The organism is Thermomonas sp., from assembly GCF_046293095.1.
Taxonomy (GTDB): Bacteria; Pseudomonadota; Gammaproteobacteria; order Xanthomonadales; family Xanthomonadaceae; genus Thermomonas.
Map to the genome: position 1 here is coordinate 613383 of NZ_JBKBPN010000001.1, position 53008 is coordinate 666390.

The following is a 53008-nucleotide window of genomic DNA, read 5'->3' on the forward strand; positions in this document are numbered from 1 at the left end:
TGACTCTGTATTTCGACCAGGTCGATCATGCCGAGCACGACGCCGGCCCCGGCAGCGCACCCGCGCGCGCGGCAGTGGCCGAGGTGGATGCCGCGCTGGCCGCACTGCTGGCCGGGTTACGCCAGCGTGGGCTGGATCAGACGATCAACCTGGTGATCGTCTCCGATCACGGCATGGCCGCAGTCCCCGCCGGGCAGCAGATCGCCGTGGACACGATGGTGCCGGCGACGCTGGCACAGGCGGTGACCACCGGTCAGGTGGTCGGCTTCCGCCCGCTACTGGGCCAGGAAGCCGCGGCAGAAGCGCGCCTGCTCGGCCGCCACGACCACTACAGCTGTTGGCGCAAAGAGGCATTGCCCGAACGCTGGCACTACGGTCGCCATCCGCGCATCCCGCCGATCATCTGCCAGATGGACGAAGGCTGGGACGCGGTGGGTGGCGGCTGGAAGGGCCGCGCCGGCACCGGGACGCGCGGCTCGCACGGCTATGATCCGGCACTGCCGTCGATGCGCGCGGTGTTCATCGCCCACGGCCCGGCCTTCCGCGCCGGTACCGTGCTGCCACCGTTCGACAACGTCGATGTGTATCCCCTGCTGGCGCACCTGCTGGGGATTCCGGCAGCCCCCAACGACGGCAGCCTGGCACCGCTGCTGCCGGCCCTGCGCACAGCCCCCTGATCCATCGGCAGGTCTTGCCGGACAGTCAGCCGCCCCGCGCCTGCCAGGCCGCGGCGGTGACACGGTGGATCAGGCGCGCAGCCACCCGCGCGGTGGCCTGATCGCGATCCAGCGGCGGTGCCAGTTCGGCCACGTCCAGCAGCTTCAACTTGCCGGTGGTCGCCACCGTGTCCAGCAGCGGCTCCACCACCTCCATCGGCACGCCGCGCGCCGCCGGCGCGCTGACGCCGGGCGCCATCGCGTGCGGCAGGCCATCGATATCGATGGTCAGGTAGACCGCATCGACCCCGGCCAGTTTGGCCTTCAGTTCGGCCAGCCGCTGCGGCAGATCGAGCAGTCCCAATGCGTCATCGCGCACATAGTGCACGCCCAGCGCATCGGCGGTATCGAACAGCACGCGCGTGTTGGCCGAGGCGCTGATGCCATAGACCAGGTAATCCATGGGCAGGCCGTTGGCACGCGCGTGCTCGATGGCCTGCAGGAACGGCGTGCCGGAACTGCCTTGGTCCTGCCGGCGCAGGTCGAAGTGCGCGTCGATGTTGACGATGGCCACGCGCGGCCGGCGCGTGCCGAGGTGTTTCGCAAGCCCCAGATAACTGGCGTAGGCGATTTCGTGGCCACCGCCCAGCCCCACTGGTAGATGGCCGGCATCCAGCAAGCCGGCCATGACCTCGGCATAACGCGCCTGCGCACCCTCGAGGTCGCCGTCGGTACAGGCAATCGTGCCAGCGTCATACAGCGGCGCCTCGTCCAGCTTGGGCAGATTGGACAGCATCCTGCGCAGCGCCAACGGCCCCTCCGCCGCACCCACCCGGCCATGGTTGCGGCGCACGCCTTCATCGCAGGCAAAGCCCAGCACTGCCACCCCGGGCGGACTGCCTGGCTGCAGCGCCTGCACGCACTGGTGCCAGCGCCGCGTAGCCGGCACATCCGGCAGATCGATGCGCCCACCCCAGCCGTCCGGTGTGCTCATGCGCGCCTCCCTGCAGTGAGTGTCTGAGCGATGGCCATGACGCCGTGGCCCATGCGTGAACTGCCGCGATTGTACGCGCGCCCGTCACCCCGACCGAAGGCGTTTTCAGCCGTCCGTGACGTCGTCGACGAGGGCGGCCTGACAGGCCGCCTGGAACAGCCGTCGGCGGGCGAGTGGATCGGGCTCGGCACGGATCGCGTCCTGCGCGTCCTTCGGCAGCAGCCCGAAGAACAGGTTGCGGGTGATCTCGTCGTCGTCGAGGTGCGGGGCCGGCACGCCCTGGGCCGCACGGGCCTGGGTACGGGCCGCCTTGGCCCGGAGGTCGTCCGCCTCGTCGGCAGGCAGGCCGAGGTAGTGGACGCCGCCGATCCTGGTGCCCTGCCGGGTGAACGCCGCGCCTGCCGCGAGTTCGTCGTCGGCTTGAAGCTGCTCCCACAGCAGGTTGATGGCATACGCCGCCGCTTTGTTCTGGCTGACGCCGAAGTAGTCGGCCAGGTCTTTCAGGCGCTGGTGGGTCGTCTCGAAGCGGGACGGCTGATCGGCAAAGCGGAGTACGGTGCTGGCCATGGCGGGTATCAGTACTGTTTTTATATCACTATGCTATCGGTTTGCCTGTCCATGTCAAACCGGATCAGACATCTGCAACCGGGCCATTCCGCCTGCTTCCGGCAACAAGGCGGGCAGCGATTCGACGCCGCCGGCCGACACCGGGACAGCGCCATCACGCTCCGCCGAGTGGAACCCCTTGCCACGGAAGCAAAGGCAGGGCGACAGAGATTCAGGACAGCACGACCAGACCGCCATGCGAGAATGCCGCGATGGCAATGCATCCGGAACCCGAAGCAGGCCTTGACGCGCTGCTCTCCGCCCAGGTCTGGAAACGCCGCGTCGCACTCTGGGGCGGCGCGGTGCTGGTGGCGCTCTCGGCGATCCTGTTCGCCCGCGCATCCGACCTGGCCTTCCAGCTGTTCCGGCGGGTCGTCGACGCCTCGCCGTGGTGGGCCCTGCTGCTCACGCCGACGATGTTCGCGCTGCTCGCCTGGCTGACCACCCGCGGCCTGGAAGCCACGCGGGGCAGCGGCATCCCGCAGGTCATCGCCGGACTGCGCATGGCCGCCGACGAGCGCCAGCACCACCTCTCGCTGAAGGTCGCCGCTGCCAAGATGGCGATGACCGTGGCCGGACTGCTGGGCGGCGCCTCGATCGGCCGCGAAGGACCCACCGTCCACGTTGGCGCCGGCATCATGCAGGCGCTCGGCCGCTGGCTGGGGTTCCGCGACGACCACCAGGCCCGGCGCTTCCTGCTGGCGGGCGGCGCGGCCGGCATCGCGGCGGCGTTCAACACGCCGCTGGCCGGGGTGGTGTTCGCGATCGAGGAGCTGGGCGGCGCGTTCGAACACCGCTTCTCCGGCACGCTGCTGACCGCGGTGATCGTCGGCGGCGTTGTGTCACTGGCGCTGCTGGGCAACTACACCTATTTCGGCCGGGTGCATGTATTGCTGCCGCTGCGCCAGGCCTGGCTGGCGGTGCTGCTGTGCGGCGTTGTGTGCGGCCTGGCCGGCGGACTGTTCAGCCGGCTGCTGCTGGCGTCGATGGACGGCAAGCCGCGCTGGCTGGGCGTGCTGCGGCGGCGCCATCCGGTGCTGCTGGCGGCGGGCTGCGGCATCCTGCTCGCGGGCCTCGGCATCGCCTTCGGGTCCGGCGCCTTCGGCACCGGCTACGAGCAGGCGCGGGGGCTGGTACAGGGCCAGGCGACGGTGGGCCACGAATTCGGGCTGGTGAAGTTCGCCGCCAACCTCGTCTCCTACGTGGCCGCCATTCCCGGCGGCCTGTTCTCGCCCGCACTGGCGGTGGGCGCTGGCCTGGGCCACAACCTGTCGGTGCTGATGCCCGATGCGCCCGCCAGCGCGCTGGTGCTGCTGGGCATGTGCGGCTACCTGGCCGGCGTCACCCAGGCACCCCTGACCTCGGCGGTGATCGCGATGGAACTGACCGACAGCCAGGACATGCTGCTGGCGATCCTGGCCACTGTGCTGGTGGCACGCGGCGCCTCGGCACTGCTCTGCCCCACGCCGGTTTACAAGGCGTTGGCACAACGGCTGCTGCCGGCCTCGCCCGCGGGGCCAGCACCATGACGACGTACCGCTACGACGGGCTGGTGCTGGGCGCCCACCTGGCGACGCTGGACGACGCGCGCCCGGGCGGCCACGTGGTCGAGGACGGCGCGCTGGCCTGGAAAGACGGCCGGCTGTGCTATGTCGGCCCGCGTGCCGATCTGCCCGGCGCACCGGACACGCTGGCGCGCGAGGTAATCACGACGCGCGGTTGGGTCACCCCGGGCCTGATCGACTGCCACACCCATCTGGTGTTTGCCGGCAACCGCGCCCACGAGTTCGACATGCGCCTCAACGGCGCCAGCTATGAGGACATCGCCCGCGCCGGCGGCGGCATCCGCGCCAGCGTGGCGGCGGTGCGGCAAGTGGATGAGGACACCCTGCTGCAGCAGTCGCTGCCGCGTGCACGCGCATTGCTGCAGGACGGCGTGACCACGCTCGAGATCAAATCCGGTTACGGGCTGGACTTCGCCAACGAACGCAAACTGTTGCGGGTGGCGCGCCGGATCGGCGAACAGCTGGGCATCACCGTCCGCACCACCTACCTGGCCGCGCATGCCCTGCCTCCCGAATTCCGGGACGACGCCGACGGCTACATCGACGCGGTGATCAACTGGCTGCCGCGCCTGCACGCAGAAGGGCTGGTGGATGCGGTGGATGCGTTCTGCGAGCGCATCGCCTTCTCGCCCGCGCAGACACGGCGCGTGTTCGACGCCGCGCGCGCGCTGGGCGTGCCGGTGAAGCTGCACGCCGACCAGCTCAGCGACCTCGGCGGCGCGGCGCTGGTGGCCGAGTACGACGGCCTGTCCGCCGACCATGTGGAACACACCGGCGAGGCCGGCGTGCGTGCGATGGCCGCCCACGGCACGGTGGCCGTCCTGCTGCCCGGCGCCTTCCACGTGCTGCGCGAGACCAAACTGCCGCCCATTGCATTGCTGCGCGAGCACGGCGTGCCGATGGCGGTGGCCACCGACTGCAACCCCGGCACTTCGCCGCTGCTGTCGCTGCGCCAGGCGATGCAGCTGGCCTGCACGCATTTCCGGCTGACCCCGTACGAGGCGCTGGTCGGTGCCACCCGGCATGCTGCCCAGGCACTCGGATTGCACGACCGCGGGATGCTGCGTGAAGGTCTGCGCGCCGATCTCGTGGTCTGGGACATCGACCACCCCGCCGAACTGTGCTACTGGATGGGCGGCACATTCGTTCGCCGCCTCTGGATCGCCGGCCGCCCCGTTTCCCTCGCCCAGGAGTCCGCCGCATGCGTCTGACACTGTTTGCCTTCGGCCTGCTCACCCTCGCCACCGCCGCCCCGGCGCAGGACCTCGACGCCGCCCGCCGACTGGCCCGGCAGGCGGTCATCGTGGACACCCATATCGACGCCCCCGGCGCCTTGCGCAAACGCTGGGCCGATCTCGGCGAAGAACAGCCAGACCGCGAGTTCGACTACGCCAAGGCCCGGCGCGGCGGGCTGGACGTGGCGTTCATGTCGATCTACACCTCGGCCGCGCAGGACGCCGACGGCAGCGCCTGGCAGGTGGCGCACCAGATGCTCGACAGCGTCGAGGCGCTGGCCCAGCGCCACCCCGACCGTTTCGCCCTGCTCACTTCACCCAAAGACGTCGAACGGCTGCGCCAGGGCGGCCGCGTGCTGCTGGCCATGGGCATGGAAAATGGCGCGCCCCTCGGCGACGACATTGCCAATGTGCAGCGCTTCTACGACCGCGGCGTGCGCTACATCACCCTGGCCCACAGCGCCGCCAACCGGTTGGCCGATTCGTCCTATGCCGCCGAAAAACCCTGGAACGGCTTAAGCCCGTTCGGCAAACAGGTGGTGGCGGAGATGAACCGGCTGGGGATGATGGTGGACGTCTCGCACCTGGCGGATGCATCGGCATGGGAGGCCATCCGGCTCAGCACGGTGCCCGTGATCGCCAGCCATTCCGCCTTCCGTCATTTCACCCCGGGCTTTGAGCGCAACATCAGCGACGAGATCGCCAAGGCCGTTGCGGCGCGCGGCGGCGTGGTGCAGGTGCCGTTCGGTACCGCTTTCATCAACCCGGACAGCGCCGCCGATATGCAGGCGCACTTCCGCGCGCGCCAGGCCTTCGACCAGCGCAACGCCGCGCTGAAGGCGCAGGGCAAGCCGCTGGAAGACCGCGAGGCGTTCGAGAAGGCGTGGGCCAATGCGCACCCGGTGCGTGCCAGCACGCTGGCGCAGGTGCTGGACCAGATCGACTACGGGGTGAAGCTGCTGGGCATCGACCACATCGGGCTGGGCTCGGATTTCGACGGCGTCGATGGCGAACTTCCCGCCCAATTGCGCACAGTGGCGGACTATCCCAACCTGGTGGCCAGCCTGCAGGCGCGCGGCCACAGCGACGCCGACATCCGCAAGATCCTTGGCGGCAACCTGCTGCGGGCGTGGGCGCAGATCGAAGCCGGCGCCGGCAAGTAACCTCTGCGGCACGGCGCCCGGCCGCGGGTGGCATACCCCGGAAACGCGAAAGCCCCGCCAAGGCGGGGCTTTCGTCGTCACGGCAACGCGAGGATCAGGCCGCGGTCTTCTTGACCGCCTTCTTCGCCACGCTCTTGCCGGCGGCCTTCTTCGCGACCGGCGCGACGGCGGTGCCGGCGGCCTTGGTCACGGTCTTCGGTCGCGCGTTGCCGTAGCTGGCGTTGTAGCGCTTGCCCTTGGCGGTCTTGCGGTCGCCCTTGCCCATCGTGTTGCTCCTGGAATCGAATCGTGTCGGTGGATCGCGTCGCGCGCGAGACTGCGCATTCTAGCATGAGCCGGCCCCATCAAGCGGCAGCCCCGTGCCGCTCAGTACGGTGCCGGGCAGCGCGTGCAGGCCGCGCCGTGGGCATGGCCATGGTTGAGCCGGAGATTGACCAGATGGCCCACCCCCACCAAGCCCCCCCCCAGGGCCATGAACACCGCATGCGGCACCGCGGCCTGGTGCAGCGGCGGATACAGCATGCCGGCCCAGAGCACGACCAGCCCCGCCAGCAGCAGCAGCAGTGCACGCAGGTTGCGATGACGGCGATAACTCCAGCCCAGCACGCCCAGGCCGAACAGGCTGACGAAGGCCACGAATCCGGTCTCGAGGCCGTCGCCCAGCCATAGCGCCAGCCCCAGCGATGGCAGCAGTGCGATCGCCAGCGGCCACAGCGCACAGTGGATCGCGCACAGCAACGACCCGGCAGCACCAAGGCGATCAAGCAGCGGAGGGGGACGAAGGGTCATCGGCGCATGACTTCAGACAGGGGGGAATGCCTGTTTTGAAATGTTATAACATATTATCCAATCCCCCGCCGCCTCCTCAAGGATCCGTCCCGACATGCAAGCCCCATCGCTGCCCAAGCGCGCAACGCTCGCCACCGCCATCATGCTGCTCCTGCTGCCTCTGGCCCGGGCGCACGCCCAGGACGCCACCCAGACGCCGGCCAGCGACACCCGCCACCCGCAGGACACCTCGAGTCGTGGCCATATCAAGACCATCAGCGGCGTGGTGGTCACCGCCTCCGCCCTGCAGGACACCGCAGACACCCTGAGCAAACCCGCCGATGTCCTGACCGGCGCGCGGCTGGATGAAAACCGCGGCGCCACGCTGGGCGAAACCGTCGCCAGCCTTCCCGGCGTGCAGAGCTCCAACTTCGGGCCCGGCGTGGGCCGGCCGATCATCCGCGGCCTGGATGGCCCCCGCGTGGCGGTGCTGAGCGGCGGCCTGTCCAGCCAGGACGTGTCCACCGTCAGCCAGGACCATGCCCCCGCCATCGAGCCCTTCCTGGCCGACCAGATCGAGGTGCTGAAAGGCCCGTCCACCCTGCTGTACGGCAACGGCGCGATCGGCGGCGTGGTCAATATGGTGGATGGCCGCATTCCTGAATACGCCATTGAAAACGGCTTCAGTGGCCGCGCCGAAACCCGTTTCTTCGGTGGCGACCAGGGCGGCAATACCACCATGGCCCGCGTCGATGGCGGCAGCGACCGGTTCGCCCTGCATGCCGATGCCGTGTATCGCAACGCGCTGGATTACGACACCCCGGATGGGCGCCAGCGCAATTCCTTCATCGACACCCGCAGCGGCGCAGTCGGCGGCTCACTGCTGGGCGACTGGGGCTTTGTCGGGCTGTCGGCCTCGCGCTTCAACGACGAGTACGGCAACCCGGGCGAACCGGGCGATCCTGCCCTGGGCGAGCGCGGCGTCTCTCTGAAAATGCGCCAGGACCGCTACGAGGCCAAGGGCGCGCTGCGCGACCTGTGGGGCGAAGGCAACGGCCTGCGCTTCTCGTTCGGCCACACCGGCTACACCCATACCGAGTTCGAAAACGACCAGCCCGGCACCATCTTCCGCAAAAACGCCAATGAAGGCCGGCTGGAGGCCACCTTCGGCAGCGCGCAGGGCTGGCAGGGCGCGCTCGGTGCGCAGGCCTCCAGCAGCACGTTCGTGGCGATCGGCGAAGAAGCCTTCGTGCCGGAGACCAGCACGCGCGCGCAGGGCCTCTTCGGTGTCGCACGCCGCTCCTGGGACGGCTTCCAGCTGGATCTCGGCACGCGGGTGGACAAGGTCAAGTCGTCACCGGCGGGCGGCGACAGCCGCAGCTTCACCCCGGTCAGCCTGTCACTGGCAGGTGGCTGGAAGTTGGACGCGCAGTGGCGCATCACCGCCAACCTCGACCACGCCGAACGCGCGCCGGTGGAGGAAGAGCTGTTCTCGGACGGCCCGCATATCGCCACGCTGGCATACGAGATCGGCAATAAGGACTTGCGCAAGGAAGCGGCCAACCAGCTCGAACTGGGCCTGCAATACCAGGCCGACTGGGTGGATGCCAAGGTGTCCGCGTATTACAACCGATTCAACAACTTCATCTACCTGGCCGACACCAGTGCCACCTGGTTCTGGCAAGAAGGCGACCAGTTCCTGCCGGTGCGCCAGTGGTCGCAGGCGGACGCACGCTTCCGCGGCCTGGAAGGCGAGGCGATGTTCCATCTCGCAAAAACCGACCAGGGCGACTGGGACCTGCGGGTGTTCGGCGACACCGTGCGCGCGACGTTCAAGGGCGGCGGCAACGTGCCGCGCATCGCACCCTCACGCCTGGGCGCACAACTGCGCTGGGAGTACGCGGGCTGGCGCGCGGCGCTGGGCGCGACCCGCACCAACCGCCAGGACAAGCTGGCAGCCGGGGAAACCCCCACCGCAGGCTTCACCCTGGTCGACGCCCACCTGAGCCGGCACTTCGATACCGGCGCGCTGAGCTGGGAGCTGTTTGCCGATGGCAGCAACCTGACCAACCAGGTGGCGCGCGTGCACACCTCGTTCCTGAAGGATCAGGTGATGCTGCCGGGCCGCAGCGTGGGAGTCGGCGTGCGGGTGTTCTTCTGAGGGAAGGCCTGGACAACGCCGGGCCCGGCACATGTCCGGGCCCGGTTCATACCGATCAATCGCTTGCCCGATCGCGTCGCGGCCGGCCACTTATGACCGACGGAAATTTTTCGAAGTGTTCGGAGATTGCCGCAGATCAGCCGGCCTGTGCGCAGCGCGCGCACAGGCCGTGCACTTCCAGCGTCTGCGCCTGTGGCGCAAAGCCCAGGGCACGCGCGGCGGCATCCAGCGTCGCCACGATGCTGGCGTCCTCCAGCTCGGTCGCCGAATGGCAGCGGTTGCAGATCAGGAACGGCACCGAATGCTGGGCCGCGTTGGGGTGATGGCAGGCCACGTAGGCGTTGATCGACTCCAGCTTGTGGATGAAGCCGTTGGCCAGCAGGAAATCCAGTGCGCGGTACACGGTGGGCGGGGCCGTAGTCCCCGCCTGCGCACCGTCGGGGAAACGATCCAGCAGGTCGTAGGCCTTGATCGGCTGGCCTGCGCGAGCCACCAGCTCCAGCACCCGCGCGCGCGGTGCAGTCAGACGCAGGCCGCGCTCCCCGCAGGCCCGCTCCACCGCCTTCACGAACGCGGCTGCGTCGTGGACGTGGTGGTGCGGATCCGTGCAGGCGTGCGTTTTGCCCATGCCGGGAATTATGCCGGCAACATCGCAAGCGCGGCGTCGATACGCGCCAGCGCCTCGTCGCGGCCGCACAGGTAGACCGTCCAGCCGATATCCGGGCTGACCTGCGTGCCGGTGATCGCCACCCGCATCGGCTGCGCGATCTTGCCCATGCCGATGCCCTGCGCCTCGGCCGTGGCCTTCAGCGCGTCGCCGATCGCTTCCGGCGTCCAGACAGCAAGCGCGGCGATGCGCGCACGCGCATCCTGCAACGGCGCGCGCGCCTCGGCCTTGAAGTGCTTGGCGACGGCCGCTTCGTCGTAATGCGTCAGCGCACCGAACCACACCGCGGATTTCTCCGCCATCTCCTTCAGCGTCTGCACGCGCTCGCGCAGTGCCACCACCAGGTCGGCCGGCTTCGGCCCCTTGGCCAGGTCGTAACCGGCCTGTTCCAGATGCCAGACCAGGTGCTGGGCGACCGCCTCGGGATCGTCGGACTTCAGGTATTGCTGGTTCAGCCAGCCCAGCTTGGCCATGTCCAGCCGCGCTGCCTTGGCGTTGACGTCCGCAAGATCGAAGAGCGACTGCATTTCCGCAATCGAGAACACTTCCTGGTCGCCGTGCGACCAGCCCAGCCGCACCAGGTAGTTGAGCAGGGCATGCGGCAGATAGCCCATCTCGCGGTACTGCATGACGTCGGCCGCGCCGGTGCGCTTGGACAGCTTGGCGCCCTGTTCGTCCAGGATCATCGGCAGGTGGGCGAAATGCGGCACCGGCGCGCCCAGCGCCCGGTAGATGTTGATCTGGCGCGGGGTGTTGTTGACGTGATCATCGCCGCGCACCACGTCGGTGATGCGCATGTCGATGTCGTCCACCACCACCGCGAAGTTGTAGGTGGCGTAGCCGTCGCTGCGGAAGATGACGAGGTCGTCCAGCTCGCTATTGGCGATCTCGATGCGGCCCTTGACCTTGTCGTCCCAGGCCACCACACCATCCACTGGATTCTTGAAACGGATGACCCGGTTCGGATCGTCGCGCCAGCCGGCGTTGGCGTCGCGATAGGCGCCGTTGTAGCGCGGCTTTTCGCCCGCGGCCATCGCCGCCTCGCGCATCGCCTCCAGCTCTTCCTTGGTTTCGTAGGCGTAGTAGGCGTGCCCGGACGCGACCAGCTGCTCGGCAACCTCCCGGTAGCGATCAAGGCGATGGGTCTGGTAGATCGGGCCCTCGTCGTAGTCCAGCCCCAACCAGTCCATCGCCTGCAGGATGGCATCGATCGCCGCCTGGGTGCTGCGCTCGCGGTCGGTGTCCTCGATGCGCAGGACAAACTGCCCGCCATGGCGACGCGCGTACAGCCAGCAATACAGCGCGGTGCGCGCACCGCCGATGTGCAGGTAGCCGGTGGGGGACGGGGCGAAGCGGGTGCGGACGGTCATGGAGGCCACGGGGATGTCGGTAGCCGACGATTTTACCCCGACGCCCGCGACGGATCCGGGCGGGGTTTTACAATCGCAAGATGAGCACCCTGTTCGTGTCCGACCTGCACCTCGACCCGGAACGCCCGGAGATCACCACGCTGTTCGGCCGCTTTCTGGATGGTGAAGCACGTACGGCCGACGCGCTCTACATCCTGGGAGACCTGTTCGAGGCCTGGGTGGGCGACGACGATCCGTCCGAGGCCGGCGCCTTCGTCGCCGACCGCCTGCGCGCACTCGCGGAGTCTGGCGTCCCGACGTACTTCATCCGCGGCAACCGCGACTTCCTGCTTGGCGACGCTTACGCAGCGCGCGCCGGCATGACGCTGCTGGACGACCCCACCGTCGTCGCGCTGTACGGCACGCCTACCCTGCTGCTGCATGGCGATCTGCTGTGCACGGACGATGCCGCCTACCAGCAGTTCCGCGCGCAGACGCGTGACCCGCTGTGGCAGGCGCAATTCCTGTCGCAGCCATTGGCGGCGCGGCTGGCGTTCGCGCAGCAGGCGCGCGCGGCCAGCCAGGCGCGCTACGGCGAGCTGGTGGCCAAGGGCATGGCGGAAACCGTCGGCGACGTGGCGCCCGCCACCGTGCAGGACTGGTTCACGCGCTTCGGCGTGAAGCGCATGATCCACGGGCACACCCACCGCCCGGCAATCCACGACGAGGGCCAAGGCCGCACCCGCATCGTGCTGGGTGACTGGTACGAGCAAGGCTCGGTGCTGCGCGTCAGTGCCGACGGCTGCGACCTGGCCGCGCTGTAGCCGCCCTATTTCGCCGCTTCGCCGCAGCCACTGAGATCGAGGTCGCCGAAGCGGAACCCGGCCACCAGCCGATAGGTCTGGTCGGACATCCCGTCGTTGCACTCCCCTTGGGCGACCGTCAGCACGAATGCGCGGCCGTCGCGGCTGCCGGTGATCTCCACGCCGCCGGGGATGGCGCGGCGGCGGCCCTGCAGCTGCACGCCGGCCGGGTCGTCCGGGGTGCTGTAGACCAGCCGGTCGCCCTCGACGTTGACGTTCCAGAAAGGCTCGGTGCCGAAGATGCGGAACACCTGCAGTGGATCGGCCGCGTCACCGGGCGCACGCTTCCCCATCTGCGCGGCGCCTGGGGTTGCCGGCAGACGGGATGCGTCCACGGACGGCGGCGTGCTGCAGGCGGCCAGCAGCAGCGACGCGAGGACAATGGTGGGCTTCATGGCGGGCCTCCGGGCGAGGGGTGCCCAGTGTGCCGCAACGGCGTCACCCCGATGCCGGGCTCAGTCGGCCTCGGCCAGCAGGCTGTCCAGTTCCTCGGTGTCGAACCCGGCCGCCAGCCGCGCCTCGGTGTTGAACGGCTTGTGCAGCACGCCGCTGGCGTACTCGCGCAGCAGCGCGCGGAAACGTGCGCGCGGCTCCACGCCGGCGCGTTCGCAGTGCCAGCGGTACCAGCGGCTGCCGGCGGCGACGTGACCGACTTCCTCGCGCAGGATCAGCGCGAGGATATCGGCGGTGGCATCGTCGCCCAGCGCGCGCAGCTTCACGATCATCCCCGGCGTCACGTCCAGCCCGCGTGCCTCCAGCACGCGCGGCACCAGCGCCATTCGCGCCAGCCCGTCGTGCGCGGTTTTCTGCGCCATCTCCCACAACCCGTTGTGGGCGTCGAAATCGCCGTAATCGTGACCGAAGTCGCGCAGCCGCGCGCGCAGCATCTGGAAATGCCGGGCCTCATCGTGCGCCACCTGCACCCAGTCGGCGTAGTAGGCGTGCGGCATGCCGCGAAAGCGGTACACCGCATCCCAGGCCAGATCCATCGCGTTGAACTCGATGTGGGCCACCGCGTGAATGAAGGCGGCGCGCCCCTCGTCGGAACCGAAGCCGCGCCGCGGCAGGTCGCGCGGATGTACCAACCGGGGCCGTGCAGGCCGGCCCGGCATGCCAATCGGCGCCGGCGGCGGCGCATCCTCAGGGATGGACAACTCGCCGCGTGCGAAGGCTTCGGCCATCGCCAGGGTCAGCGCCGGCTTGTCGTCCGTGCTTGCAGCATCCAGGCAGGCGCGGGCGGCGGAAAACAACTCTTTCATATCGACAACGACACCGTCATGAAGGCACGCGGCGGGAGATACGTTTCAACCAAGCCGGTATCGGGGAGCGACTTGAAGCGCATTACCCGCCGCGCGCCTGCCAAGAACCAAAACTTGCTGGGGCATTGCGCGTCAGGCTCGCAACGTACTCGCTGGCGCGAACGCACTCCTCAATACTCCCTTGATCTCAAGGCCTGCCTAGCACCGCTTCGCAGATCACTGCTTCGGGTCAGACGGCCCGCCGCTTTTTCTTGGCCTCGTCCGAGCGCAACTGCTTGATGCGCTCGAAGTAGTCGGGGTCGATCCCGGTCACGTATTCGCCGCTGAAGCAGGAGCTGTCGAACCTGCGACCGGGGAACTTCGGGCCCGCCACCGCCGTTTCGAGATCGGCCAGGTCCTGGTAGATCAGCCAGTCGCAGCCCAGCAGCTGCTCGATCTCTTTCTCGGTGCGGCCGTGCGCGACCAGCTCCTCGCGCGACGGCATGTCGATGCCGTACACGTTGGGATGCCGGACCGGCGGCGCCGCCGAGGCCAGGTAGACCTTCCTGGCGCCCGCGTCGCGGGCCATCTGTACGATCTGCTGCGACGTGGTGCCGCGCACGATGGAGTCATCCACCAGCAGCACCACGCGATTGCGGAACTCCAGCGGGATCGGGTTGAGCTTGCGCTTCACGGACTTCGCGCGCTCGCCCTGCCCCGGCATGATGAAGGTGCGGCCGACGTAACGGTTCTTGATGAAGCCCTCGCGGTACTTCACGCCCAGCACGTTGGCGATCTCCAGAGCGGAGTCACGGCTGGTGTCCGGGATCGGGATCACCACGTCGATGTCGTGGTCGGGCCGCTCGCGCAGGATCTTCTCGCCCAGCGTCACGCCCATGCGCATGCGCGCCTTGTGCACCGAGATTTCCTCGATCATCGAGTCCGGCCGGGCGAAGTACACGTACTCGAAGATACACGGCGCATGCGGCATGTCCGGCGCGCACTGGCGCGCAAACAGTTCGCCGCGGGCGGTGATGACCACACCTTCACCCGGGCGGACATCCCGCACGCGCTCGAACCCCAGCACGTCCAGCGCCACCGATTCGGAGGCGACGATGTATTCCTCGCCGCCGGCGCTACTGCGCTTGCCCAGCACCAGCGGACGGATCCCATGCGGGTCGCGGAACGCCACCAGCCCCAGCCCCAGCACGGTGCACACCACCGCGTAGCCGCCCCGGGCACGCCGGTTGACGCCCTCGATCGCCGCAAACACTGCCTCCGGCGTCAGCGCATGCTGGGTATCCAGCTCGTGCGCGAACACGTTGAGCAGCACTTCCGAATCGGACTCGGTATTGATGTTGCGCCGATCCTGTTCAAATACCTCGCGGCGCAGCGACTCGGTGTTGATCAGGTTGCCGTTGTGCGCCAGGGTGATGCCGTAGGGCGAGTTGACGTAGAACGGTTGTGCCTCGTCGCTGCCCTCACTGCCGGCGGTGGGGTAGCGGCAATGGCCGATGCCAATGCGGCCGGTCAACAGCGCCATCGCGCGCGCATCGAACACGTCGCGCACCAGCCCGTTACCTTTGTGCAGCCGCAGCTTTCCGCCGTCCGCGGTGGCGATGCCCGCCGCGTCCTGGCCACGGTGCTGGAGGACGGTCAGGCCGTCATACAACAGCCCGGCCACTTCGCTCTGGCCGACGATACCGACGATGCCGCACATGCAGAAAATTCCTGTGGAAGAGCCGTGAATCAGGGATGCGGACGCACCATGCCGTCCTTGCCGATGGCACGCAGCTTGGCCTTCAGCGCATCGGCTTCGGCGCGGGTGACCACCGGGCCCACCCGCACACGGGTCAGGGTGCCGCTGGGCCCCGGGACGGTGTCGGTGAAGGCGTTGAAACCGGCTTTGCGGAGTGCATCGCGCTGGGCCAGCGCATCGGGCGCCGACGAGAACGCACCAATCTGCACCACGAAGCCGGTCCCGACCGGGTTCACCGGCTTGGCCGGCGGCGGCTCCGTGGCCGCGGCGCTGGCAGGCGCTGCCGGTTTGGCGGTCGCGGGCTTGGTTTCGGATGGCTTGGCGGACGCCGCCTGCTCGGCCGGCTTGGCGGCAGGCAGCGGCGGCGATGCCGGCTTCGGCGTGGGCGCGGCGGGCAGCGGGCTGGCGGTGGGGGCCGCCTCTGCATCCGGCGCGGCGGCATCGAGCACCACCACCCGGGTATCGACGTCACTGCGCACTTGGCCGGCGCGCAGGCGCGCGGATTCAGCGGTCGCACGATCCGCAAAGGGGCCGATGCGCACGCGCTGCGCAGCACGGCCGCCCAGCGTGATCGGCTCGCGATAGCCAGGCAGACCGGCGGCGCGCAGCGCCGCGATGACCTTGTCGGCATCCCCCTCGCTGGCGTAGTTGCCGAAGTTGACCGCAAACCCTCCGGCTGCCACCGCTGCCAGCGGCGCCGGTTCTGCGGCAGGTGCGGCAGGTGCCGCCTCGACCGGTGGGGCGGCATCCGGCATGCCGGCCACGCCAGCGGCGGGCACAGCGGAAGGCGCGACCAGCGGCAGGTCCTGGGTCACGGCACCGTCCGGGGCCTTGGGCTCCGACGGCACGCGCAGAGAGACGTCGGACACGCCGCTGTCCGGGGCCGGCCCCTTGACCAGCAGGGGCAGAAAAATGACGGCCAGGAGGACCAGCACGGCGGCGCCGACCAGGCGCTGTTTCAGCGAAGCATCCATCGGCATTCCGTGGGCCACAGGCGCGGTGGGGAGCGCGGATTATACCGGCACCGCGCCCGCACCTAGGCGCCGGGGTTCAGGTATTGGAGCGCGGTCGCGGCGACATGGAACGAACCGAAGGCCAGCACGCGGCCGTCCGGCGCCGCATCGGCCAGCGCCGCCGCAAGAGCCGTGGCGACATTGGCATGGCGCGTGCCGTCGCCCGCCGCCGTGCCGTGCAGCCGCGCCGCCAAGGCCTCCACGTCCGTACCGCGGGGGCCGGCATCCTGGCTGCCGGCCAAGTGCCACCCGGCCACGGCGTCACCCAGCGCGGCCACCACGCCCACGGCGTCCTTGTCGGCAAGTGCGGCATACACCCCCAGGGTGCGGCGCGGCGGCTGCGCCTGCAGCCACGCGGCCAGTGCGCGCGCCGCCTGCGGGTTGTGGCCCACGTCCACCAGTACCTCCACCCCGCCGCGTTCGAAGCGCTGCAGGCGCCCCGCCACCGCGGCGTCGGCCACGCCGCGCACGATGGCGGCATCGTCCAACGGCAGGTCCAGCGCACGCAGCGCGGCGATCGCACAGGCGGCATTGCGCAACTGCACCGGCGCGGCCAGCCCACCCATCGGTAGCGGCAGCAGCAGCTCGTAGCCGACCTCGCGCCAGCGCCAGTGCCCCTCATCAACGGGGTCGGCGAAGAAATCGTTGGCGATGCGCCAGGCCGGGGCGCCGATGGCGTAGGCATGGCGCAGCACGCTGGCCGGCGGATCGTCATCGCCCAGCACCAGCGGTTTGAATGGCCGCGCGATGCCGGCCTTCTCGAAGCCGATGGTTTCCTTGTCGGGCCCCAGCCAATCCTGGTGGTCCAGATCGACGGTGGTGACGATGGCCGCGTCGGCATCGACGATGTTCACCGCGTCCAGCCGCCCGCCCAGCCCCACTTCCAGCACTACCAGGTCCAGCGCATGGCGCTGGAACAGCCACAGCGCGCACAGCGTGCCGAATTCGAAATAGGTCAGCGGCATGTCGCCGCGCGCGGCCTCCACCGCCTCGAAGCCGGCGACCAGAGCGGCATCGTCCACCTCGCGGCCGTCGATGCGCACGCGCTCGTGGTAGCGCAGCAGGTGCGGCGAGGTGTAGGCGCCCACGCGCAGCCCCTGCGCGCGGGCGATGGCCTCCAGGAAGGCCACCGTGGACCCCTTGCCGTTGGTGCCGCCCACGGTAATGGTGTGCCGTGCGGGCTGGCCAAGGCCCAGGCGCGTGGCGACCGCGCGGACGCGGTCCAGGCCCAGGGCGATGGAGGTCGGGTGCTGGCGCTCGATGTAGGCAAGCCAGTCGGAAAGGGTGCGTTGCATCCGCTCATTGTAGAAGGCCGGCCCGCGCCGATGCGGCACCGGCGGACGTTACAGCGCGCGGTGCTTGGCCTCGCCAAAGAACGGCGTGTGGTGGGCGCAGTCGTTGAGACGCACCACCTCCAGCGCATCGACAGCGGGGCCTTCCAGCAGGTTCAGGGTGGTTGGTGCCTGGCGGAAGGTCCACAGCCTGGCCAGCGGCAGGCCAAGGATGCGGGCCAGCAGCACCCGGTTGACCGCGTCATGGGCCACCACCAGCAGGATGTCGTCCGCGCCCAGCCCCTCGCAAGCGCGGGCCAGCGCCGGCCAGGCCCGATCCAGGACCATCTGCAGCGACTCGCCGCCTGGCATCAGCACCGACTCGGGGGCTTCCCGCCACGCCTGCAGGCGCTCCGGATCGCGCTGGGCGATCTCACTGGACAGCAGCCCTTCCCATTCCCCGTGGGCGATCTCCAGCAGACCCGGGTCGAAGCACAGCATCGACGCGCGCGCCGGGCCCAGCGCCAGCTGCGCGGTCAGGGTGGCACGCGCCAGCGGCGAGGCCACCGCGCGGGCGATGCGCAGGGGCGCGAGCCGCTCGCCCAGCGCCTTGGCCTGCGCGATGCCGGTCTCGGACAGCGGGATGTCCACCTGGCCCTGGTAGCGGCCTTCGGCGTTCCACGGCGTCTCGCCGTGGCGGGCAAGCAGAATCTTCATGCGGGGGGCGCGATTTTCCGGTTGTGCAGCGCAAAAGCCTAGCAGGTCATGCGTGTCGGCGAGGGGGTGTACCCTGCCCCGATCAGGCAAAGGAATCCCACCATGCAGGCCAAGGGCGAATTCGACGTCGCGCGCATCCCGCAGGACGAGCTGGACATCGGCGGAGGCGCGACCATCGGCCACTCCCGCTTCGAGAAGCGCTTCCGCGGCCCGCTGGAGGCGACCAGTGTGGTGCACATGCTGGCGCTGATGACGCCGGTGCCGGGCTCGGGCGCATACGTCGCCATCGAGCGCATCGAGGGCAGCTTGGACGGACGCCGCGGCAGCTTCTTCGCCCAGCACAACGGCATCATGGACCGCGGCCGCCCCTCGCTGGACCTCACCGTCATCCCCGACAGCGGCAGCGGCGAGCTCACCGGCCTGCATGGCCGCATCGCCATCGACATCGTCGAGGGCAAGCACTTCTACACCTTCGACTACGGCTTCCGCGACGACTGACCCACCCTGCCGGAAAACGAAAACGCCGGCGCGAGGCCGGCGTTTTCGCGCGTTGCCGCACCGCTTACTTCGTCGGCGCGACGCCCAGCTCCTCAAGCAGCTGCGGCGCCGGCATGACCTCCTGCATGATCCAGCGCATGTAGCGCTGATCTACCGAGATCATCCGCGTCAACACCGGATCGAACACCCAGTTGCTGGCCACCGATTCCAAGGTGCCGTCGAAAGCCAAGCCGACCAAGCGGCCATTGGCATCCAGCACCGGCGAGCCGGAGTTGCCGCCGGTGATGTCCAGATCGGACAGGAAGTTGACTGGCACCGTCCCCAGCCGCGCATCCGCCAGCCCCGCATACCGCTTGGCTGCCACCGCCTCCAGCAGCGCCTTGGGGTTGTCGAACGGTTCGGCGCCGGTTTCCTTGGCCGCCACTTCCTCCAGCGTCGTGAACGGGGTGTACGCCTTGCCATTGAGACCCGTGTAGCCCTTCACATGGCCGTAGGTGATGCGCAGCGTGGAGTTGGCATCGGGGTACACCGCCTGCCCCTTGCTCTTCTTGTAATCGACCACCGCCTGCAGATAGCGCGGACGGGCCTGCAGGGAGATGCCGTACACGGTCTTGCCCTGCTTCTCCATCTCCATCAGGGTCGGCATCACCGCCACCGCGTACTGGATGGCCGGATCGGTGCTGGACTCGAACGCGGCCTTGTCGGCATTGAACCACTTCAGTCGCTCTTCAAGCTGTCCCAGCCTGCTGGCATCAAGACGAGCCAGCGCCTGGTCGACGGCGGCCTTGCTATCCCCGCCAAGCCAGGCGTCCACCGCCGCCACGCGCTGCGCTGCGGGCAGGGCCACATAGCGGTTCAGCCAGTACTGCTGCAGCTGGCGGTCCATCGCCGGCACATAGCGGCGTTCCATCTGCTTCAGGCTGCCTTCGATCACCGGCAGGTCGCGCTGCTGGAAGCCCGGCTCGCGCTCGGCATCCGGCTTCTGCCTCTCCAGCGCGAGGCGGTACAGGCTCACTGCGGTACCCAGCACGGCGGTCCGGTTGAAGCTGCCCAGCACCAGGTCGCGCTCCTGCGTGCGCTTGGCATCCTCCACCAGCTTCACCAGCGTCGCGTGCGCATCCAATGCGGGCTTGGCGGCATCGCCCTGCGCGCGCAGCCAGTCCAGCACGGCCGCTTCCTCCCGGCGCTTGATGCCCAGCACGTCATTGCGCTTGAAGCCCTCCAGCTGGCCGTCGAAGTTCTTGCTGGTGTTGTTCCAGCCGGCCAGTGTGGCGGCGTACTTCACCGCGATCTCCGGATCGGCCTTGGCGGCAGCTTCGACCAGCGCGATCTGGTCCTTGTACGCCTTGGAGATGGCCGGGTAGCGCCAGGACTGGGTGTTCTCGAACTCCGCCACCAGCGCGTAGCGGTCGGTGCGGCCCGGATAGCCCGCCACCATCACGAAGTCACCCGCGCCCAGCGGCTTGTCAGCGATCTTCAGCCAGTGCTTGGGCCGGTAGGGCACGTTGTCCTTGCTGTACGGCGCCGGCTTGCCATCCTTGCCGACATAGGCACGGTAGAACGAGAAATCACCGGTGTGGCGCGGCCACATCCAGTTGTCGATGTCGCCGCCGAACTTGCCAACGCTGGACGGCGGCGCATAGGCCAAGCGCACATCGCGGATCTCCAGATTCTTGAACAGCCGGTAGGTGATCCCGCCCATGAAGCTGTATACGCGGCAGCGGTAGCCGGGCTCGGCTTCGCAGTCGCTGGTGATCTTTTTCTCGAACGCCTCCAGTGCATTGGCGCGTGCCACCGGGTCATTGCCCCCCGCGGCCATCGCCGCATTGGCCTGGGCGGTGACATCGGTGATGCCTTCCAGCACGTAGATGCGGGCATTGGGGCCGGCGGACAGCTCATCGGCCTGGGTGGGCGCATTGAAGCCGTCTTTGATCAGGTTCTTTTCCGGCGTGGAGTTGAGCTGGATCGCGCCATAGGCGCAGTGGTGGTTGGTGGCCACCAGGCCCTGTGGCGAGACGAAGCTGCCGGTGCAGCCGCCCAGCGAGACCACCGCGCCCATCGGATCGCCGGTGAGATCGGACAGCTGCTTGGGGTCGAGCTTCAGGCCGGCCTTCTTCAGCGCACCGGCAATCTCCGGCAGCTGCTGCGGCACCCACATGCCTTCATCGGCATGTACGACCGGGACGAGACTGGCAGTGGCCGCAGCGACGACCAGGGCGAGAAGGGTCTTACGCATCATGGAGCTCCTTGCGTTGCATCATCGGGAGGGACGACCGGCTCATTCCACCGGCAGCTGCATTTCCTGCAGCAGGTGCGGGGCCGGGTAGACCTTGGCCAGCAGCCAGCGCAGGTAGCGCATGTCCACGTGGATGGCGCGCTTGTAGCGCGGGTCATACATCCAGCTGGCGCTGACCGCCTCCCAGTTGCTGTCGAAGTTCAGCCCGATCAGCTTGCCCTCGGCATCCAGTACCGGCGAGCCGGAGTTGCCGCCGGTGGTGTCGAGGTTGGTCATGAAGTCCACGGTCTGGGTCTTCAGCTCGGGATCGGCGGTGCTGCCGAAATCGCCCTTGGCGATCGCGTCCAGCAGCGGCTTCGGCGCATCGAACGGCTCGACGCCGGTGTTCTTCTCGACGATGCCGGCCACCGTGGTGAGCGGGCGGTAGTCCATGCCGTCGCGCGGCGACAGCGGGCTGACCTTGCCGTAGCTCACGCGCAGGGTGGAGTTCGCGTCCGGGTAGACGGCCCTGCCCTGCGCGTTGCGGTAGGCGATCAGCGCCTGCATGTAGGCCGGGCGCAGGCGCAGCAGTTCGCCCGCGCGCTGCTTGCCCTCTTCCTCCAGGCGCAGCAGCGCGGGCTGCAAGGTGGCGGCGGCCTTCAGCAGGGTGTCCTCCGACGCCGCCAACGCCGCGGCATCCAGCTTCATCGCCGCCATGCGCGTGGCTTCGTCGCCCAGCCGGGTGCCGGCGTACAGCGCGTCGAGCCGCTGCGCGGCCTCGGCGTTATTGCTGCCGAACACGGCGTCGAACTCGGGCACACGCTGCGCCGGCGGCAGCGCGAAGTAGCGCTTCAGCGCGAAGCGCAGGGTCGCCTTCTCCACCTCCGGGTCATAGCGGCGCTGCAGCTGCTTCAGGCCGCCTTCGATCAGCGCCTCGTCGCGCTGCTGGTAGCCGGTCTCGCGCTGCGCGTCGGGCTTGCCACGCTCCAGCGCCAGGCGCTGGATCTGCACCGCCGCGCCCAGCAAGCCGGGACGCAGGAACGGCAGGATGAAATCACGCTCGCGATAGGCCTCGCCGGCGTCCAGCTGCTGCTGCATCGCGCGGATGCCCGCCAGCGACTGCTTTGCGCCCGGCTGTTTGGCCAGCCACGCCAGCATCGCCGCTTCGTCCTCGCGGCGCACGCGCGCCGCGTCACTGCGGCGCAGGCCTTCCAGCTCACCCTGCGCGCGCTTGAGGGTGTTCTTGTAACCGGCCACGGCGGAGGCATAGCGGACCTCCTTGGCCTTGTCGCCGGCGGTTGCCTGCTCGACGGTGCGGATCAGGCCGTCGAACATCGCCACCCGGGTCGGCAGCAGCCAGTCGATCTGGTTGGCGAACTCGGAGGCGGTGCGGTGGCGGAAGGTGACGCCCGGGTAGCCGGCCACCATCGCGAAGTCGCCCGCTTTCACCGGCGCCGTGGAGACCGTCAGGTGGGCCGGCGGCGCATACGGCACGTTGTCGGGGCTGAACGCCGCCGGCTTGCCGTCCTTGCCGACATAGGCGCGGTAGAAGGTGAAGTCGCCGGTGTGGCGCGGCCACATGAAGTTGTCGATCTCGTCGCCGTAGTTGCCGATGGCGCGCGGCGGCGCGTAGACCAGACGGATGTCCTTCAGCTCCAGCTGCTTGATCAGGTAGAAGTCGCTGCCGTAGTACATGTCGGCGACACTGCAGCGATGGCCGGCGTCCGCCTCGCACTCGGCCACGGCGGCCTTCTTGGCGGCATCCACGGCGTCGAAATACGCGCGGCCGGTCTTGCCCCTGGCCCCCGCCAGGATGCGGTCGGTGATCTTGTCGAAGCCCACCGTCACCCACACCCGCGCGGCCGGGCCGGCCGAGACCTCCTCGGCGCGCGTGGCGGCGATGAAGCCATCCTGGATCAGGTTCTTTTCCGGCGTCGAATTCAGCTGGATGGCGCCCATCGCGCAGTGGTGGTTGGTCACCACCAGCCCCTCCGGCGACACGAAGCTGGCAGTACAGCCGCCCAGCGACACCACCGCGGACAGCGGCGGGCGGGTCACGTCGGCCAGCTGGGCGGGATCCCCCTTGAAGCCGGCGGCCTTCAGCTGGGCGGCCAGCTGCGGCAGCTGCGAGGGCATCCACATGCCTTCGTCGGCGTGGGCGACGCCTCCGGTCAAGGCGAGGGCCAGGGCGGCGGTCAAGGTGCGTTGGCGCATGGTCGTCACTCCGGGTACGGCAAACCTGCATTAGACCATCTACGGCCGGCTCCGACCCATGCCCTTGGTCAGCCCCCCGGCCAGGGCCATGATCGGCGGTAAAATGGCCGCCTTTCCCGACGGGCCCTGTTCATGTCGCAAGCGAACACCATGCGCGCGCTGGTCAAGCGCGAAGCCACCAAAGGCATCTGGATGGACGAAGTGCCGGTGCCGGTGCCGGGCCCGAATGAAGTCCTGATCAAGCTGGAGAAGACCGCGATCTGCGGCACCGACCTGCATATCTATCTCTGGGACGACTGGAGCCAGCGTACCATCACCCCGGGCCTCACCATCGGCCACGAGTTCGTCGGCCGCATCGCCGCACTGGGCTCGGCCGTGACCGGCTACCAGATCGGCCAGCGCGTCTCGGCCGAGGGCCACATCGTCTGCGGCCATTGCCGCAACTGCCGCGCCGGCCGCCAGCACCTGTGTCCGAACACCGTGGGCATCGGCGTGAACCGCAATGGCGCGTTCGCCGAATACATGACCATGCCAGCCAGCAACCTGTGGCCGATCCCCGACCAGATACCGTCCGAACTGGCCGCGTTCTTCGATCCGTACGGCAACGCCGCGCACTGCGCGCTGGAGTTCGACGTGATCGGCGAGGACGTGCTGATCACCGGCGCGGGCCCGATCGGCATCATCGCCGCCGGCATCTGCAAGCACATCGGCGCACGCAACGTGGTGGTCACCGACGTCAACGACTACCGCCTGAAGCTGGCTGCCGACATGGGCGCCACCCGCGTGGTGAACGTGGCCAACACGTCGCTGAAGGACGTGATGGCCGACCTGCACATGGAAGGCTTCGACGTGGGCCTGGAGATGAGCGGCAACCCGCGCGCCTTCAACGACATGCTCGACTGCATGTACCACGGCGGCAAGATCGCCCTGCTCGGCATCCAGCCCAAGGGCGCGGGTTGCGACTGGGACAAGATCATCTTCAAGGGCCTCACCGTGCAGGGCATCTACGGCCGCAAGATGTACGAGACCTGGTACAAGATGACCCAGCTGGTGCTGTCCGGCTTCCCGCTGGGCAAGGTGCTGACCCACCAGCTGCCGATCGACGAATTCCAGAAGGGCTTCGACCTGATGGAACAGGGCAAGGCCGGCAAGGTGGTGCTCAGCTGGGTGTGAGTCCCCTGCCCGCCCGGCCCGCATGAAAAAGGCGCCCCGAGGGCGCCTTTTTCGCTGCGCGGCGCGCCGGCCTCAGCGGGCGAACTTGACCGACAGCAGCAGGCGGTTGTCGGCCAGCTTGCCGAAACTCGCACGCGCACTGGCATCGGTTCCGAAGTACCCCAGCGACACCTCGGCCGGGCCAAAGCGACGGGACACGGCCACGCTCCAGTCGGTGTAATCCTCGGCTGCCACGGCCAGGTTGTCGCGGAACTGGGTCCGGCCCACGCTGGCCGACAAGGTAGCCTCTCGCGGCAGTACCCAGTCGTGGCGCAGCCCGTAGTACCAGCCGTCCGTGCCGCTGCCCCAGATGTCATTGGTATAGCCCACGGTGATCGCCGAGTGTTCCGCGATGGTGGCGGTGGTGATCAGCTCGTTGTAGGCCAGTTCGCTGGCACCCGGATAGGTGTAGCGGTTGAGCATGACGTCGAGGTTGACGCTGTCGGATGCATCGAAGCCGTAACCAACGAAGTAATCCACCTCGATGTCCGGGCTGCCTGTTCCGAAATCGACACCGGAGGCAAAGCCGCCCACGTAGGCGCCAGAGGCGGACGACCAGGTGAGGGTGCCCTGCAGGGTGGCCTTCTCATCGGTCTGCGACACGCCGCGGAACAGGTAGTCGGACACCGCGTTGACTTCCCAGCTGACGGGCGAGGACGGCTCATCCCCGGCGCTGGCGGCGAACGGGGCCGACAGGAGGAGGGCGGCGGCGAGGAAGCGGCGGGCAGGCATCATGGCGGACTCGGGTCAGTGTTGTATCACGAGTTTTTAACAAAATGCCCCGCAGCGCAAGCAGTCCGGACGCGCAGCGGGAGCAGGCCACGACAGATGCGATCACGGCCGCCGGCTAGAATCTGTCATCCCTCTCCCCGCTGAGCCGCCATGACGCCTTCCGAGACCGCCTCTCCGCTCACCCGGCATTACGCCGAGGAACTGGATGCCATCCGCGCGCAGGGGCTATTCAAGTCCGAACGCATCATCACCAGCCCGCAGTCGGCCGAGATCCGGCTGGCCGACGGGCGCACGGTACTGAACTTCTGCGCCAATAACTACCTGGGCCTGGCCGACCACCCGGACATCATTGCCGCCGCCAAGGAGGCGCTGGACACCCACGGCTTCGGCATGGCCAGCGTGCGTTTCATCTGCGGCACCCAGGACCTGCACAAGCAGCTGGAGCGCACCATCGCGGATTTCTTCGGCACCGAGGACACCATCCTCTACGCCGCCTGCTTCGACGCCAACGGCGGTCTGTTCGAGCCGCTGCTGGACGAAAACGACGCCATCATCTCTGACGCGCTCAACCACGCCTCGATCATCGACGGCGTGCGCTTGTGCAAAGCCAAGCGCTACCGCTATGCCAACTGCGACATGGCCGACCTCGAGAAGCAGCTGCAGCAGGCCAGGGCCGACGGCGCCCGCACCATCCTGATCACCACCGACGGCGTGTTCTCGATGGACGGCTTCATCGCGCCGCTGGATGAGATCACCGCGCTGGCCGCGAAGTACGGCGCGCTGGTACACATCGACGAATGCCATGCCACCGGCTTCCTGGGTGCCACCGGCCGCGGCAGCGCCGAGGTCAAGGGCGTGCTGGACAGGATCGACATCTTCACCGGCACCCTCGGCAAGGCCATGGGGGGCGCGCTGGGCGGCTTCACCACGGCGAAGAAGGAAGTGATCGAACTGCTGCGCCAGCGCTCGCGGCCCTATCTGTTCTCCAACTCGCTGCCGCCGCACGTGGTGGCCGCCGGCATCAAGGCCTTCGAGATGCTCTCGGCGGCCGGCCACCTGCGCACGCAGCTGGTCGAAAACACCGCTTATTTCCGCGAACGCATGACCGCCACCGGCTTCGACATCAAACCGGGGGTGCACCCCATCAGCCCGGTGATGCTGTACGACGCCCCGCTGGCGCAGCGCTTCGCCGACCGCCTGCTGGAAGAAGGCATCTACGCGATCGGGTTTTTCTTCCCGGTGGTGCCGAAGGGCCAGGCGCGTATCCGTACCCAGATCTCGGCCGCGCACACCCGTCAGCACCTGGATCGCGCCATCGACGCCTTCACCCGCATCGGCCGCGAGCTGGGCGTACTGAAAGCCTGACGCTCAGCCGCCGGCCAGCGCGACGACCTCGTCCGCCGTCAGTGGCCGCCACTGGCTCTTCGGCAACTCGCCAAGGGCCAACGGGCCGATCGCCACCCGCACCAGCCGCAGCACGCCGATGCCAAACGCCGCCAGCAGGCGACGGATCTGCCGGTTGCGGCCCTCGTCCAGCACGATCTCAAGCCAGGCGGTCTTTCCCCCTGCGCGGAGCACGACCACCGACACCGCACGCAACCACTCGCCGTCCACCGTGATCCCGGAACGCAACGCGGCCAGCGTGGCTTCATCGGGGATCCGGTCCACCTGCACGTGGTAGGTCTTGTCGGGCCCCGAGGCCGGGTCGGTGATCCGCGCGGCCCACTGCGGGTCGTTGGTGAACAGCAGCAGCCCCTCGCTGGCCTTGTCGAGGCGGCCGACCGGTGCGATCCACCCCAGATCCGCGCCGTCGAAGCAGCGGTAGACGGTATCGCGCCCGCGCTCGTCGCGCGCCGTGGTCACCAGGCCACGCGGTTTGTTGAGCATGAGGTAGCGCGGCACCGCCGCAACGGCAGCGGCACCGTCGATGTCGATACGCGCCGCGTCCAGATCGGCAGGATGCTCGGGATCACGAACCACCCGACCATCCAGCCGGACGCGGCCTTCGCGGATCAGCCGTTCGGCTTCGCTCCGCGAACACAGCCCGCGCTTGGAGAGCACCCGCGCCAGTCCGTGCCGCACACCCACGCGCGGCAACGTCGGGGTCAGTTGGCCGCCTTGGCCTCTGCCGCAGGCGCAGGCGCTGCAGCTTCGGCACCGTCCTTGCGCCCGACCACGCGGACACCGCGCGACTTCATCCAGGCATCGAACTCGTCGGCCGTCATGCGCTTGCCGTTCTGGGTCATGTTGAACCGCCACGGCGTGTTGTCGAACGCGGTCCGGGGCTTGTAGGCCGCCGCATCCACCATGCCCGCGGCCGGTAGGGCCGACTTCGCCATCGCACGGCAGCCGTCGAGGCGCAGCCGTGCCAGCACGTTGTCGACCGACAGCGCCTCGTCGAAGGACTGCGCCAGCACGCCACTGGCACCGCCCAACTGCGTGGTCGCAGGTACCAATTCCACAGCCACGCTTGCGACCAAGGCCTGGCGCACCGGCATCGCCGCTACGCTGTCAAGGCGGCACGCCTCTCCACCGGCGTGGGCCAGCGCCGGCACGGCCAGCAGCGACAGGACGGAGGCGGCGCGCAGCAAGGACGACATGGCAGGAACTCCCCGTGAAGTGGCGCAAGTGTAGGCCCGAGGCGCCGCGTACCGCAATCGGCGGCGATCGCCACACGCCCAGAACGACGAAGCCCGGCATAAGGCCGGGCTTCGGTGTCACGCTTGCGTCCAGTCAGGATTACTGGCTGTTCAGCTCGGTGCGACGGTTCATCTCGCTCTTGCAGCCCGGCAGCGTCTGCGGGGTCTGCTCCAGCGGGCGGGTCTCACCGTAGCCGACCGGACCTGCCAGGCGACCGGCGTCCACGCCGTTGCTGGTCAGGTAGTCGTACACGGCCTTGGCGCGACGCTCGGACAGCTTCTGGTTGTAGTCGTCCTTGCCGCACAGGTCGGTGTGACCGGCCACTTCGACCTTCAGCTCCGGATAACGCTTCAGGATCTCGACGGCCTCGTTGAGGATCGCCACCGCGTCGGGACGCAGGGTCGACTTGTCGAAGTCGAAGTTCACGCCCTTGAGGTCGATCGAGACCGGCACCGGGCAGCCGTCCGGACCGATGGTCTGGCCAGCCTGCGAACCCGGGCACTTGTCGTCGCAATTGTTGACGCCGTCGCCGTCGTCATCCATGTCGGCGCAGGTCTGCACCGGCGCCGGGGCCGGGGCAACCGGGGCAACCGGCTCCGGGCCCAGGGCAATGGTCATGCCAACCGAAGCCAGAAGGTCGGTGAACTGGTTCTGCTGCTTGGGCAGGGTGGCCTGCTGGTCGTCGAAATCAACGCGGGTACCCACTTCGGTCCGCAGGTTCATGCGACCGAAATCAAACTGCAGACCAGCGCCCAGGTTCAGCGCCAGGTTGGAGGCCTTGTGCTGCGCGGGCGAAATCGGCGAGGAGATCACGTACTCTTCTTCGTGACGCTGCCAGCCCAGACCACCGCGCAGGTAGGGCCACCACTTGGAATCCGCGTTGCGGAAGTGGTAGCGGCCGTCCAGCGAGACGCCGTACTGGCTCCACCACAGATTCGGGTTGCTGGTCTTGTCCGGGTTCTGGTAGTTCAGCTCGGCTTCCAGCGAGAAGCGCTGGGTCAGGAACTTGCCGAAACCGAGCGTGCCGAAGAGCGAATCCTCGGTACCACGATCCTTGTCCTGGAAGTTCACACCGGTCGAACCGGACACATACCAACGATCATCAAATTCCTGGGCGGACGCAGCCTGCGCCAGACCCAGACCACCCAGAAGGGCAGCACAGAGGAGTTTCTTGTTCATGTTCAGCTCCTTGATTCAGTAGAAGAAACCGTGACGCGGAAAAAGCGCTTGCTGCTTAAGACGGCTGCCGTGGCGCTGGGCGCACATTAGGGCCTGCTACGTGAAAGCCCTGTTAACGCTAACATAACGGTTAGCCGGCTGCAATGCGCCACACAGCCACTCACCCGGCTTGGCCAGCTGGCAGAGGCACCGACGCCATACGCCGCGGTATGCTTTCGTCATGACGACCCATTTTCCGCATCTGCTGGCGCCCCTGGACCTGGGGTTCACCCAACTGCGCAACCGCGTCCTGATGGGCTCCATGCACACCGGCCTTGAGGATCGCGCCGCCGACTTCCCCAAGCTCGCAACGTATTTCGCGGAGCGCGCGGCCGGCGGCGTCGGCCTGATGGTGACCGGAGGCTTCGCGCCCAATATCGTCGGCTGGCTGAAGCCCTTCGCGGGTCGGCTCTCCCTGCCGTGGCACGTGCGCCGACACCGACAGGTGACCGAAGCAGTGCATGCCCACGACGGCAAGATCTGCCTGCAGCTGCTGCATGCCGGCCGTTATGCCTACCACCCGCTGTCGGTGGCGCCTTCGCGACTGAAGGCGCCGATCAACCCGTTCACCCCGCGCACCCTGTCGGCACGGGGAATCGAACGCACCCTGCGCGACTTCGCCACCGCCGCCCGGCTGGCGCAGGACGCCGGTTACGACGGCGTGGAAATCATGGGCTCCGAGGGCTACCTGCTCAACGAGTTCACCGTGCCGCGCACCAATCGCCGTGACGATGCCTGGGGCGGTGATGCCCAGCGGCGGATGCGCTTTCCGGTCGAAATCGTGCAGCGGGTGCGCGAAGCCTGCGGCCCGAATTTCATCGTGATCTACCGCCTCTCTTTGCTGGATCTGGTCGAAGATGGCAACGCCTGGCCGGACATCGTGGCCCAAGCCAAGGCCGTGGAAGCCGCGGGCGCGACGATCCTCAACAGCGGCATCGGCTGGCACGAAGCCCGCATTCCCACCATTGCAACCTCGGTGCCGCGCGCGGCATTCACCAGCGTCACCGCCAAGCTGAGGCCCCATGTCTCGGTGCCGCTGGTCGCCAGCAATCGCATCAACATGCCTGCCGTGGCGGAAGCCGTATTGGCCGCCGGCCACGCCGACATGGTCTCGATGGCCCGCCCGCTGTTGGCAGATCCACAGTGGGTGAACAAGGCCCGCGACGGCCAGGTGCAGGCGATCAATACCTGCATCGCCTGCAATCAGGCTTGCCTGGACCACGTGTTCGAGAACAAGCGCGCCAGTTGCCTGGTCAACCCGCGCGCCTGTGCAGAAACGGAACTGGTTTTCACCAGGACGACCGCGCCGAAATCCATCGCCGTGGTCGGCGCCGGCCCCGCCGGGCTGGCCTGTGCCACGGTGGCGGCCGAGCGCGGCCACCGGGTGACCTTGTTCGATGCCGCGACCGAAATCGGGGGCCAGTTCAACCTGGCCAAGCGGATCCCGGGCAAGGAGGAGTTCCACGAACCGCTGCGCTACTTCCGCCACCGCATCGCCGAGACCGGCGTGGACCTTCGGCTGGGCACCAGGGTGGACGCGGCGGCGCTGTCCGGCTTCGACGACGTGGTGATCGCCACCGGGGTGATTCCGCGCGCGCTGGACCTCCCCGGCGCCGACCACGCCAAGGTCGTCCGCTACATCGACGTGCTGGAAGGTCGGGTGCAGGTCGGTCCACGGGTGGCGATCATTGGCGCGGGCGGCATCGGTTTCGACGTCGCCGAGTTCCTGGTCGAGACCGGCGACTCCCCCGCACTCGACCCCGCGCGCTGGATGACCGAATGGGGCGTGGACCCGGCCTTCGACGCCCCAGGCGGCCTCGTGAAGGCCTCGCCCGAACCCGCCGCGCGCCAGGTCTGGCTGCTGCAGCGCTCGCCCGGCCGGCCCGGTGCCCGCCTGGGCAAGACCACCGGCTGGATCCATCGCGCCACCCTCAAGGCCAAGGGCGTGCAGATGCTGGGCGGCGTGGAATACCTGGGCGTTGACGATGATGGCCTGCATATCCGGGTGGATGGCGGCGCGCAGCAGACCCTGCCGGTGGACCACGTGGTGGTCTGCGCCGGCCAGGAACCCCGTCGCGAACTGTTCGATGTCCTGCAGGCACAAGGCCGGAGAGTGCATGTGATCGGCGGCGCGAAGCTTGCCGCAGAACTGGACGCCAAACGCGCCATCGACGAGGGCAGCCGGCTGGCCGCGGCGCTCTGAGCCGCCGCAACCAGGTCTGGCCAAAACAAAAACCCAATCGAATCAAATAGTTCCTTTCCCACTGTTCAGGCTACGTTCGGGAACAACCCTCTACCTTGCGCCCACTTTTGGCCTGACCGACCGCGCCTTTCCGTAGTCCCTCAGGTGAACCGACGCCCAGCCCTGCCACCTCCCGGCAGGCTGGCGCGCCCGGGCAAAGGCCGCCACAGAGCAGCCGCCCTCCCCAGTACGCCATGACGCAGGTGCGCGGCATCGGGCTTCCGACGATGCATCGCCCTGCGCCGCAACGGAGCAAGGAGCCCCAAGATGAAGCTCGCCTGGATCCTCTGGCTGTCGCATATCCTGCCGCAGCCGGCCGCCGATTCGCTGTGCCTGTCCACCACCGTCTATCTGGAAGCCCGCGACCAGTCCGTGCTCGGCCAGCAGGCCGTTGCCGAAGTCGCCCTGCGTCGCCGTGACAGCGGCCTGTGGGGGCGTAACCTCTGCCAGGTGGTCACCGCGCGCAAGCAGTTCGCGCCCACCCTCCTCTCGCCGCAGACCCGGCTCTCGAACATCGAGGCCTGGACGAAAGCCGTCAGCGTCGCCATTGCCTCAGAACAGAACTGGGCTCTGCCGCGCGACCAGCGCAAACTGGTGGTTCCAGGTGCCAGCCATTTTGCCGCACACGCCATTGCCAGTCCGAATTGGAGCAATGCGCTGCAGGTAGCCACCATCGGCGACCATACCTTCTACAAGGTCCAGAGCCTCAAGCCGCGGCCCCTCTGAGTCTGCTCAGGGCCGTTGGCGCTCCGGCCACAGCGCGGTCATCGCCATGTAGGTGAAACTGGCCGACCAGGCGATCATCATCAGGCCGGCGATCGCTTCCATTCCCACCATCACCCGCAGCGCACCCAACGGCGACAACTCGCCAAAACTGGCCGTGCTGTAGGCCATGGCGGAGAGATAGATGCCGTCGAACAGCGACATCTTGGGCTCACCACGCAGAAAGCCCGCATCCGGCAAGGCCTGCATCCACCAGTACGCCAGGCCGTAACAGACGATTTCCAGCACGTGCAGCGCAAGCAGCGCGGCCATGATGGCCAGCAGTGCGGAGCGGTGGCGCCTCAGCGTCCGCCCCGCGGTGATCCGTGCCAGCAGGCGCAAGCCCTCATAGTGGACCAGCACCACCAGCCCGGTCACCGCCAGGGTGACCAGGGCCGTCAGCAGATAGTCGTGCACACCGGTCATCGGCCCTGCTTGCCGCAGCGGCGACTTGCCGGCTTCATGCGCGCTGGTCGATCGGCACGAAGGCGCGATCTTCCGGCCCGGTGTAGTTCGCGGACGGGCGGATGATCTTGCCGTCGATCCGCTGCTCGATGATGTGCGCGCTCCAGCCGCTGGTGCGGGCGATCACGAACAGCGGGGTGAACATCGCAGTGGGCACGCCCATCATGTGGTAGCTGACCGCGCTGAACCAGTCGAGGTTGGGGAACATCTTCTTGATGTCCCACATCACCGATTCCAGTCGCTCGGCGATGGCGTACATCTTCATGTTGCCCTGCTCGGCGGAGAGCCGACGTGCAACTTCCTTGATGACCTTGTTACGGGGATCGGACACCGTGTAGACCGGGTGACCGAAGCCGATGATGACCTCGCGGTTTTCGACCCGCCGCCGGATATCGGCCTCGGCCTCATCCGGTGTCTCGTAGCGCTTCTGCACCTCGAACGCGACTTCGTTGGCACCGCCATGTTTGGGCCCGCGCAGCGCCCCGATCGCCCCAGCGATGCAGGAATACATATCGCTGCCGGTGCCAGCGATCACCCGCGCGGTGAAGGTGCTGGCGTTGAACTCGTGCTCGGCATACAGGATCAGGCTGGTATGCATCGCCCGCACCCAGCTCTCCGGCGGCGGCTCGCCGTGCAGCAGGTGCAGGAAGTGGCCGCCGATGGAGTCATCGTCGGTCTCGACGTCGATGACCCGGCCGTTGTGACTGTAGTGGTACCAGTACAGCAGCATCGACCCCAGGGAGGCCATCAGCTTGTCGGCGATGTCGCGCGCGCCCGGATGGTTGTGGTCGTCCTTCTCCGGCGCCACGCAGCCCAGCACCGACACGCCAGTGCGCATGACATCCATCGGGTGCGCCGATGGCGGCAGCTCTTCCAGGGCGGCCTTGACCGCGGCCGGAATCCCGCGCAGCGACTTCAGCTTGGCTTTGTAGGCGCGCAGCTCGGCCCGGTTCGGCAGCTTGCCGTGCACCAGCAGATGGGCGATTTCCTCGAATTCGCATACATCAGCGAGATCCAGGATGTCGTAGCCGCGATAGTGCAGATCGTTGCCGCTGCGGCCGACCGTGCACAACGCGGTGTTGCCGGCGGTCGTGCCGGACAGGGCAACGGACTTCTTGGGCTTGAAGCCTGGGGTCGTGGTCTCGCTCATGGGGACTCCTGAAAATCGTCGAGGTTTATTTCTTCGCCGCGAACAGCGCGTCCAGATGCTGCTCGTAAGCGTGGTAGCCGATGCGCTCGTACAGCTCTTCGCGGGTCTGCATGCTGTCCAGCACATTGCGCTGGTGACCATCGCGGCGGATGGCCTCGTACACCTGCTCGGCTGCCTTGTTGGCAGCACGGAATGCCGACAGCGGGAACAGCTGGATGGCGACACCGGCGCTGGCCAACTCTTCCCGCGAAAACAGCGGGGTCTTGCCGAACTCGGTGATGTTGGCCAGCACCGGCACCCTGACCGCCTCGACAAAACGGCGGTAGGTGTCCAGGTCGTAGGCGGCCTCCGCGAAGATGCCGTCGGCACCGGCCTCGACACAGGCAAGCGCGCGTTCGATCGCCGCATCCACGCCCTCCACGGCGATCGCATCGGTACGGGCGATCAGAAAGAACTCGGGGTCGGTCTTGGCATCGGCCGCCGCTTTGACGCGATCGGCCATCTCCTGCTTCGACACGATTTCCTTGCCGGGCCGATGGCCGCAGCGCTTGGCGCCCACCTGATCCTCGATGTGGCAGGCGGCAGCGCCCGCCTTGATCAGGCTCTTGATGGTGCGGGCGATGTTGAGCGCGCTCGGGCCGAACCCGGTATCGATATCGACCAACAGCGGCAGGTCGCAGACATCGGTGATCCGCCGGGTGTCCACCAGCACGTCTTCGAGGGTGTTGATGCCCAGATCCGGCATCCCCAGCGAGCCCGCTGCAACCCCGCCACCAGACAGATAGATCGCACGATAACCGGCGCGTTTGGCCAGCAGCGCATGGTTGGCATTGATGGCCCCGATCACCTGCAACGGTGATTCGGCGGCGAGTGCGGCGCGGAAACGCGCCCCGGCAGACATCGACATGCGTGGCTCCTTGCAAAAAGAAACCCCTGAACCCAATCAGGGGAGCCCGCGGCCAGGGGTGGCCGTGTTCGGATCTTGCGGGCGGAGATTCTAGCGCGCACGCCGCTGGCGGGCGCCCAAAACACGCGCGCCGGGCATGGCCCGGCGCGGTGGCGACAGACGGAGCCGTTATCAGAGCAGGTGAGCCACGCCAGCCCGTTCCTCTTCCAGCTCGGCCAGGGTCTTGTCCATGCGCTCGCGGCTGAACGCATCGATCGGCAGATCGCGAACCCGCGTGTACTCGCCATTGGCGCAGGTCACCGGCACGCCGTAGATGATGCCCTCCGGGATGCCATAGCTGCCATCGGACGGCACGCCCATGGTCACCCACTTGCCGTCGGTGCCCAGCGCCCAGTCACGCATGTGGTCGATGGCGGCATTGGCCGCCGAGGCGGCCGACGACAGCCCGCGCGCCTCGATGATCGCCGCACCGCGCTTGCCCACGGTGGGGATGAACACGTTGGCGTTCCAGTCCGGATCGTTGATCCTGTCCTTCAGCGATTCGCCATTGACGGTCGCGAAGCGGTAGTCCGGATACATGGTCGGGCTGTGGTTGCCCCACACCACCAGCTTCCCGATGTCGGCCACGGCCACGCCGGCCTTGTTGGCCAGCTGCGACAGCGCGCGATTGTGGTCCAGGCGCAGCATCGCGGTGAAATTCTTGGCCGGCAGGTCCGGCGCCGACTTCATGGCGATGTAGGCGTTGGTGTTGGCCGGGTTGCCGACCACCAGCACCTTGACATTGCGGCTGGCGACCTTGTTCAGCGCGGCGCCCTGGGCAGTGAAGATCTTGGCGTTCTCCAGCAGCAGGTCCTTGCGCTCCATGCCGGGGCCGCGCGGACGCGCACCCACCAGCAGGGCGTAGTCGGCGTCCTTGAACGCGACTTCCGGATCATCGGTGCCAACCATGCCGGCCAGCAGCGGGAACGCGCAGTCTTCCAGCTCCATCATCACGCCGCGCAGCGCAGCCTGGGCCTTGTCCAGCGGCAGCTCCAGCATCTGCAGGATGACCGGCTGGTCCTTGCCCAGCATTTCGCCGGAGGCGATGCGGAACAGCAGCGCGTAGCCGATCTGGCCGGCGGCGCCGGTGACGGCAACTCGAACGGGGGCTTTCATCGTGGTATCTCCTGTGTGACGGGCCGCGGCCCGCCGTCTAGCGATTCATGGGGATGGCGAAGCGGAACGCCTCAGGCCAGCTCGGCAAAGAACTCCTGGAACCGTGCCAGGCCGGGGGCCAACTGCGGCGTCGGGCAGGTGTAGCTGATGCGCAGCGCCTTCGGCTCGCCGAAGGCCGAGCCCGGCACGCAGGCCACGCCCTTGGCCTCCAGCAGCGCGTTGCAGAAGTCGACGTCGTTGCCGATCTTCGCGCCGCTCGGGACATGGGTCTTGCCGAACGCGCAGCTGATGTCCGGGAACACGTAGAAGGCACCCTGCGGGCGCGGGCAGACCACGCCGGGAATGGCGTCCATCACCGCCATGACCTGGTCGCGCTTGGCCTGGAACTCCACGCGCTTCTGCTCCGGGACATCCTGCGGGCCGGTCAGCGCGGCGATGCCGGCGGCATTGACCACTTCCGGCACGTTGGTGATGTGGTTGGAGTTCAGCGTCACCAGCGCCTTGGCCACCGCCTCCGGCCCGACCATGAAGCCAAGGCGCCAGCCCGGCATGCCATAGGTCTTGGACAGCGAGTCGAGGAAGATCACGCGGTCGCGCAGTTCCGGACGGGCAAGCACGAAATTGTAGTACTCCAGCCCGTCGAACAGCATGCGGTTGTAGATGTCGTCGGTGATGATCCAGGTGTCCGGATACTTCACCAGCACATCCGCCAGCGCGATGATCTCGTCCCTGGTATAGACCATGCCCGTCGGGTTGGACGGATTGTTGAACAGGAACACCTTCGGCTTCGATGCCATCGCCTCGTCCAGCTGCTGCGGGGTCAGCTTGTAGTGCTGGCTGGCCGGGCACGGCAGCAGCTGGATCTTCGCGTTGACGATCTCGGCAATATCGACGTAGCTGGTCCAGTACGGCGCCGGGAAGGCGATGGTGTCGCCCTCGTCCAACAGCGCCTCGGCCAGGTTGTAGATCACGTGCTTGGCACCGATGCCGGTAGCGCAATTGGCGCGCGTGTAACCTGTCAGGCCGATCTGCTCGATGTGCTGCAGCAGGGCATCCAACAGGGCGTCAGGGCCGCGGTTGCTGCCGTACTGGCCGCTGTCCTTCTCCACCGCCTGGCGCGCGGCTTCGTACACGTGCGGGCCGGGCAGGAAGTTGGGAACACCGATGGAGAAACTGATGATATCGCGGCCTTCGGCCTTGAGCCGCTTGGCTTTCTCGGCGACTTGCATGATGACGCTGGGCTTGGCGCGCCCCATGCGTCGTGCGAGGTTGGGCATCGTCGGGAACCTCGAAAGATGGCCGCGGACGCGGCAATTGGCGTGGGATGAAGCCGTAGGATTTTAACACACCCACCCCCGCCCTCCGGGCGCCACGCCCCGGGCGCAGGCCACATCCCTGCTGCGGGGCGCATCGCCAGGAAACGGCGAAACATCCCGCACAGGGGCGGCTGGCAGCAGCCCCACCGTCCAGCGATCCAGGCCCGGAAGATGGGCCCTGAGGCTGCGTCAGGCAGCCAGGATCCTGTTCCACTCGGCTACGCGGTCGGCCTTGGCTGCCAGCGCGGCATCGGCATCACCTTCAATGGTGACCGACCGGATGACGTCGCCTTGCTTCATGGCATCCACCACATCCATGCCCTCCAGCACCTTGCCGAACACGGTGTGCTTGCCGTCCAGCCAACCGCAGGGCACGTGGGTGATGAAGAACTGGCTGCCATTGGTGTTGGGACCGGCATTGGCCATCGAGAGCACGCCGCGCTCGTGGCGAAGGCCGTTGCCGGTCTCGTCCTCGAAGCGATAGCCAGGCCCCCCGCGGCCGGAGCCCTCGGGGCAGCCGCCCTGGATCATGAAGTCGGCGATCACGCGGTGGAAGTTCAGCCCGTCATAGAAGCCGCGCTTGGCCAGGTTGACGAAATTGGCCACCGTCAGCGGGGCCTTGTCGGCGGCAAGCTCGATCTTGATCAGGCCGCGGTCGGTATGGAAATTGGCGATCAGGCTCATTTCTGTTCATCTCCGGCGCCCGGACGGGCGCATGAACCCGATATAATAGCCGGCTTGCCTCCCTCTTTCCCCGCGCGCCCTGCCCGCTCCTTGGTAGCCGGTGCGGCCGCCACGAGCCTCTCCCGAATGTCCGTCGAACGCCTCCGCAATATCGCCATCGTCGCCCACGTCGACCACGGCAAGACCACTCTAGTCGACCAGCTGCTGAAGCAGTCCGGCACCTTCGACGAGCGCACCCAACTGGGCGAGCGCGTCATGGACAGTGGCGATATCGAAAAGGAACGTGGCATCACGATCCTGTCAAAGAACACCGCGATCCGCTGGACCAACCCCAAGACCGGGGAGCAGTGGCGCATCAACATCGTCGATACCCCCGGCCACGCCGACTTTGGCGGCGAAGTGGAGCGCGTGCTGTCGATGGTGGACTCGGTGCTGATCCTGGTCGATGCGATGGACGGCCCGATGCCGCAAACCCGCTTCGTCACCCAGAAGGCGTTTGCGATGGGCTTCAAGCCGATCGTGGTCATCAACAAGGTGGACCGCCCGGGTGCGCGCGCCGGCTGGGTGCTGGACCAGACCTTCGATCTGTTCGACCGTCTGGGCGCCACCGACGAGCAGCTGGACTTCACCACCGTCTATGCCAGCGGCCTGCAGGGCTATGCCGGCATGGACGAGAACGTGCGCGAGGGCGACATGACCCCGCTGTTCGAGGCCATCTGCGAGCACGTGCCGGCGCCGCCGGTCGATCCCGATGGCCCGTTCCAGATGCGCGTCACTTCGCTGGACTACAACAACTACGTGGGCGTGATCGGCATCGGCCGCATCCAGCGTGGCAAGATCAAGCCGAACCAGCAGGTCACCGTGATCGCCGCCGACGGCAAGACCCGCAACGCCAAGGTGCTGCAGGTGCTGGGGTTCATGGGCCTGGAGCGCATCGAGGTGCCGGAGGCGCAGGCTGGCGACATCATCGCGTTCAGCGGCATCGAGGGCATCGGCATCTCCGACACCCTGTGCGATCCGTCCGCGGTCGAACAGCTGCCGGTACTGGCGGTGGACGAGCCCACCATCAGCATGACGTTCCAGGTGAATGATTCGCCCTTCGCCGGCGTGAAGGAGCGCAGCGGCGGCAAGTTCCTGACCAGCCGCCAGCTGCGCGACCGACTGACCCGCGAAACCCAGCACAACGTGGCGCTGCGCGTGGAAGACACCGCGGATGCCGACAAGTTCAAGGTCAGCGGCCGTGGCGAGCTGCACCTGTCGATCCTGATCGAAACCATGCGCCGCGAGGGCTACGAGCTGGCCGTCTCGCGCCCCGAGGTCATCATCAAGGAAATCGACGGCGTGCTGTCCGAGCCCTACGAGTCGCTGGTGGTGGACATGGACGAGCAGTACCAGGGCGGCGTGATGGGCCGGCTGGGCGAACGCAAGGCGCTGCTGCAGAACATGGAGCCCGACGGCAAGGGCCGCGTGCGTCTGGATTACATCATCCCGGCGCGCGGCCTGATCGGCTTCCAGACCGAGTTCCGCACCCTCACCGCCGGCACCGGCCTGCTGTTCCACGTGTTCGACCACTACGGTCCGAAATCGGAGGGCAGCATCGGCCAGCGCCAGAACGGCGTGCTGATCTCCAACGCCACCGGCAGTTCGCCCGCCTACGCCCAAGGCGGCCTGCAGGAGCGTGGCCGCCTGTTCATCGAGCCGGGTGAGGAGATCTACGAGGGCCAGATCATCGGCATCCACAGCAAGGACAACGACCTCACGGTCAACGCCCTGCGCGGCAAGCAGTTGACCAACTTCCGCGCTGCCGGCAAGGACGATGACGAGGGCCTGATCCCCCCGATCAAGCTGTCGCTGGAACAGGCGCTGGAGTTCATCGACGACGACGAGCTGGTGGAAGTCACCCCCAAGCAGATCCGCCTGCGCAAGAAGCTGCGCACCGAGACGGACCGCAAGCGCGCCAGCCGCGCCGGCTGATCGCGCAAAGGGGCGGTGACGCGTGGCTTCGGGCATCGACCGCGATCGCGAGGAGGGCGCCAGCATGAGCGGTCCGCCCCCCTACAACCCGGACCCGCATGCGCACCCGGGGCTGCATGCCATTGCCCTGTTCGAGGCGTTCAAGGGTGTGCTGGCGCTTGCCTCGGCCAGCGGGCTGGCACTGCTCGGCCCGCAGCCGATCCGGCACTGGGTGTTCGAGCTGACCTGGCGCCTGCATCTGCATCCGGAACGCGGCCTGATCGCGCATTTTCTGGACGCCATCAGCACCAATACCGTGCATCTGACCGCGCTGATCCTGCTGGGCTATGCCACGCTGCGTTTCGTCGAAGCATGGGGCCTGTGGCGGGTGCGCGCGTGGGCCTCGTGGCTGGGCGTGGTCTCGGCGGCGCTGTATCTGCCACTGGACATCGGCGCGATCTACCAGCATCCAGGCTGGCTGTCGGCGCTGGTGCTGCTGATCAACCTGGTCGTGGTCCATGCCCTGGCCCGCGACCTGTTGCGCCGCCGTCGGCACTGACCTGGTTGCATCCCCGCGCGATGCGCGCAATGCTGGCGGCGCCATTCCGGAGCCCGCCATGCGTCTTCTGCCTCTCGCGCTTTCCCTCGCCTGCCTCCTCGCCGCCTGCCAACCCGCCTCGCAACCCCCGAAGAAGGCCGCCGATGCAGTGCCGCCGCAAACGGCTGCCGCTGCGCCGGCGTTCGCGTTCGAGGAAGCCACCGTCGCCGACCTGCAGGCACGCATGGCGGCAGGCCAGCTGACCAGCCACGCACTGGTACAGGCCTACCTCGACCGGATCGCCGCCATCGATGCCGCAGGGCCGGCCCTGCACGCTGTGATCGAACGCAACCCGGATGCCCTGAAAGAAGCCGATGCGCTGGACGCCGAGCGCAAGGCCGGCAAGGTGCGCGGGCCGCTGCACGGCATCCCGGTGCTGCTCAAGGACAACATCGACGCGGTGCCGATGGCCAACTCCGCCGGTTCGCTGGCGCTGGCCGACCACCATCCGAAGACCGATGCCTTCCTGGTCGCCAAACTGCGTGCGGCCGGCGCGGTGATCCTGGGCAAGACCAATCTGTCGGAATGGGCCAACTTCCGTTCCACCCGCTCCACCTCCGGCTGGAGTGGGCGCGGCGGCCAGACCCGGAATCCGTATGCGCTGGATCGCAACCCCTGCGGCTCCAGCGCCGGCACCGGCACTGCCATCGCCGCCAACCTGGCCACCGTCGGCATCGGCACCGAAACCGACGGCAGCATCATCTGCCCATCTGCCGTGGCCGGGCTGGTCGGCCTCAAGCCCACCGTGGGCCTGGTCAGCCGCAGCGGCATCATCCCGATCTCGGTCTCGCAGGACACCGCCGGCCCAATGGCCCGCAGCGTGGCCGATGCAGCGGCGCTGCTGACCGCGATCGCCGCCCCGGATACAAAGGACCCCGCCGCCGCGGAGCGCCCTGACGCCAGCCCCATCGACTACACCGCCCACCTCAAGCCGGACGGGCTGAAGGGCGCCCGCATCGGCGTGGTGCGCAAGCTGATGGGTTACCAGCCTGATACCGACGCCGCGATGGAGCGCGCAATCGCCACGCTGAAAGCCGCCGGCGCCACCGTGGTCGATGCCGACATCCCCACCCTGGGGCAGTGGGATCAAGATGAACTGACCGTACTGCTCTATGAGTTCAAGGACGGCCTGAACGCCTACCTGGCGAACAGCGGCGCGCCCTACAAGACGCTGGCGGACCTGATCGCCTACAACACGCAGCACGCGGACGCGGAAATGCCATATTTCGGACAGGAGCTGTTCGAGCAGGCCAACGCGAAGGGGCCGCTGACCGAGCCGGCCTACCGCGCCGCGCGCGACAAGGCCCGTCGTCTCGCCGGCCCCGAAGGCATCGACGCCGCACTCAAGGCGCAGCAGTTGGATGCGCTGATTGCCCCCGCAATGTCCCCGGCGTGGCCCACCGACCCGATTAATGGCGACCATTTCATCGGCGCTGGCTACGGTGCCGCTGCGGTAGCGCGCTATCCCAGCCTCACCGTGCCGATGGGCGACGTGCACGGCCTGCCGGTCGGCATCGTGTTCATGGGCGCCGCCTGGAGCGAGCCGCGCCTGATCGCGCTGGGCTACGGCTTCGAGCAGGCCAGCAAGGCGCGCAAGGCGCCCCGCTTCCTGCCCACCGTGGCCCTGCCAGCGCGCAAGTAATCACAACAGCACCGCGTCGCCCAGCCGGCGGCGCGGCCGCGCACCTCAGGGATCGATGGCGCCGCGCTTGCGCACGATCAGCATCGCGATCTCCAACGCCTGCTCGTAGTTCAGGCGCGGATCCACCGTGGTCCGGTAGGCCCGCTGCAGGTCGATCTCGGTAAGCTCGCGCGCGCCGCCCAGGCACTCGGTGACGTTCTCGCCGGTCAGTTCCAGATGCACGCCGCCCAGCCGCGTGCCAGCCGCTTCATGCAGGTCGAAGGCCTGCTCGATCTCGCTGCGGATGTTGGCGAAGCGACGGGTCTTGTAGCCGTTGCTGGTGGATTCGGTATTGCCGTGCATCGCATCGCAAATCCAGAGGACGCGACGCCCTTCGCGCCTCACGGCCTCCAGCAATGGCGGCAGCTTGTCCGCGATGTGCTCCGCACCCATCCGGTGGATGAGGCCGAGGCGACCGGGTTCGTCGTCCGGGTTCAGGGCGTCAATCACGCGCAGCAGCTGGTCCGGCGTCACCGATGGCCCCACCTTGACGGCCACCGGGTTGCGAATGCCGCGGAAATATTCCAGATGCGCGCCGTCCAGTGCCGCAGTGCGCATGCCGATCCACGGGAAGTGCGTGCTGAGGTTGAACCAGCCGTCGGCGCGCGGCACCTGCCGCGTCTGCGCCTCCTCGTAAGGCAGCAGAAGCGCTTCGTGCGAGGTGTAGAACTCCACCCGGTTGAGGCTCTGCATGCGCCGGCCCGCCAGGGTTTCCATGAAGCGCACCGCATCGCCGATGCCGGCCACCATCTTCTGGTAGTCGGCGGCATGCGGCGACTGGCCCACCCAGCCCAGGCCCCAGTACTCGGGATGGTGCAAATCGGCGAAGCCGCCATCGATCAGCGATCGCACGAAGTTCATCGTCATCGCCGAGCGGGCGTGCGCCTTCACCATGCGCCGCGGATCGGGCACGCGCGCCTGTGCGGTGAATTCCGGGCCGTTGACGATATCGCCGCGGTAGCTGGGCAGCGTCACGCCATCGCGGGTCTCGGTGTCGGCGGAACGCGGCTTGGCGTACTGGCCGGCAAAGCGGCCCACGCGCACCACCGGCACCTTCAGCCCGTGCACCAGCACCAGGCTCATCTGCAACAGCACCTTGAGCCGGTTGGTGATGATGGTGGAAGTGCACTCCGCGAACGTTTCCGCGCAATCTCCGCCCTGCAGCAGGAAGCGGCGGCCCTCCTGGGCCTCGGCCAACTGCTGCTTGAGCGAGAGGATTTCGCGCGAGGTCACCAGCGGCGGCAGCGCACGCAGCTCGTCCTGTGCCTGCGCCAGCGCAGCCTCATCCGGGTAAACCGGCATCTGCAGCGCGGGCTTCGCACGCCAACTGGCAGGCGACCAGCCTTCGGATGCCAGGGACGTGGAGGCGGATGACGGGATGACGCTGGTGGATGCGATCGACATGATGGGGATGGGGAGGACTGCTGCATCGCATCATCCCGCTCCCAGCCTGTCGCCGCAACCGTTACCGACGGAACAGACTGGATTGCCTGCGCTGGAAGCCCGCGTAGAGGGCACCCAACCCGAGCACGACGAACCACGCCAACGCCCACATCGGCATGCTCAGGCCGAGGAACTGCCAATCGATGTTGCTGCAATCGCCAGTCGCCTGCAGCACTTTGCGCGCAGCACCCAGCCACGAATACTGCTCGACGATGAAGTTCAGCCCCGGGCCGCAGCTGGGCAGCTCCGGCGGATGCAGCTGGACCCAGCTGTGGCGCCCCGCATAGCCCATTCCGGCCATCGCGGCGATGAATGCCAGCAGCGCCCACGCCTTGCGGGCACCCGGCGCCCGCGGGTCGTGCATGGCGCCCAGCAGGAAGACCAGACCCAGCGCGGCAAAGCAGATGCGCTGGAAGATGCAGAACGGACAGGGTTGGATGCCCAGCCGGAACTGCACGAACAGGGCATACCCCAGCAATGCAGCGCAGATGAAGGAGCCCAGCAGGAACTGTTGGCGGAACGACCAGCGGAACGGATTCATGCGCGTGCCTTGGCGGGATCCGTTCGATTATGTCGCAGTTGGCCCGGAAACGAAAAACCCCGGGCAAGCCCGGGGTCTTCGAGGGTACCGCGGCGGCGCGCCTTACTCGGCGGCCTGCGGGCGATCCACCAGCTCGACATAGGCCATCGGCGCGTTGTCGCCGGCGCGGAAGCCGCACTTGAGGATGCGCAGGTAGCCACCCGGACGCTGCGCGTAGCGCGGGCCCAGCACGGTGAACAGGGTGCCCACGGCTTCCTTGTCGCGCAGGCGGGAGAACGCCAGGCGGCGGTTGGCAACGCCATCGGTCTTGCCGAGGGTGATCAACGGCTCGACGACGCGGCGCAGCTCCTTGGCCTTCGGCAGCGTGGTGCGGATGATTTCGTTCTTGATGAGCGACGCCGCCATGTTCGAGAACATCGCACTGCGGTGGGCGCTGGTGCGGTTGAACTTGCGGCCGGATTTCTGGTGGCGCATGGATTCGATTCCTGATGAAGGTTGTAACGATTGGACTTCGCTGTCGCCATCCTGGCGTTGCAACTTGGGCTGCGGGTGGCCCGTGCCGGCATCCTTCGCCGGACATGCCGCGAACTCCAGTTCGTCGGCGGTATTGCGCTCTCGGGAAGAGCCGGGACGGAGCGGGAGCCACGGCTGCGCCGTGACTGCCCCGTCGGTCCGGCGCAGTGCGCCAGGCCTTCACCGACCCTGGCCGTGCCTGGGGGCAACGGCCGGGCGGTTTGCACTTATCCCATCATGCCGTGGCTGGCGACCCCGGCCGGCGGCCAGTTCTCCAGCTTCATGCCCAGCGACAGGCCCTTCTGGGCCAGCACTTCCTTGATCTCGGTGAGCGACTTCTTGCCGAGGTTCGGGGTCTTGAGCAGTTCCACTTCGGTCTTCTGGATCAGATCGCCGATGTAATAGATGCTCTCGGCCTTGAGGCAGTTGGCCGAACGCACGGTCAGCTCGAGGTCGTCGATCGGGCGCAGCAGCAGCGGATCAACGCCGGCGCTGGCCTGCGGCTTGGCGCCGCGGTCGCGGTGGGTGAAATCACCGAAGACCGACAGCTGGTCGGTGAGGATGTCGGCGGCGGTGCGCACGGCTTCCTCGGCATCGATGGTGCCGTTGGTCTCGATCTCGAGAACCAGCTTGTCCAGGTCGGTACGCTGCTCGACGCGTGCGGCTTCCACCGCGTAGGCGACGCGGCGGACCGGCGAGAACGACGCATCCAGCATCAGGCGACCGATCGTGCGGGTTTCCTCGTCCGGACGGCGACGCGCGGAGGCCGGCTGGTAGCCGAAGCCGCGGCTGATGGTAAGGCGCATGTTCAGCGCCACGTCCTTGGTCAGGTTGGCGATCACATGGCCGGGGTTCAGCACCTCGACGTTGTGGCTGGTCTTGATGTCACCGGCGGTGACGACGCCTGGACCCTGCTTCTTCAGCTCCAGGGTGTCGGTGTCGCCGCTGTGCATGCGGATGGCAACGTCCTTGAGGTTCAACAGGACTTCAAGCACATCTTCCTGCATGCCTTCAAGCGTGGTGTACTCGTGCAGCACGCCGTCGATCTCGACCTCGGTGATGGCAAAACCGGGAATCGAGGACAGCAGCACGCGGCGCAGTGCGTTGCCCAGGGTGTGACCATAACCGCGCTCCAGCGGTTCGATCACGACCTTGGCGCGGGTGTCGGTGATGCGCTCGATCTGCGGTCCGCGCGGACGCAGGACTTGGGTGGCGGTAACCGTCATTCGTGGTGTCTCCTGCTGGCCTGCGCGGGGCGCAGGCCGGTGGCAATGGCTTACTTCGAGTACAGCTCGACGATCAGCGCTTCGTTGATGTCGCTGGGCAGATCGGCGCGGTCCGGAACGGCCTTGAACACGCCGCTGAACTTGTTGGCGTCCACCTCGACCCACGCGGGCGACAGGTTCATCTGCTCGGCCAGGGTCAGCGACTCCTTGACGCGCAGCTGCTTCTGCGCCTTCTCGGACAGGGCGATGGCGTCGCCAGCCTTGACCGTGTAGGACGGCAGGTTGACCGGCTTGCCGTTCACGGTCACGCCGCGATGGCTGACCAGCTGGCGCGCGGCCGGACGGGTGACGGCAAAGCCCATGCGGTAGACAACGTTGTCCAGACGGGTTTCGAGCAGCTGCAGGAGGTTCTCGCCGGTATTGCCCTTCTTGGTGGCGGCCTTCTTGTAGTAGTTGCGGAACTGGCGTTCCAGCAGACCGTAGATGCGCTTGACCTTCTGCTTCTCGCGCAGCTGGGTGGCGTAGTCTGACAGCTTGCCCTTGCGGGCGGTGGCGCCATGCTGGCCGGGCTTCTGCTCCAGCTTGCACTTGGAATCCAGCGCACGCGCCGGCGATTTCAGCGACAGGTCGACGCCTTCGCGACGGGCGAGTTTGCAGGTGGGACCGATATAACGAGCCATGTTCTAGTGCTCCCGCGCGTCAGACGCGACGCTTCTTCGGCGGACGGCACCCGTTGTGCGGGATGGGCGTCACGTCGATGATGTTGAGGATCTTGTAACCGACGTTGTTCAGCGAACGAACGGCGGACTCGCGGCCCGGACCCGGGCCCTTGATGCGCACTTCCAGCGACTTCACGCCGTAGTCCAGCGCTGCCTTGCCGGCCTTTTCGGCGGCAACCTGCGCGGCGAACGGGGTGGACTTGCGGGAACCGCGGAAACCCGCGCCGCCCGACGTGGCCCACGACAGGGCGTTACCCTGGCGGTCGGTGATGGTGACGATCGTGTTGTTGAACGAAGCGTGGACGTGCGCGATGCCGTCGGTGACGACGCGCTTGACCTTCTTCTTGGTCTTGTTGGCAGCAGCCGGCTTGGCCATGGTCTGGGTTCCTTACTTCTTGATGGCCTTACGCGGGCCCTTGCGGGTACGCGCATTGGTGCGGGTGCGCTGGCCGCGCAGGGGCAGGCCGCGACGGTGGCGCAGACCCCGGTAGCAGCCGAGATCCATCAAACGCTTGATGGCCATGCCCACTTCACGGCGCAGGTCGCCCTCGACGATGTACTTGCCGACTTCGGCGCGCAGGCGCTCGACTTCCGGCTCGGACAGGTCGCGGATCTTGGTCGACGAGCTGACGCCCGCGGCCTCGCAAACCAGCTTGGAACGGGTACGGCCAATGCCGTAGATGCTTTGCAGCCCGACCCAGACATGCTTCTGGGCAGGCAGGTTGACGCCTGCAATACGCGCCATAAGGCGATCTCCGATAAACGAAATGACGCCGAACCTCGGGGCCCGACGTGGGAAACGTAGAATTGTAACCCAATCCCGACTTGTCAGGAAGCCAAGGCAACAAAGCCGCCCTGGCCCGGCATGGGGAGTGTGCCCATGCTCCGGCGACGGCCCCGGACTGGCAGCGCCCTGCCCCTAGGGGCCTGGCCTGCCCGCGCGCTACTCTGGCGCGCGGATCGGTCCGGGGCCACCCACGCGCGGGATCGTCGCGGGGGTCGCCCATTTGCCGGTTCGCGCGTTCGTCGAACCGGCGGTTGTCACGTCCGACCCGCCCCGTGGGACGGATCGATGGATCGCAGCGCCTCAGCGGGCGCCACGCCCCTTGAGGTTGGCCTTCTTCAGCAGGCTCTCGTACTGGTGCGACATCAGGTGCGCCTGGATCTGCGCGATGAAGTCCATCACCACCACTACCACGATCAGCAGCGACGTGCCGCCAAAGTAGAACGAGGTGCCCAGCTCGGTGCGCATGACTTCCGGAAGCAGGCAGACCAGCACCAGGTACAGCGAGCCGGCCAGCGTCAGGCGGGTCAGCACGCCGTCGATGTACTCGGCTGTGGCCCGGCCCGGACGGATGCCCGGGATCAGCGCGCCCGACTTCTTGAGGTTGTCGGCGGTTTCCTGCGAGTTGAACACCAGCGCCGTATAGAAGAACGCAAACCCGATGATCAACGCGGCAAGCAGGATCATGTGCAGGGGCTCGCCGGGCGAGAGCATCTGACTGACCTTCTGCAGCCACACCGTGGCGGGGCTGCCGGACTGGCCGAACCAGGTCGACGCGGTAGCCGGGAACATGATGATCGAGGACGCGAAGATCGGCGGGATGACACCCGACATATTGAGCTTCAGCGGCAGGAACGAGGTCTGGTTCTGGTAGCCACCACGCCCGCCCTGACGCCGCGCGTAGTTCACGGTGATGCGACGCTGGCCGCTTTCCATGAAGACCACGAACCAGGTCACCGCCAGCACGATCGCCAAGATGAAGAACACGGTGATCCACTGCATGTCGCCGCTATTGGCCTGCTGCAGGGTGTTCAGCACCGCGCCGGGCAGGCCAGCGACGATGCCGGCGAAGATGATCAGCGAGATACCGTTGCCGATGCCGCGTTCGGTCACCTGCTCGCCCAGCCACATCAGGAACATGGTGCCGGCGGTCAACGACACCACTGCAGTCACCACGAACCCCATACCCGGGCTGTAGACCACCGGGATGCCGCCACCGGCGCCCTGATGCTGCAGGGCGATGGCGATCCCCGCAGCCTGGAACACTGCCAGGAACACCGCGCCAATCCGCGAGTACTGTGTGATCTTGCGCCGGCCGGACTCGCCTTCCTTCTGCAGCGCCTTCAGGCTGGGCAGGATCTGCACCATGAGCTGCATGACGATCGACGCCGAAATGTACGGCATCACGTTCAGGGCGAACAGGCTGAACCGCGAAAGCGCGCCGCCGGAGAACATGTTGAACATGTCCACCACGGTGCCCTTCTGCGCGTTCATCAGCTGCAGCATCGCCTCCGGGTTGACGCCCGGCACCGGAATGTAGCAACCGATGCGGTAGACGATCAGCGCCCCGACGACGAACAGGAGGCGCGAGCGAAGTTCCGTGAACTTGCCCGCACCCATCAGACCCGCCAGTGCTCCCGCGCTGCGCGACATACTGACCTTACTCCGCCAGCTTGCCGCCGGCCGCTTCGATCGCGGCCTTGGCGCCGGCGGTCGCAGCGATGCCCTTCAGCACATAGGCCTTGGTCACTTCGCCCTTGGCGACGATCTTGGCGCGCTTGGCGGTGCTCGGCACCAGCTTGGCAGCCTTCAGGGCCGCGAAATCCACATCGCCAGCCGGCAGGGAATCAAGCTTGTAAAGCAGCACTTCGGCGATATCCGCAGCCATCTTCGAGCGGAAACCAATCTTCGGCAGGCGGCGCTGCATGGGCATCTGGCCGCCCTCGAAGCCGGCCTTGATCTTGCCCTTGCCGGCGCGCGCGAACGAACCCTTGTGGCCGCGGCCGGCGGTCTTGCCGAGGCCGGAGCCGATGCCACGGCCAACGCGAACGCGATCCTTGCGCGCGCCGTCGGCGGGCTTGAGCGTATTGAGCTTCATGCGATTACTCCTCCACCCGCACCAGATAGTGCAGCTGATTGATCAGGCCACGCACCTGCGGGCTGTCCTTCAGCTCGCGGACGCTGTTGAGCTTGCCCAGACCAAGCGCCTTCACCGACAGACGGTGGCGCGACTGGGTGCCGCGCAGGCCCTTGACCAGACGGACCTTGATGGTCTTGCCTTCATTAGCCATGGATCAGGTCCTCCACCTTCTTGCCGCGCTTGGCGGCGATCTTGGCGGGCGAGTGCATCGCCTCCAGGCCCTTGACGGTGGCGCGGACCAGATTGATCGGGTTGCGCGAACCGACGGCCTTCGCCAGCACGTTCTTCACGCCCACCGCTTCCAGCACGGCGCGCATCGCACCACCGGCGATCACGCCGGTACCTTCCGAAGCGGGCTGCATGAACACGCGGGCGGCGCCGTGGCCGGCCTTCACCGCGTGGAACAGGGTGCCGTTGTTCAGTTCGACGGAACGCAGGTTCTTGCGCGCGCCTTCCATCGACTTCTGGATGGCCACGGGCACTTCCCGCGCCTTGCCATAGCCGAAGCCGACGCGACCAGCGCCATCGCCCACCACCGTCAGCGCGGTGAAGGTGAACTGGCGACCACCCTTGACGGTCTTGCTGACGCGATTGACGGCGATCAGCTTCTCGATCATGCCGTCATCGACTTTTTCCTCGCGGGGACCGCGATCGCGGCCGCGGGATTCGCGTTGTTCTGCCATTTCGATGTCTCGATTGATTGATGGGATTTGCGGCGTCGCCGCTTATGGTTGTGGATTACCGCAGGTGATCCGCCAGGGCCGCAACCGGCCAGGGCGTCCGGCGCAACCCGCGCCGGCAGGCAACACATCGGCGCGCGGACCACAAAGCCCGCGCGCCGCTTCGATCAGAACTGCAGGCCACCCTCGCGGGCGGCGTCAGCCAGCGCCTTGACGCGGCCGTGGTAGCGGTAGCCGGAACGGTCGAACGCGACCTTCTCGATACCCGCCGCCTTGGCGCGCTCGGCAATCACCTGCCCCACCTTGGCGGCGGCATCCTTGTTCTTGCCATTCTTCAGGCCGCTCATTACGTCGGCCTGCACGGTGGAGGCCGAAGCCAGCACCTTGGCACCGTCGGCGGTGAACACCTGGGCATACAGATGCTGGCCGGTGCGCAGCACCGACAGGCGCGGAACGCCAAGCTCGCGGATGCGCGAACGGGTGGACTTGGCACGACGCAGGCGGGCGATTTTCTTTTCCATGGTCTTGGTCTCCGAAAGCTGAAGGCGCGTGATCCCGAAGGATTACGCCTTCTTGGCTTCCTTGCGGATGATGGTCTCGTCGGAATACTTCACACCCTTGCCCTTGTAGGGCTCCGGCGGACGGTACCCGCGGATCTTGGCGGCCACTTCACCGACCAGCTGCTTGTCGGCGCCGGCGACCAGGATCTCGGTCTGCGTCGGCGTGGTGATGGTGATACCCGCCGGCGGGGTGAACACGACCGGGTGGGAATACCCCAGCGACAGGTTCAGCGCCGCACCCTGCATGGAAGCGCGGTAACCCACGCCCACCAGCTCGAGCTTGCGCTCGAAACCGGCACTGACGCCATGCACCATGTTGGCGACGATGGCGCGCAGGGTGCCGGTCAGCGGCACCAGCGACGCATCGCTGGCGGACAGCAGCGCATTGCCGTCTTCGATCTTGACATCGATGCCAGCCGGCTTGACCACGCTCAGGGTGCCCTTCGGGCCCTTGACGATGATGGACTCCGGCTGGACGGTGATTTCGACGCCCTTGGCAAGGGCAACGGGCTTCTTGGCGACTCGGGACATGTGCGCTACTCCCCTTAGGCCACGATGCACAGGACTTCACCGCCGACGCCGTGCTGGCGCGCCTGCGAGTCGGTCATGATGCCCTTGGAGGTGGAAACGATTGCGATGCCGAGGCCATTGAGGACCTTGGGCAGCGCATCCTTGCCGCGGTACTGGCGGAGACCCGAACGCGACACGCGCTTCAGGGTTTCGATCACCGGCTTGCCCTCGAAGTACTTCAGGGCGATCTCCAGCTCGGCCTTGGCACCGGCCGGGGTGACGCGGACGTCGGCGATATAGCCCTCGTCCTTGAGGACGTTGGCGATGGCAACCTTGGTCTTGGAGGACGGCATCTTCACCGTCGGCTTGCCGACCGCGGCCGCATTCTTGATGCGGACCAGCATGTCGGCGATGGGATCAGTCATGCTCATGGATTCACCTGATGAGTAGCACCGATATCCGCTTTCGCGAAAATCTGTCGGGTTGTGGACGCCGCACGCAACAGTGGCGCGGAGTTTCCTGCAGCCGCAAGCCCCGCATCGCTGCGGGGCTTCTGGTTGCCGATACCTGGGTTGGCAGGTAGCGGATCAGTATAGCAGGTTTTTACCAGCTTGCCTTGCGCAGACCAGGAACGTCGCCATTCATGGTGGCCTTGCGCAACGCGTTGCGGCCCAGGCCGAACTTGCTGTAAACCGCACGCGGGCGACCGGTCAGGGCGCAGCGCGTGGTCTGGCGGGACGGCGAAGAGTCGCGCGGCAGCTTCTGCAGCTTGGCGGCGGCGGCCATCTTGTCCTCGTAGGACGCGTCCTGGCTGGCGATCACCTTCTTCAGCGCTTCGCGCTTGGCGGCGTACTGCTTGGCCAGCTTCGCGCGCTTGGCCTCGCGGTTGATCATGGAAGTCTTGGCCATGACGTGTCCTTAGTTGCGGAACGGGAAGCGGAAGGCCTCGAGCAGGGCCTTGGCCTCGGCATCGGTCTTCGCGGTGGTGGTAATGGCGATGTCCATGCCGCGCATCGCGTCGACGGCATCGAAGTCGATCTCCGGGAAGATGATCTGCTCCTTCACGCCCATGTTGTAGTTGCCGCGCCCGTCGAACGAACGACCGGACACGCCGCGGAAGTCGCGGACGCGCGGCAGCGAGATGTTGATCAGGCGATCCAGGAACTCGAACATGTGGGCGCGGCGCAAGGTCACCTTGCAACCGATCGGCCAGCCATCGCGGATCTTGAACGAAGCCACCGAAACGCGCGACTTGGTCACCACCGGCTTCTGGCCGGCGATCTTGGCCATGTCGGCCACCGCGTTCTCCAGCACCTTCTTGTTGGTCGCCGCCTCACCCACGCCCATGTTCAGCGTGATCTTGACGAGCTTCGGAACCTGCATCGGATTGGTGTAGCCGAACTGCTGCATCAGCTTCGGCACCACTTCTTCCTTGTAGAACTTTTCGAGTCGGGTGGTCATGTCAGATGGCCTCGCCGCTGGAGCGGAACACGCGGATGCGCTTTCCATTCTCCAGCACCTTGGTGGCAACGCGCTCGCCCTTGCCCGTGGCCGGGTTCAGGAGCATCACGTTGGAAATGTGGATCGACGCCTCGCGCTCGACCACGCCGCCGGCCTGGCCGGCTTGCGGGTTGGGCTTGGTGTGGCGCTTGACCAGGTTCAGGTTGGCAACATAGACGCGATCGCCTTCGACGCGGAGCACCTCGCCGGTCTGGCCCTTGATCTTCTTGTTGCCGGTGGTCACAACCACCTGGTCGCCCTTGCGGATACGGTTCATGGTTTCTTTCCTCCGCCTCAGAGCACTTCGGGTGCGAGCGAGACGATCTTCATGAACTTCTCGGAACGCAGCTCGCGGGTCACAGGCCCGAAGATGCGGGTGCCAATCGGCTCATGCTTGTTGTTCAGCAGCACGGCGGCGTTGCCGTCGAAGCGGATCAGCGAACCGTCGGGACGGCGGACACCCTTGCGGGTGCGCACCACCACGGCGTCATAGACATCGCCTTTCTTCACCTTGCCGCGCGGAATCGCTTCCTTCACCGACACCTTGATGATGTCGCCGATGCCGGCATAACGGCGCTTCGAGCCGCCCAGCACCTTGATGCACATCAGTTCCTTGGCACCCGAGTTGTCTGCGACGTCGAGAAAGCTCTGCATCTGGATCATGGCTGTCTCTCCTGCTTACTCGGCGGCACGGGTGATGATTTCCACCACGCGCCAGTTCTTGG

General features: G+C 67.4%; 56 protein-coding genes and 1 pseudogene (2 of these 57 only partly in view). 14 read left to right on the plus strand and 43 right to left on the minus strand.

All coding sequences use genetic code 11. The annotated features are described in order from the left end of the window. Positions 1-677, plus strand: partial view of an ectonucleotide pyrophosphatase/phosphodiesterase gene (locus tag ACK4SG_RS03000; protein ID WP_409599540.1) — the 3' portion only. Its footprint begins 592 nt before the window's first position; 677 of the gene's 1269 nt are visible here — the last part of the coding sequence; its start codon lies beyond the left edge, outside the window; it ends in the stop codon at positions 675-677. A gap of 25 nt (positions 678-702) precedes the next feature. Here the strand turns inward: ACK4SG_RS03000 and hutG are convergent, their stop codons facing one another. Both hutG and ACK4SG_RS03010 read right to left on the minus strand, forming a co-directional pair. After that, positions 703-1650: a formimidoylglutamase gene (gene hutG / locus ACK4SG_RS03005; protein WP_409599542.1), complete on the minus strand. Its 948-nt coding sequence runs from the start codon at positions 1648-1650 to the stop codon at positions 703-705. Positions 1651-1755: 105 nt separating this feature from the next. Further along, the gene (locus ACK4SG_RS03010; protein ID WP_409599544.1) at positions 1756-2217 is read right to left on the minus strand and encodes a hypothetical protein; all 462 of its coding nucleotides are present in this window, start codon (positions 2215-2217) and stop codon (positions 1756-1758) included. 251 nt (positions 2218-2468) lie between these two features. Here ACK4SG_RS03010 and ACK4SG_RS03015 point away from each other — a divergent pair, with 251 nt between their 5' ends. Genes ACK4SG_RS03015 through ACK4SG_RS03025 form a run of 3 tightly spaced genes read left to right on the plus strand, consistent with a single transcriptional unit; the run spans position 2469 to position 6219 of the window. Then, positions 2469-3785, plus strand: coding sequence for a chloride channel protein (locus ACK4SG_RS03015; protein WP_409599546.1), 1317 nt, complete (start codon positions 2469-2471; stop codon positions 3783-3785). After that, on the plus strand, positions 3782-5032 hold the full coding sequence (hutI, locus tag ACK4SG_RS03020; protein ID WP_409599548.1) for an imidazolonepropionase: 1251 nt from the start codon (positions 3782-3784) through the stop codon (positions 5030-5032). The genes ACK4SG_RS03015 and hutI overlap by 4 nt, the downstream gene beginning before the upstream one ends. Continuing rightward, the gene (locus ACK4SG_RS03025) at positions 5023-6219 is read left to right on the plus strand and encodes a dipeptidase (RefSeq protein ID WP_409599550.1); all 1197 of its coding nucleotides are present in this window, start codon (positions 5023-5025) and stop codon (positions 6217-6219) included. Before hutI ends, ACK4SG_RS03025 begins: the two co-directional genes overlap by 10 nt. A gap of 94 nt (positions 6220-6313) precedes the next feature. On the opposite strand, the gene ACK4SG_RS03030 is transcribed toward ACK4SG_RS03025, so the two are convergent. Then, a complete protein-coding gene (locus tag ACK4SG_RS03030) occupies positions 6314-6484 on the minus strand; it encodes a 30S ribosomal protein THX (RefSeq protein ID WP_409599552.1) in 171 nt (56 codons plus the stop codon). A 101-nt stretch (positions 6485-6585) separates the two neighbouring features. Continuing rightward, positions 6586-7008 carry a MerC domain-containing protein gene (locus ACK4SG_RS03035; protein ID WP_409599554.1) on the minus strand — a complete coding sequence of 141 codons (423 nt, stop codon included), beginning with the start codon at positions 7006-7008 and terminating at the stop codon, positions 6586-6588. 94 nt (positions 7009-7102) lie between these two features. Here ACK4SG_RS03035 and ACK4SG_RS03040 point away from each other — a divergent pair, with 94 nt between their 5' ends. After that, a complete protein-coding gene (locus tag ACK4SG_RS03040) occupies positions 7103-9148 on the plus strand; it encodes a TonB-dependent receptor (RefSeq protein ID WP_409599556.1) in 2046 nt (681 codons plus the stop codon). A 136-nt stretch (positions 9149-9284) separates the two neighbouring features. On the opposite strand, the gene ACK4SG_RS03045 is transcribed toward ACK4SG_RS03040, so the two are convergent. Beyond that, complete coding sequence (locus ACK4SG_RS03045) at positions 9285-9776, minus strand: transcriptional repressor (protein WP_409599558.1); 492 nt, start codon at positions 9774-9776, stop codon at positions 9285-9287. Positions 9777-9784: 8 nt separating this feature from the next. After that, the gene (gene gltX, locus ACK4SG_RS03050) at positions 9785-11185 is read right to left on the minus strand and encodes a glutamate--tRNA ligase (RefSeq protein WP_409599560.1); all 1401 of its coding nucleotides are present in this window, start codon (positions 11183-11185) and stop codon (positions 9785-9787) included. An 80-nt stretch (positions 11186-11265) separates the two neighbouring features. Between gltX and lpxH the strand changes: the two genes are divergently transcribed. Then, complete coding sequence (gene lpxH, locus ACK4SG_RS03055) at positions 11266-11988, plus strand: UDP-2,3-diacylglucosamine diphosphatase (protein ID WP_409599562.1); 723 nt, start codon at positions 11266-11268, stop codon at positions 11986-11988. A 5-nt stretch (positions 11989-11993) separates the two neighbouring features. Here the strand turns inward: lpxH and ACK4SG_RS03060 are convergent, their stop codons facing one another. The 6 genes from ACK4SG_RS03060 to ACK4SG_RS03085 form a co-directional block, all read right to left on the minus strand. Continuing rightward, complete coding sequence (locus ACK4SG_RS03060) at positions 11994-12422, minus strand: COG3650 family protein (protein ID WP_409599564.1); 429 nt, start codon at positions 12420-12422, stop codon at positions 11994-11996. Between the two features lie 60 nt (positions 12423-12482). Then, the gene (locus ACK4SG_RS03065) at positions 12483-13286 is read right to left on the minus strand and encodes a ferritin-like domain-containing protein (RefSeq protein ID WP_409599566.1); all 804 of its coding nucleotides are present in this window, start codon (positions 13284-13286) and stop codon (positions 12483-12485) included. A gap of 229 nt (positions 13287-13515) precedes the next feature. Continuing rightward, positions 13516-14985, minus strand: coding sequence for an amidophosphoribosyltransferase (gene purF, locus ACK4SG_RS03070; RefSeq protein ID WP_409599568.1), 1470 nt, complete (start codon positions 14983-14985; stop codon positions 13516-13518). Between the two features lie 29 nt (positions 14986-15014). Continuing rightward, entirely contained in the window at positions 15015-15998 is a 984-nt protein-coding gene (locus ACK4SG_RS03075) for an SPOR domain-containing protein (RefSeq protein WP_409599570.1), read from the minus strand. Between the two features lie 62 nt (positions 15999-16060). Next, positions 16061-17332: a bifunctional tetrahydrofolate synthase/dihydrofolate synthase gene (gene folC, locus ACK4SG_RS03080; RefSeq protein WP_409599572.1), complete on the minus strand. Its 1272-nt coding sequence runs from the start codon at positions 17330-17332 to the stop codon at positions 16061-16063. A gap of 48 nt (positions 17333-17380) precedes the next feature. Beyond that, complete coding sequence (locus ACK4SG_RS03085; protein WP_409599574.1) at positions 17381-18025, minus strand: histidine phosphatase family protein; 645 nt, start codon at positions 18023-18025, stop codon at positions 17381-17383. Between the two features lie 102 nt (positions 18026-18127). Here ACK4SG_RS03085 and ACK4SG_RS03090 point away from each other — a divergent pair, with 102 nt between their 5' ends. Beyond that, positions 18128-18523 (plus strand): DUF3224 domain-containing protein, encoded by a 396-nt coding sequence (locus ACK4SG_RS03090; RefSeq protein WP_409599576.1) that lies wholly within the window; start codon positions 18128-18130, stop codon positions 18521-18523. 64 nt (positions 18524-18587) lie between these two features. Here ACK4SG_RS03090 and ACK4SG_RS03095 read toward each other — a convergent pair whose 3' ends face one another. Together ACK4SG_RS03095 and ACK4SG_RS03100 are read right to left on the minus strand one after the other, a co-directional pair. Continuing rightward, positions 18588-20759 (minus strand): S46 family peptidase, encoded by a 2172-nt coding sequence (locus tag ACK4SG_RS03095; RefSeq protein WP_409599578.1) that lies wholly within the window; start codon positions 20757-20759, stop codon positions 18588-18590. Positions 20760-20801: 42 nt separating this feature from the next. Beyond that, positions 20802-22952 carry a S46 family peptidase gene (locus ACK4SG_RS03100; protein ID WP_409599580.1) on the minus strand — a complete coding sequence of 717 codons (2151 nt, stop codon included), beginning with the start codon at positions 22950-22952 and terminating at the stop codon, positions 20802-20804. Between the two features lie 150 nt (positions 22953-23102). Between ACK4SG_RS03100 and tdh the strand changes: the two genes are divergently transcribed. Then, a complete protein-coding gene (gene tdh / locus ACK4SG_RS03105; protein WP_409599729.1) occupies positions 23103-24125 on the plus strand; it encodes an L-threonine 3-dehydrogenase in 1023 nt (340 codons plus the stop codon). 72 nt (positions 24126-24197) lie between these two features. Here the strand turns inward: tdh and ACK4SG_RS03110 are convergent, their stop codons facing one another. After that, a complete protein-coding gene (locus ACK4SG_RS03110; protein WP_409599582.1) occupies positions 24198-24899 on the minus strand; it encodes a TorF family putative porin in 702 nt (233 codons plus the stop codon). Positions 24900-25046: 147 nt separating this feature from the next. Here ACK4SG_RS03110 and kbl point away from each other — a divergent pair, with 147 nt between their 5' ends. Continuing rightward, positions 25047-26261: a glycine C-acetyltransferase gene (kbl, locus tag ACK4SG_RS03115; protein WP_409599584.1), complete on the plus strand. Its 1215-nt coding sequence runs from the start codon at positions 25047-25049 to the stop codon at positions 26259-26261. 3 nt (positions 26262-26264) lie between these two features. Here kbl and ACK4SG_RS03120 read toward each other — a convergent pair whose 3' ends face one another. The 3 genes from ACK4SG_RS03120 to ACK4SG_RS03130 all read right to left on the minus strand — a co-directional run bounded on the left by ACK4SG_RS03120 (position 26265) and on the right by ACK4SG_RS03130 (position 28715). After that, positions 26265-26978 carry a pseudouridine synthase gene (locus ACK4SG_RS03120; protein ID WP_409599731.1) on the minus strand — a complete coding sequence of 238 codons (714 nt, stop codon included), beginning with the start codon at positions 26976-26978 and terminating at the stop codon, positions 26265-26267. A gap of 23 nt (positions 26979-27001) precedes the next feature. Further along, a complete protein-coding gene (locus tag ACK4SG_RS03125; RefSeq protein ID WP_409599733.1) occupies positions 27002-27487 on the minus strand; it encodes a hypothetical protein in 486 nt (161 codons plus the stop codon). Between the two features lie 148 nt (positions 27488-27635). Further along, positions 27636-28715, minus strand: coding sequence for an OmpA family protein (locus tag ACK4SG_RS03130; RefSeq protein WP_409599586.1), 1080 nt, complete (start codon positions 28713-28715; stop codon positions 27636-27638). Between the two features lie 220 nt (positions 28716-28935). Here ACK4SG_RS03130 and ACK4SG_RS03135 point away from each other — a divergent pair, with 220 nt between their 5' ends. Both ACK4SG_RS03135 and ACK4SG_RS03140 read left to right on the plus strand, forming a co-directional pair. Further along, positions 28936-30957: an FAD-dependent oxidoreductase gene (locus ACK4SG_RS03135; RefSeq protein ID WP_409599588.1), complete on the plus strand. Its 2022-nt coding sequence runs from the start codon at positions 28936-28938 to the stop codon at positions 30955-30957. A gap of 306 nt (positions 30958-31263) precedes the next feature. Further along, positions 31264-31722, plus strand: a complete 459-nt coding sequence (locus ACK4SG_RS03140; RefSeq protein WP_409599590.1) for a cell wall hydrolase — start codon at positions 31264-31266, stop codon at positions 31720-31722. Between the two features lie 6 nt (positions 31723-31728). Here the strand turns inward: ACK4SG_RS03140 and ACK4SG_RS03145 are convergent, their stop codons facing one another. The 6 genes from ACK4SG_RS03145 to ACK4SG_RS03170 form a co-directional block, all read right to left on the minus strand. Continuing rightward, positions 31729-32184, minus strand: a complete 456-nt coding sequence (locus ACK4SG_RS03145; protein WP_409599592.1) for an ion channel — start codon at positions 32182-32184, stop codon at positions 31729-31731. 34 nt (positions 32185-32218) lie between these two features. Continuing rightward, a complete protein-coding gene (gene prpC, locus ACK4SG_RS03150; protein ID WP_409599594.1) occupies positions 32219-33373 on the minus strand; it encodes a 2-methylcitrate synthase in 1155 nt (384 codons plus the stop codon). A gap of 25 nt (positions 33374-33398) precedes the next feature. Beyond that, positions 33399-34280, minus strand: coding sequence for a methylisocitrate lyase (prpB, locus tag ACK4SG_RS03155; protein WP_409599596.1), 882 nt, complete (start codon positions 34278-34280; stop codon positions 33399-33401). A gap of 171 nt (positions 34281-34451) precedes the next feature. Then, complete coding sequence (locus ACK4SG_RS03160; protein ID WP_409599598.1) at positions 34452-35435, minus strand: malate dehydrogenase; 984 nt, start codon at positions 35433-35435, stop codon at positions 34452-34454. Between the two features lie 71 nt (positions 35436-35506). Further along, positions 35507-36712: a pyridoxal phosphate-dependent aminotransferase gene (locus tag ACK4SG_RS03165; protein ID WP_409599600.1), complete on the minus strand. Its 1206-nt coding sequence runs from the start codon at positions 36710-36712 to the stop codon at positions 35507-35509. Between the two features lie 228 nt (positions 36713-36940). Continuing rightward, on the minus strand, positions 36941-37435 hold the full coding sequence (locus tag ACK4SG_RS03170; RefSeq protein WP_409599602.1) for a peptidylprolyl isomerase: 495 nt from the start codon (positions 37433-37435) through the stop codon (positions 36941-36943). Positions 37436-37561: 126 nt separating this feature from the next. Between ACK4SG_RS03170 and typA the strand changes: the two genes are divergently transcribed. The 3 genes and pseudogenes from typA to ACK4SG_RS03185 all read left to right on the plus strand — a co-directional run. Continuing rightward, positions 37562-39409, plus strand: a complete 1848-nt coding sequence (gene typA, locus ACK4SG_RS03175; protein ID WP_409599604.1) for a translational GTPase TypA — start codon at positions 37562-37564, stop codon at positions 39407-39409. A gap of 64 nt (positions 39410-39473) precedes the next feature. Then, positions 39474-39947 (plus strand): DUF2127 domain-containing protein, encoded by a 474-nt coding sequence (locus ACK4SG_RS03180; protein ID WP_409599606.1) that lies wholly within the window; start codon positions 39474-39476, stop codon positions 39945-39947. A gap of 58 nt (positions 39948-40005) precedes the next feature. Then, positions 40006-41681 (plus strand): annotated as a pseudogene (locus ACK4SG_RS03185) (amidase); the annotation flags it as partial. Here ACK4SG_RS03185 and ACK4SG_RS03190 read toward each other — a convergent pair. The 19 genes from ACK4SG_RS03190 to rpsQ all read right to left on the minus strand — a co-directional run. Further along, positions 41674-43071, minus strand: coding sequence for a class II 3-deoxy-7-phosphoheptulonate synthase (locus ACK4SG_RS03190; RefSeq protein ID WP_409599608.1), 1398 nt, complete (start codon positions 43069-43071; stop codon positions 41674-41676). The pseudogene ACK4SG_RS03185 and the gene ACK4SG_RS03190 sit on opposite strands and share 8 nt — an antisense overlap. 61 nt (positions 43072-43132) lie before the next feature. Then, positions 43133-43651, minus strand: a complete 519-nt coding sequence (locus ACK4SG_RS03195; protein ID WP_409599610.1) for a disulfide bond formation protein B — start codon at positions 43649-43651, stop codon at positions 43133-43135. A 102-nt stretch (positions 43652-43753) separates the two neighbouring features. Next, positions 43754-44125, minus strand: coding sequence for a 50S ribosomal protein L17 (gene rplQ / locus ACK4SG_RS03200; protein WP_409599612.1), 372 nt, complete (start codon positions 44123-44125; stop codon positions 43754-43756). 266 nt (positions 44126-44391) lie between these two features. Beyond that, positions 44392-45390, minus strand: a complete 999-nt coding sequence (locus ACK4SG_RS03205; RefSeq protein ID WP_409599614.1) for a DNA-directed RNA polymerase subunit alpha — start codon at positions 45388-45390, stop codon at positions 44392-44394. A 50-nt stretch (positions 45391-45440) separates the two neighbouring features. Next, entirely contained in the window at positions 45441-46070 is a 630-nt protein-coding gene (gene rpsD, locus ACK4SG_RS03210; protein ID WP_409599616.1) for a 30S ribosomal protein S4, read from the minus strand. Positions 46071-46089: 19 nt separating this feature from the next. After that, positions 46090-46485, minus strand: coding sequence for a 30S ribosomal protein S11 (gene rpsK / locus ACK4SG_RS03215; protein WP_114959684.1), 396 nt, complete (start codon positions 46483-46485; stop codon positions 46090-46092). Positions 46486-46497: 12 nt separating this feature from the next. Next, positions 46498-46854, minus strand: coding sequence for a 30S ribosomal protein S13 (gene rpsM, locus ACK4SG_RS03220; RefSeq protein ID WP_374557675.1), 357 nt, complete (start codon positions 46852-46854; stop codon positions 46498-46500). 342 nt (positions 46855-47196) lie between these two features. Continuing rightward, positions 47197-48546, minus strand: coding sequence for a preprotein translocase subunit SecY (gene secY / locus ACK4SG_RS03225; protein WP_409599618.1), 1350 nt, complete (start codon positions 48544-48546; stop codon positions 47197-47199). Between the two features lie 7 nt (positions 48547-48553). Next, positions 48554-48991: a 50S ribosomal protein L15 gene (gene rplO / locus ACK4SG_RS03230; RefSeq protein ID WP_409599620.1), complete on the minus strand. Its 438-nt coding sequence runs from the start codon at positions 48989-48991 to the stop codon at positions 48554-48556. 4 nt (positions 48992-48995) lie between these two features. Further along, positions 48996-49184 carry a 50S ribosomal protein L30 gene (rpmD, locus tag ACK4SG_RS03235; protein ID WP_114959688.1) on the minus strand — a complete coding sequence of 63 codons (189 nt, stop codon included), beginning with the start codon at positions 49182-49184 and terminating at the stop codon, positions 48996-48998. Beyond that, complete coding sequence (gene rpsE / locus ACK4SG_RS03240) at positions 49177-49716, minus strand: 30S ribosomal protein S5 (protein ID WP_409599622.1); 540 nt, start codon at positions 49714-49716, stop codon at positions 49177-49179. The genes rpmD and rpsE overlap by 8 nt, the downstream gene beginning before the upstream one ends. Before the next feature lie 164 nt (positions 49717-49880). Then, positions 49881-50234 (minus strand): 50S ribosomal protein L18, encoded by a 354-nt coding sequence (gene rplR / locus ACK4SG_RS03245; RefSeq protein WP_409599624.1) that lies wholly within the window; start codon positions 50232-50234, stop codon positions 49881-49883. Positions 50235-50276: 42 nt separating this feature from the next. Then, positions 50277-50804: a 50S ribosomal protein L6 gene (gene rplF / locus ACK4SG_RS03250; RefSeq protein ID WP_409599626.1), complete on the minus strand. Its 528-nt coding sequence runs from the start codon at positions 50802-50804 to the stop codon at positions 50277-50279. A gap of 14 nt (positions 50805-50818) precedes the next feature. Further along, positions 50819-51214 (minus strand): 30S ribosomal protein S8, encoded by a 396-nt coding sequence (gene rpsH, locus ACK4SG_RS03255; RefSeq protein WP_409599628.1) that lies wholly within the window; start codon positions 51212-51214, stop codon positions 50819-50821. A gap of 172 nt (positions 51215-51386) precedes the next feature. Continuing rightward, complete coding sequence (rpsN, locus tag ACK4SG_RS03260) at positions 51387-51692, minus strand: 30S ribosomal protein S14 (protein WP_409599630.1); 306 nt, start codon at positions 51690-51692, stop codon at positions 51387-51389. A gap of 9 nt (positions 51693-51701) precedes the next feature. Continuing rightward, positions 51702-52244, minus strand: a complete 543-nt coding sequence (rplE, locus tag ACK4SG_RS03265) for a 50S ribosomal protein L5 (protein WP_409599632.1) — start codon at positions 52242-52244, stop codon at positions 51702-51704. A 1-nt stretch (position 52245) separates the two neighbouring features. Further along, positions 52246-52560, minus strand: a complete 315-nt coding sequence (gene rplX, locus ACK4SG_RS03270; protein WP_409599634.1) for a 50S ribosomal protein L24 — start codon at positions 52558-52560, stop codon at positions 52246-52248. Between the two features lie 17 nt (positions 52561-52577). After that, positions 52578-52946, minus strand: a complete 369-nt coding sequence (gene rplN / locus ACK4SG_RS03275; protein ID WP_187569693.1) for a 50S ribosomal protein L14 — start codon at positions 52944-52946, stop codon at positions 52578-52580. Positions 52947-52961: 15 nt separating this feature from the next. Continuing rightward, positions 52962-53008, minus strand: partial view of a 30S ribosomal protein S17 gene (gene rpsQ / locus ACK4SG_RS03280; RefSeq protein ID WP_409599637.1) — the 3' portion only. 217 nt of this gene lie beyond the right edge of the window; 47 of the gene's 264 nt are visible here — the last part of the coding sequence; its start codon lies off the right edge, out of view; it ends in the stop codon at positions 52962-52964.

Excerpts from the sequence above, each read along its gene's own strand:
- hutG (WP_409599542.1), bottom strand. The coding sequence starts at position 1,650 with ATGAGCACACCGGACGGCTGGGGTGGGCGCATCGATCTGCCGGATGTG.
- ACK4SG_RS03010 (WP_409599544.1), bottom strand. The coding sequence starts at position 2,217 with ATGGCCAGCACCGTACTCCGCTTTGCCGATCAGCCGTCCCGCTTCGAG.
- ACK4SG_RS03015 (WP_409599546.1), top strand. The coding sequence starts at position 2,469 with ATGGCAATGCATCCGGAACCCGAAGCAGGCCTTGACGCGCTGCTCTCC.
- hutI (WP_409599548.1), top strand. The coding sequence starts at position 3,782 with ATGACGACGTACCGCTACGACGGGCTGGTGCTGGGCGCCCACCTGGCG.
- ACK4SG_RS03025 (WP_409599550.1), top strand. The coding sequence starts at position 5,023 with ATGCGTCTGACACTGTTTGCCTTCGGCCTGCTCACCCTCGCCACCGCC.
- ACK4SG_RS03030 (WP_409599552.1), bottom strand. The coding sequence starts at position 6,484 with ATGGGCAAGGGCGACCGCAAGACCGCCAAGGGCAAGCGCTACAACGCC.
- ACK4SG_RS03035 (WP_409599554.1), bottom strand. The coding sequence starts at position 7,008 with ATGACCCTTCGTCCCCCTCCGCTGCTTGATCGCCTTGGTGCTGCCGGG.
- ACK4SG_RS03040 (WP_409599556.1), top strand. The coding sequence starts at position 7,103 with ATGCAAGCCCCATCGCTGCCCAAGCGCGCAACGCTCGCCACCGCCATC.
- ACK4SG_RS03045 (WP_409599558.1), bottom strand. The coding sequence starts at position 9,776 with ATGGGCAAAACGCACGCCTGCACGGATCCGCACCACCACGTCCACGAC.
- gltX (WP_409599560.1), bottom strand. The coding sequence starts at position 11,185 with ATGACCGTCCGCACCCGCTTCGCCCCGTCCCCCACCGGCTACCTGCAC.
- lpxH (WP_409599562.1), top strand. The coding sequence starts at position 11,266 with ATGAGCACCCTGTTCGTGTCCGACCTGCACCTCGACCCGGAACGCCCG.
- ACK4SG_RS03060 (WP_409599564.1), bottom strand. The coding sequence starts at position 12,422 with ATGAAGCCCACCATTGTCCTCGCGTCGCTGCTGCTGGCCGCCTGCAGC.
- ACK4SG_RS03065 (WP_409599566.1), bottom strand. The coding sequence starts at position 13,286 with ATGAAAGAGTTGTTTTCCGCCGCCCGCGCCTGCCTGGATGCTGCAAGC.
- purF (WP_409599568.1), bottom strand. The coding sequence starts at position 14,985 with ATGTGCGGCATCGTCGGTATCGTCGGCCAGAGCGAAGTGGCCGGGCTG.
- ACK4SG_RS03075 (WP_409599570.1), bottom strand. The coding sequence starts at position 15,998 with ATGGATGCTTCGCTGAAACAGCGCCTGGTCGGCGCCGCCGTGCTGGTC.
- folC (WP_409599572.1), bottom strand. The coding sequence starts at position 17,332 with ATGCAACGCACCCTTTCCGACTGGCTTGCCTACATCGAGCGCCAGCAC.
- ACK4SG_RS03085 (WP_409599574.1), bottom strand. The coding sequence starts at position 18,025 with ATGAAGATTCTGCTTGCCCGCCACGGCGAGACGCCGTGGAACGCCGAA.
- ACK4SG_RS03090 (WP_409599576.1), top strand. The coding sequence starts at position 18,128 with ATGCAGGCCAAGGGCGAATTCGACGTCGCGCGCATCCCGCAGGACGAG.
- ACK4SG_RS03095 (WP_409599578.1), bottom strand. The coding sequence starts at position 20,759 with ATGCGTAAGACCCTTCTCGCCCTGGTCGTCGCTGCGGCCACTGCCAGT.
- ACK4SG_RS03100 (WP_409599580.1), bottom strand. The coding sequence starts at position 22,952 with ATGCGCCAACGCACCTTGACCGCCGCCCTGGCCCTCGCCTTGACCGGA.
- tdh (WP_409599729.1), top strand. The coding sequence starts at position 23,103 with ATGCGCGCGCTGGTCAAGCGCGAAGCCACCAAAGGCATCTGGATGGAC.
- ACK4SG_RS03110 (WP_409599582.1), bottom strand. The coding sequence starts at position 24,899 with ATGATGCCTGCCCGCCGCTTCCTCGCCGCCGCCCTCCTCCTGTCGGCC.
- kbl (WP_409599584.1), top strand. The coding sequence starts at position 25,047 with ATGACGCCTTCCGAGACCGCCTCTCCGCTCACCCGGCATTACGCCGAG.
- ACK4SG_RS03130 (WP_409599586.1), bottom strand. The coding sequence starts at position 28,715 with ATGAACAAGAAACTCCTCTGTGCTGCCCTTCTGGGTGGTCTGGGTCTG.
- ACK4SG_RS03135 (WP_409599588.1), top strand. The coding sequence starts at position 28,936 with ATGACGACCCATTTTCCGCATCTGCTGGCGCCCCTGGACCTGGGGTTC.
- ACK4SG_RS03140 (WP_409599590.1), top strand. The coding sequence starts at position 31,264 with ATGAAGCTCGCCTGGATCCTCTGGCTGTCGCATATCCTGCCGCAGCCG.
- ACK4SG_RS03145 (WP_409599592.1), bottom strand. The coding sequence starts at position 32,184 with ATGACCGGTGTGCACGACTATCTGCTGACGGCCCTGGTCACCCTGGCG.
- prpC (WP_409599594.1), bottom strand. The coding sequence starts at position 33,373 with ATGAGCGAGACCACGACCCCAGGCTTCAAGCCCAAGAAGTCCGTTGCC.
- prpB (WP_409599596.1), bottom strand. The coding sequence starts at position 34,280 with ATGTCGATGTCTGCCGGGGCGCGTTTCCGCGCCGCACTCGCCGCCGAA.
- ACK4SG_RS03160 (WP_409599598.1), bottom strand. The coding sequence starts at position 35,435 with ATGAAAGCCCCCGTTCGAGTTGCCGTCACCGGCGCCGCCGGCCAGATC.
- ACK4SG_RS03165 (WP_409599600.1), bottom strand. The coding sequence starts at position 36,712 with ATGCCCAACCTCGCACGACGCATGGGGCGCGCCAAGCCCAGCGTCATC.
- ACK4SG_RS03170 (WP_409599602.1), bottom strand. The coding sequence starts at position 37,435 with ATGAGCCTGATCGCCAATTTCCATACCGACCGCGGCCTGATCAAGATC.
- typA (WP_409599604.1), top strand. The coding sequence starts at position 37,562 with ATGTCCGTCGAACGCCTCCGCAATATCGCCATCGTCGCCCACGTCGAC.
- ACK4SG_RS03180 (WP_409599606.1), top strand. The coding sequence starts at position 39,474 with ATGAGCGGTCCGCCCCCCTACAACCCGGACCCGCATGCGCACCCGGGG.
- ACK4SG_RS03190 (WP_409599608.1), bottom strand. The coding sequence starts at position 43,071 with ATGTCGATCGCATCCACCAGCGTCATCCCGTCATCCGCCTCCACGTCC.
- ACK4SG_RS03195 (WP_409599610.1), bottom strand. The coding sequence starts at position 43,651 with ATGAATCCGTTCCGCTGGTCGTTCCGCCAACAGTTCCTGCTGGGCTCC.
- rplQ (WP_409599612.1), bottom strand. The coding sequence starts at position 44,125 with ATGCGCCACCAGAAATCCGGCCGCAAGTTCAACCGCACCAGCGCCCAC.
- ACK4SG_RS03205 (WP_409599614.1), bottom strand. The coding sequence starts at position 45,390 with ATGACGGTTACCGCCACCCAAGTCCTGCGTCCGCGCGGACCGCAGATC.
- rpsD (WP_409599616.1), bottom strand. The coding sequence starts at position 46,070 with ATGGCTCGTTATATCGGTCCCACCTGCAAACTCGCCCGTCGCGAAGGC.
- rpsK (WP_114959684.1), bottom strand. The coding sequence starts at position 46,485 with ATGGCCAAGCCGGCTGCTGCCAACAAGACCAAGAAGAAGGTCAAGCGC.
- rpsM (WP_374557675.1), bottom strand. The coding sequence starts at position 46,854 with ATGGCGCGTATTGCAGGCGTCAACCTGCCTGCCCAGAAGCATGTCTGG.
- secY (WP_409599618.1), bottom strand. The coding sequence starts at position 48,546 with ATGTCGCGCAGCGCGGGAGCACTGGCGGGTCTGATGGGTGCGGGCAAG.
- rplO (WP_409599620.1), bottom strand. The coding sequence starts at position 48,991 with ATGAAGCTCAATACGCTCAAGCCCGCCGACGGCGCGCGCAAGGATCGC.
- rpmD (WP_114959688.1), bottom strand. The coding sequence starts at position 49,184 with ATGGCTAATGAAGGCAAGACCATCAAGGTCCGTCTGGTCAAGGGCCTG.
- rpsE (WP_409599622.1), bottom strand. The coding sequence starts at position 49,716 with ATGGCAGAACAACGCGAATCCCGCGGCCGCGATCGCGGTCCCCGCGAG.
- rplR (WP_409599624.1), bottom strand. The coding sequence starts at position 50,234 with ATGGAAAAGAAAATCGCCCGCCTGCGTCGTGCCAAGTCCACCCGTTCG.
- rplF (WP_409599626.1), bottom strand. The coding sequence starts at position 50,804 with ATGTCCCGAGTCGCCAAGAAGCCCGTTGCCCTTGCCAAGGGCGTCGAA.
- rpsH (WP_409599628.1), bottom strand. The coding sequence starts at position 51,214 with ATGAGCATGACTGATCCCATCGCCGACATGCTGGTCCGCATCAAGAAT.
- rpsN (WP_409599630.1), bottom strand. The coding sequence starts at position 51,692 with ATGGCCAAGACTTCCATGATCAACCGCGAGGCCAAGCGCGCGAAGCTG.
- rplE (WP_409599632.1), bottom strand. The coding sequence starts at position 52,244 with ATGACCACCCGACTCGAAAAGTTCTACAAGGAAGAAGTGGTGCCGAAG.
- rplX (WP_409599634.1), bottom strand. The coding sequence starts at position 52,560 with ATGAACCGTATCCGCAAGGGCGACCAGGTGGTTGTGACCACCGGCAAC.
- rplN (WP_187569693.1), bottom strand. The coding sequence starts at position 52,946 with ATGATCCAGATGCAGAGCTTTCTCGACGTCGCAGACAACTCGGGTGCC.